General features: G+C 63.4%; 45 protein-coding genes and 3 pseudogenes (1 of these 48 running past the window's edge). 27 read left to right on the top strand and 21 right to left on the bottom strand.

What is annotated here, in order from left to right; translation table 11 throughout:
* Both NKH28_RS25905 and NKH28_RS34525 read left to right on the top strand, forming a co-directional pair.
* Nucleotides 1–227: the 3' portion of an SRPBCC family protein gene (locus NKH28_RS25905; RefSeq protein ID WP_352542451.1), read on the top strand. The gene continues 217 nt to the left of window position 1, outside the view; 227 of the gene's 444 nt are visible here — the last part of the coding sequence; its start codon lies beyond the left edge, outside the window; its stop codon occupies nt 225–227.
* 49 nt (nt 228–276) lie between these two features.
* Nucleotides 277–453: a hypothetical protein gene (locus tag NKH28_RS34525; RefSeq protein ID WP_502906662.1), complete on the top strand. Its 177-nt coding sequence runs from the start codon at nt 277–279 to the stop codon at nt 451–453.
* Here the strand turns inward: NKH28_RS34525 and NKH28_RS34520 are convergent.
* From NKH28_RS34520 to NKH28_RS25880, 5 genes and pseudogenes are all read right to left on the bottom strand, one after another.
* A pseudogene (locus NKH28_RS34520) lies at nt 426–623 on the bottom strand (GFA family protein); the annotation flags it as partial. The gene NKH28_RS34525 and the pseudogene NKH28_RS34520 sit on opposite strands and share 28 nt — an antisense overlap.
* 192 nt (nt 624–815) lie before the next feature.
* Entirely contained in the window at nt 816–2,282 is a 1,467-nt protein-coding gene (gene mocR / locus NKH28_RS25895; protein ID WP_352980725.1) for a rhizopine catabolism transcriptional regulator MocR, read from the bottom strand.
* A gap of 4 nt (nt 2,283–2,286) precedes the next feature.
* Nucleotides 2,287–2,493, bottom strand: coding sequence for a LacI family DNA-binding transcriptional regulator (locus tag NKH28_RS25890; RefSeq protein WP_352980724.1), 207 nt, complete (start codon nt 2,491–2,493; stop codon nt 2,287–2,289).
* A gap of 200 nt (nt 2,494–2,693) precedes the next feature.
* Entirely contained in the window at nt 2,694–3,605 is a 912-nt protein-coding gene (gene iolE, locus NKH28_RS25885; protein ID WP_352980723.1) for a myo-inosose-2 dehydratase, read from the bottom strand.
* Nucleotides 3,606–3,724: 119 nt separating this feature from the next.
* On the bottom strand, nt 3,725–4,012 hold the full coding sequence (locus tag NKH28_RS25880) for a DUF3175 domain-containing protein (protein WP_352473504.1): 288 nt from the start codon (nt 4,010–4,012) through the stop codon (nt 3,725–3,727).
* A gap of 174 nt (nt 4,013–4,186) precedes the next feature.
* Between NKH28_RS25880 and NKH28_RS25875 the strand changes: the two genes are divergently transcribed.
* The 7 genes from NKH28_RS25875 (at nt 4,187) to NKH28_RS25845 (ending at nt 12,171) form a co-directional block, all read left to right on the top strand.
* On the top strand, nt 4,187–5,419 hold the full coding sequence (locus NKH28_RS25875) for an MFS transporter (protein ID WP_352491068.1): 1,233 nt from the start codon (nt 4,187–4,189) through the stop codon (nt 5,417–5,419).
* A 168-nt stretch (nt 5,420–5,587) separates the two neighbouring features.
* A complete protein-coding gene (gene gntR, locus NKH28_RS25870) occupies nt 5,588–6,619 on the top strand; it encodes an HTH-type transcriptional regulator GntR (RefSeq protein ID WP_352980722.1) in 1,032 nt (343 codons plus the stop codon).
* 294 nt (nt 6,620–6,913) lie between these two features.
* On the top strand, nt 6,914–8,038 hold the full coding sequence (locus NKH28_RS25865; RefSeq protein WP_352473506.1) for a sugar ABC transporter substrate-binding protein: 1,125 nt from the start codon (nt 6,914–6,916) through the stop codon (nt 8,036–8,038).
* Between the two features lie 80 nt (nt 8,039–8,118).
* Nucleotides 8,119–9,660: a sugar ABC transporter ATP-binding protein gene (locus NKH28_RS25860; protein WP_352542444.1), complete on the top strand. Its 1,542-nt coding sequence runs from the start codon at nt 8,119–8,121 to the stop codon at nt 9,658–9,660.
* Complete coding sequence (locus NKH28_RS25855; RefSeq protein ID WP_352465245.1) at nt 9,657–10,637, top strand: ABC transporter permease; 981 nt, start codon at nt 9,657–9,659, stop codon at nt 10,635–10,637. The genes NKH28_RS25860 and NKH28_RS25855 overlap by 4 nt, the downstream gene beginning before the upstream one ends.
* Nucleotides 10,634–11,620, top strand: a complete 987-nt coding sequence (locus tag NKH28_RS25850) for an ABC transporter permease (protein WP_352465244.1) — start codon at nt 10,634–10,636, stop codon at nt 11,618–11,620. The genes NKH28_RS25855 and NKH28_RS25850 overlap by 4 nt, the downstream gene beginning before the upstream one ends.
* 71 nt (nt 11,621–11,691) lie before the next feature.
* A complete protein-coding gene (locus NKH28_RS25845; RefSeq protein ID WP_352473509.1) occupies nt 11,692–12,171 on the top strand; it encodes a gluconokinase in 480 nt (159 codons plus the stop codon).
* Here NKH28_RS25845 and NKH28_RS25840 read toward each other — a convergent pair.
* Both NKH28_RS25840 and NKH28_RS25835 read right to left on the bottom strand, forming a co-directional pair.
* Nucleotides 12,168–12,617 carry an RrF2 family transcriptional regulator gene (locus NKH28_RS25840; RefSeq protein ID WP_006202816.1) on the bottom strand — a complete coding sequence of 150 codons (450 nt, stop codon included), beginning with the start codon at nt 12,615–12,617 and terminating at the stop codon, nt 12,168–12,170. The two genes, NKH28_RS25845 and NKH28_RS25840, sit on opposite strands and share 4 nt — an antisense overlap.
* Nucleotides 12,618–12,864: 247 nt before the next feature.
* On the bottom strand, nt 12,865–13,851 hold the full coding sequence (locus NKH28_RS25835; RefSeq protein ID WP_352473511.1) for a sulfate ABC transporter substrate-binding protein: 987 nt from the start codon (nt 13,849–13,851) through the stop codon (nt 12,865–12,867).
* 284 nt (nt 13,852–14,135) lie between these two features.
* Here NKH28_RS25835 and NKH28_RS25830 point away from each other — a divergent pair, with 284 nt between their 5' ends.
* Nucleotides 14,136–14,408 (top strand): antitoxin, encoded by a 273-nt coding sequence (locus NKH28_RS25830; protein WP_352473543.1) that lies wholly within the window; start codon nt 14,136–14,138, stop codon nt 14,406–14,408.
* Nucleotides 14,408–14,806, top strand: coding sequence for a type II toxin-antitoxin system VapC family toxin (locus NKH28_RS25825; RefSeq protein WP_502906661.1), 399 nt, complete (start codon nt 14,408–14,410; stop codon nt 14,804–14,806). The genes NKH28_RS25830 and NKH28_RS25825 overlap by 1 nt, the downstream gene beginning before the upstream one ends.
* Nucleotides 14,807–14,820: 14 nt before the next feature.
* Here the strand turns inward: NKH28_RS25825 and NKH28_RS25820 are convergent, their stop codons facing one another.
* The 8 genes from NKH28_RS25820 to NKH28_RS25785 all read right to left on the bottom strand — a co-directional run bounded on the left by NKH28_RS25820 (nt 14,821) and on the right by NKH28_RS25785 (nt 27,500).
* On the bottom strand, nt 14,821–15,861 hold the full coding sequence (locus tag NKH28_RS25820) for a sulfate/molybdate ABC transporter ATP-binding protein (RefSeq protein ID WP_352465240.1): 1,041 nt from the start codon (nt 15,859–15,861) through the stop codon (nt 14,821–14,823).
* A gap of 131 nt (nt 15,862–15,992) precedes the next feature.
* The gene (cysW, locus tag NKH28_RS25815) at nt 15,993–16,877 is read right to left on the bottom strand and encodes a sulfate ABC transporter permease subunit CysW (RefSeq protein ID WP_352473513.1); all 885 of its coding nucleotides are present in this window, start codon (nt 16,875–16,877) and stop codon (nt 15,993–15,995) included.
* Nucleotides 16,870–17,721: a sulfate ABC transporter permease subunit CysT gene (gene cysT / locus NKH28_RS25810; protein WP_352473514.1), complete on the bottom strand. Its 852-nt coding sequence runs from the start codon at nt 17,719–17,721 to the stop codon at nt 16,870–16,872. Before cysT ends, cysW begins: the two co-directional genes overlap by 8 nt.
* 18 nt (nt 17,722–17,739) lie before the next feature.
* A complete protein-coding gene (locus NKH28_RS25805; protein WP_352473515.1) occupies nt 17,740–18,768 on the bottom strand; it encodes a sulfate ABC transporter substrate-binding protein in 1,029 nt (342 codons plus the stop codon).
* Between the two features lie 218 nt (nt 18,769–18,986).
* Nucleotides 18,987–19,700, bottom strand: a complete 714-nt coding sequence (locus tag NKH28_RS25800; RefSeq protein WP_352980720.1) for a M15 family metallopeptidase — start codon at nt 19,698–19,700, stop codon at nt 18,987–18,989.
* A 27-nt stretch (nt 19,701–19,727) separates the two neighbouring features.
* Nucleotides 19,728–21,818, bottom strand: coding sequence for a penicillin-binding protein 1C (pbpC, locus tag NKH28_RS25795; RefSeq protein WP_352684741.1), 2,091 nt, complete (start codon nt 21,816–21,818; stop codon nt 19,728–19,730).
* Between the two features lie 11 nt (nt 21,819–21,829).
* The gene (locus NKH28_RS25790; protein ID WP_352542439.1) at nt 21,830–22,009 is read right to left on the bottom strand and encodes a hypothetical protein; all 180 of its coding nucleotides are present in this window, start codon (nt 22,007–22,009) and stop codon (nt 21,830–21,832) included.
* 10 nt (nt 22,010–22,019) lie between these two features.
* The gene (locus NKH28_RS25785) at nt 22,020–27,500 is read right to left on the bottom strand and encodes an alpha-2-macroglobulin family protein (RefSeq protein ID WP_352980719.1); all 5,481 of its coding nucleotides are present in this window, start codon (nt 27,498–27,500) and stop codon (nt 22,020–22,022) included.
* Between the two features lie 273 nt (nt 27,501–27,773).
* Here NKH28_RS25785 and NKH28_RS25780 point away from each other — a divergent pair, with 273 nt between their 5' ends.
* The 6 genes from NKH28_RS25780 to NKH28_RS25755 all read left to right on the top strand — a co-directional run bounded on the left by NKH28_RS25780 (nt 27,774) and on the right by NKH28_RS25755 (nt 42,577).
* Nucleotides 27,774–29,699 (top strand): autotransporter assembly complex protein TamA, encoded by a 1,926-nt coding sequence (locus tag NKH28_RS25780; RefSeq protein WP_352980718.1) that lies wholly within the window; start codon nt 27,774–27,776, stop codon nt 29,697–29,699.
* Complete coding sequence (locus NKH28_RS25775; RefSeq protein ID WP_352980717.1) at nt 29,699–35,749, top strand: translocation/assembly module TamB domain-containing protein; 6,051 nt, start codon at nt 29,699–29,701, stop codon at nt 35,747–35,749. Before NKH28_RS25780 ends, NKH28_RS25775 begins: the two co-directional genes overlap by 1 nt.
* A gap of 261 nt (nt 35,750–36,010) precedes the next feature.
* Nucleotides 36,011–37,663: an ABC transporter substrate-binding protein gene (locus NKH28_RS25770; protein WP_352980716.1), complete on the top strand. Its 1,653-nt coding sequence runs from the start codon at nt 36,011–36,013 to the stop codon at nt 37,661–37,663.
* 221 nt (nt 37,664–37,884) lie between these two features.
* Nucleotides 37,885–38,919, top strand: a complete 1,035-nt coding sequence (locus tag NKH28_RS25765; RefSeq protein ID WP_352473525.1) for an ABC transporter permease — start codon at nt 37,885–37,887, stop codon at nt 38,917–38,919.
* Between the two features lie 12 nt (nt 38,920–38,931).
* Nucleotides 38,932–40,089 carry an ABC transporter permease gene (locus NKH28_RS25760; protein ID WP_352473527.1) on the top strand — a complete coding sequence of 386 codons (1,158 nt, stop codon included), beginning with the start codon at nt 38,932–38,934 and terminating at the stop codon, nt 40,087–40,089.
* Between the two features lie 79 nt (nt 40,090–40,168).
* Nucleotides 40,169–42,577 carry a dipeptide ABC transporter ATP-binding protein gene (locus NKH28_RS25755; RefSeq protein ID WP_352980715.1) on the top strand — a complete coding sequence of 803 codons (2,409 nt, stop codon included), beginning with the start codon at nt 40,169–40,171 and terminating at the stop codon, nt 42,575–42,577.
* Between the two features lie 14 nt (nt 42,578–42,591).
* Here the strand turns inward: NKH28_RS25755 and NKH28_RS25750 are convergent, their stop codons facing one another.
* Entirely contained in the window at nt 42,592–43,182 is a 591-nt protein-coding gene (locus NKH28_RS25750) for a transglycosylase SLT domain-containing protein (RefSeq protein WP_352980714.1), read from the bottom strand.
* 218 nt (nt 43,183–43,400) lie between these two features.
* On the opposite strand from NKH28_RS25750, the gene NKH28_RS25745 reads away from it, so the two are divergent.
* The 3 genes from NKH28_RS25745 (at nt 43,401) to NKH28_RS25735 (ending at nt 48,418) form a co-directional block, all read left to right on the top strand.
* Entirely contained in the window at nt 43,401–44,939 is a 1,539-nt protein-coding gene (locus tag NKH28_RS25745; RefSeq protein WP_352980713.1) for a trimethylamine methyltransferase family protein, read from the top strand.
* A 79-nt stretch (nt 44,940–45,018) separates the two neighbouring features.
* On the top strand, nt 45,019–47,460 hold the full coding sequence (locus NKH28_RS25740) for a GcvT family protein (RefSeq protein ID WP_352980712.1): 2,442 nt from the start codon (nt 45,019–45,021) through the stop codon (nt 47,458–47,460).
* Nucleotides 47,461–47,611: 151 nt separating this feature from the next.
* Entirely contained in the window at nt 47,612–48,418 is an 807-nt protein-coding gene (locus NKH28_RS25735) for a class I SAM-dependent methyltransferase (protein ID WP_352980711.1), read from the top strand.
* Nucleotides 48,419–48,438: 20 nt separating this feature from the next.
* Here the strand turns inward: NKH28_RS25735 and NKH28_RS25730 are convergent, their stop codons facing one another.
* Both NKH28_RS25730 and NKH28_RS25725 read right to left on the bottom strand, forming a co-directional pair.
* Entirely contained in the window at nt 48,439–48,831 is a 393-nt protein-coding gene (locus NKH28_RS25730) for a DoxX family protein (protein WP_352684720.1), read from the bottom strand.
* Between the two features lie 156 nt (nt 48,832–48,987).
* Nucleotides 48,988–49,764 (bottom strand): VOC family protein, encoded by a 777-nt coding sequence (locus NKH28_RS25725; protein WP_352453197.1) that lies wholly within the window; start codon nt 49,762–49,764, stop codon nt 48,988–48,990.
* A 173-nt stretch (nt 49,765–49,937) separates the two neighbouring features.
* Here NKH28_RS25725 and NKH28_RS25720 point away from each other — a divergent pair.
* From NKH28_RS25720 to NKH28_RS25695, 6 genes and pseudogenes are all read left to right on the top strand, one after another.
* Nucleotides 49,938–50,060 (top strand): annotated as a pseudogene (locus NKH28_RS25720) (gamma-glutamylcyclotransferase); the annotation flags it as partial.
* Between the two features lie 215 nt (nt 50,061–50,275).
* Nucleotides 50,276–51,640, top strand: coding sequence for an NAD(P)-dependent oxidoreductase (locus tag NKH28_RS25715; protein ID WP_352769151.1), 1,365 nt, complete (start codon nt 50,276–50,278; stop codon nt 51,638–51,640).
* A 2-nt stretch (nt 51,641–51,642) separates the two neighbouring features.
* The gene (preA, locus tag NKH28_RS25710) at nt 51,643–52,956 is read left to right on the top strand and encodes an NAD-dependent dihydropyrimidine dehydrogenase subunit PreA (RefSeq protein ID WP_352980738.1); all 1,314 of its coding nucleotides are present in this window, start codon (nt 51,643–51,645) and stop codon (nt 52,954–52,956) included.
* A 100-nt stretch (nt 52,957–53,056) separates the two neighbouring features.
* Complete coding sequence (locus NKH28_RS25705) at nt 53,057–53,575, top strand: RrF2 family transcriptional regulator (RefSeq protein ID WP_352453193.1); 519 nt, start codon at nt 53,057–53,059, stop codon at nt 53,573–53,575.
* 13 nt (nt 53,576–53,588) lie between these two features.
* The gene (locus NKH28_RS25700) at nt 53,589–54,047 is read left to right on the top strand and encodes a carboxymuconolactone decarboxylase family protein (RefSeq protein WP_352505556.1); all 459 of its coding nucleotides are present in this window, start codon (nt 53,589–53,591) and stop codon (nt 54,045–54,047) included.
* Nucleotides 54,048–54,108: 61 nt separating this feature from the next.
* Complete coding sequence (locus NKH28_RS25695) at nt 54,109–54,486, top strand: DoxX family protein (RefSeq protein WP_352980737.1); 378 nt, start codon at nt 54,109–54,111, stop codon at nt 54,484–54,486.
* A gap of 30 nt (nt 54,487–54,516) precedes the next feature.
* Here NKH28_RS25695 and NKH28_RS25690 read toward each other — a convergent pair whose 3' ends face one another.
* Nucleotides 54,517–55,239: an SDR family oxidoreductase gene (locus tag NKH28_RS25690; RefSeq protein ID WP_352980710.1), complete on the bottom strand. Its 723-nt coding sequence runs from the start codon at nt 55,237–55,239 to the stop codon at nt 54,517–54,519.
* Complete coding sequence (locus NKH28_RS25685; protein ID WP_352929959.1) at nt 55,236–56,087, bottom strand: SDR family NAD(P)-dependent oxidoreductase; 852 nt, start codon at nt 56,085–56,087, stop codon at nt 55,236–55,238. Before NKH28_RS25685 ends, NKH28_RS25690 begins: the two co-directional genes overlap by 4 nt.
* 105 nt (nt 56,088–56,192) lie before the next feature.
* On the opposite strand from NKH28_RS25685, the gene NKH28_RS25680 reads away from it, so the two are divergent.
* On the top strand, nt 56,193–57,065 hold the full coding sequence (locus tag NKH28_RS25680) for a helix-turn-helix transcriptional regulator (RefSeq protein WP_352980709.1): 873 nt from the start codon (nt 56,193–56,195) through the stop codon (nt 57,063–57,065).
* Between the two features lie 347 nt (nt 57,066–57,412).
* Here the strand turns inward: NKH28_RS25680 and NKH28_RS25675 are convergent.
* A pseudogene (locus tag NKH28_RS25675) lies at nt 57,413–57,671 on the bottom strand (hypothetical protein); the annotation flags it as partial.

The raw sequence follows: 57,671 nt of genomic DNA, 5'->3' as shown, positions 1-57,671 counted from the left end.
AGCTCGTGCCCAATGAGCGACTGCGTTACACCGACCGGTTCGACGACCCCAACCTGGCCGGCGAGATCGAGGTGACCGTGACATTGAAGAAAGTGTCGGTCGGCACCGAAGTGAATATCACGCAGGCAGGTATCCCAGACGCCATCCCGGTTGAGGCCTGCTATCTCGGCTGGCAGGAGTCGCTGCGAAATCTGGCGAAGCTCGTTGAACCCGAGATCAACCAGTAAGATAAAGCGCTGCCCTGGCGGGTTGGCGTCGCTAACCGGAAACCCAGGGATGACGCCGGTCTTCCCACCCAACATGCGCTGGCGCCGGAAAGGCCGGATCGGCGAAGCAGCCGACTGCGACGGCGATCCATTCAGGCTTTTGCTCGGCTCCCAGAAGACGCTCGAGCCGCAGCCCGGGCAGAAATGGAAAGTGACGTGGTGGCCGCTCCGAGCTGACCGCCTGTAGGTCCTGGCGTCGCCTCTGACTTCTACCTTGTCGCGCGCAAAGAAGGCGGCGACGCCGTATGTGCTGCCGGTCCGTTTCTGGCAGTCGAGGCAGTGGCACTGTGCGACCAGCTGTGGCTCTCCGTTACAGGAGATCCTCAGTTGCCCGCAGGCACAGGATGCGGTTCTCATGGCAATCCTCATGGTTCAGATGAATGCGTTGCCCGCCTATACCGGCGGTGGGCATGCTTCTGGTTTTCGGGGAGGTTCGGCCTTGGGAAGCGCGCTTTGCGCGGACGCCGAAAAACAAGGACCGGCGTCCCATATTCCTAATCACTGCGGACGACCGATTCAACCCGCGGTGAACGAGATGGAGAGCCGGCTCTAGCTTCTATCCAATCTTAGGAACGCGGCGCGCAGCGCCAGCACGGCGCGCAGGATCTGACGTTCGTCCATTGCAGCGTAGCCGAGCAGCAGGCCGTGCTCGGGTTCAGTAGAGTGGTAGTTGATGGAGATGCCCTGAACGTCGAGCCCCTCCTTGAGGGCGGCGGCGACCACGTCGCTGTCCTTATAGGGCCTGACGAAGCTCGCCAGCAGCTGCATGCCGGAATCGTTTTCCGTCACGGTCAGCCATTCGGCCAGGTGCTCCTGGCACAGCTTGACGAAGTTCGCCTGCCGGCGCGCGTAGAGCCGGCGCATGCGCTTGAGGTGCGTGGCGAAATAGCCCTGCATGATGAAGTCGTTGACCGTTGCCTGCAGGATCAGCGGCGCGAACTGGCCGGTGATGCTCACCGCCCGGTCGAACGGAACCGACAATTCGCGCGGCACGATCAGATAGCCGATGCGCAGCGCCGGGATAAGCGTCTTGCCGAAGCTGCCGATATAGACGACGCGGTCGGCATGGTCGAGCCCGCGTAGCGCCGGCACCGGCCGGCCGCGGAACCGATATTCGCCGTCATAGTCATCCTCGACGATCCAGGCGCCGTTGCGTTCCGCGATGTCGAGCAACTGCAATCGCTCCTCGATACGCATGATTGTGCCGAACGGCCATTGGCAGGATGGCGTCACATAGATCAGCCGCGGCGGCGGCAGCTCCGGATCGGCAAGATGCCAGCCGCGCCGGTCGACCTTCAACGGTGCCAGCTTGGCGCCGCTGGCGAGAAAGGCGCTTTTGGCGCCGAGATAGCCGGGCTCTTCCATCCAGACATGGTCGCCTTCGTCCATCAGCACGCGCGAGACCAGATCAAGCGCTGCCTGCGCACCGGTGACGATGATCACCTGGTCGGCGGTGCAACTGATGCCGCGCGACAGGCCGATGGTCGAGGCAATGGCCTGGCGCAGGCCGGGGTGACCGGCAAAGGAGAGATAACCAAGCAGACTATCGTCGCGGCTGCGTGCATTGCGCACCAGAAGGCTTGACCAGATGGTGAACGGAAACGATGCCGTTTCAGGCACGCCGGGATGGAAATTGATGACACCGGCATTGCGTGGCGGTTGCGGGCCGTTGACGATGGTCTGGCCACGCCGCGACAGCTTTTGCGGCGCCGCCAGTCCGGCGCGCAGGGAAGCCATTGGGCGGTTCTGCTGGATCGGCGCCACCCAGGTGCCCGATCCGGCACGCGCCTCGATAAAACCTTCGGCAAGGAGCTGGTCATAGGCGGCGATGACGGTGTTGCGCCCGACCTTCAGATCTTCGGCCAGCGAGCGCGTCGACGGCAGCAGAGTGTTCTGCGGGATCTGGCCGTCAAGGATGAAGCGTCGCAAGGCGCCGTAGATCTGCCGATGCATCGGTTCTTCCGAGGCGCGGTCGACCGACATGATGTCGAGGGAGAGGCGCATGTGGTCGGGCAAGGCACTATCCCCCGACGAACCGGGCGGCGCGGGCGATCTTTCCCTCGTTGAGCCGGCAGACGGTGTCGAGCACCAGCCGCCTGGTTTCGGGACGGATCTCGCGGCTGTTCTTCAGCGCGCGATGCACGGTGGCGGCGCCAAGTTCCGCCTTCTCGGCAATCTCGCGGATGGTGCAAAGCCGTTCTATGCCAAGCGCAGCTTCGAAAGCCATGTCGCTCCTCCTCGGTTGCATCAAGGCACGGCTTCCGGCCGGCCTCAAGCTTGAAAGTCGGGGCTTGAAATCCAGAGCCGGGTTTCTGCGATCCGCACCGCGCAGGGAGCAAGGCGGCGCGGATCGCCGGGCGCTTTCGCGTCGCTAACCCCATCGAGGCGCGCGCCCATCGTGTCCCCCGGCTCGCAAATGCGGGCCGGTCAGTTTGCCTGCCGCGTCGCCATTTCGAAGCCGGCCTCGCGGGCGGTGGCGAGCAGCGAGAAATAGCCCTTGCTGGCATAGGTTAGCGGATGCGCCTTGGCCGGATCCTGCTCGGCTTCGACAACGAGCCAGCCTTCATAGCCGCGCGCGGCGAGGGGTTTCAGCAATGACAGGAAATCGACCGAGCCGTCGCCGGGCACGGTAAAAATGCCTTCCATTACCGCCGCCATGAAGCTCATGTCCTCGCGGCGTGCCCGTTCCAGCACAGCCCTGCGAACGTCCTTGCAATGGAAATGCACGATACGGTCGAGATGCCGTTGCAGCAGCGATTGCGGGTCGCCGCCCGAAAACAGGCAGTGGCCGGTATCGAACAACAGGCCGACGCTTCGGCCCGTCGCCGCCATCAGCCTGTCGACTTCATCGTCCGTTTCGATGATGGTGCCCATGTGGTGGTGGAAGGCCATGCCGACCCCGAATGCGGCCATGCGGTCGCCGAGGGCGGTCAGTTTCTCGCCATAGGACGGCCAGTCGCCGTCGGCGAGGCGCGGACGCTCGGAGATCGGTGCGAAAATGCCGTCATGGCGACCGCGCGAGGTGTCGGCGTAGACGACGATCCTGGCGCCAAGGTCGCGCAACAGCTGAAGATGTGGGGTGATCGCCGCGAATTCCTCGTCGACCGTGCGGTCGAGAATGCGGCCATCATACCAGCCGGAGACGAGTTCCAGGCCATAGGAAGACAGGAGCGGCCCAAGCACTTCAGCCTGGCGCGGAAATTTGCCGCCGAGTTCGGTGCCGCGGTAGCCGGCCAGCGCGGTTTCCGACAGGCAGGTGTCCAAGGACGTATCCCCGCCAAGCGCCGGAACGTCGTCATTGCTCCAGGTGATGGGATTGATACCGATCTTGATCGTCATGACGCCAGGCTTTTGCGGGCTTGGGAATACAAGCCGAGCCTGCAGACTGGCGACAAAGAGGCCCTGTCACTAGGTCCAGTTCAGCCGAATCTGGCAGAACCAATTAATGGAGACCGACCCTAATCTTCTTTTGGGCGGCCAAAAAGGGCGCGCAGTTCGTCCTTTGCGTCCTCCAGCACTTTCTTCTGCGCCGCCGGCAGGTTCTTGCCGGCGCGGTTGATGTAGAAATTGAGCATCGACATGGCGGATTGAAACGGCCCTGCCTTGCGTCGGTCGCTGTGCTCGGCCGATCGCTTCAAAGAGGCGGCGATCTTCTTGGGATCGTGGGATTCGAAGATGTGTTCCTCGAGGTCCAGCGCGTCGCTGTGCCCGGTGACGTCGGCGGACCATTTCCGTTGCGCGGTCATGGCAAACTCCTTCCACTAGGTCGTTGCCGGAAAACGCCTTATGGCGCACCCCTGTTCCACTTCGGCCCGAATCCCTGGAGCCACGGATTTGCCTGTCGTGGCGCTGCTCGGCGATGCGAATGCGCCGATAGTGGTCAGAACCGCCGATTCAAGAACTGCGGACAGGAAACGCTCTTGACCCCAATCGTCTCAAGCCAGGCAGGAAGTTCCGGCATCGACAGTGCCTATGCCTGGATACGGCTGGGCATCTCGATGCTGCTGGCAACGATCGGCGGGGTCGGCATGTGGGCGGTGGTCGTGGTGCTGCCTGCCGTGCAGGCAGAATTCGGCGTCGACCGCGCCGCTGCCTCGATGCCCTACACCGCGACCATGGTCGGCTTTGCCGCCGGCAATGTGCTGTTCGGCCGCGCCATCGACCGCATGGGGTATTGGATCCCGGCGCTGATTGCCGCGATTACACTTGGCGCCGGCTTCCTGCTGGCGTCGCTGACCAGTTCGATCCTGCAGTTCACCCTCGTCCAGGGCCTGTTGATCGGCGTTGGCTCGTCGGCGATCTTCGGGCCGCTGATCGCCGACATCTCGCACTGGTTCAACCGGCGCCGCGGCGTCGCGGTGACTGCTGCCGCATCCGGCAACTATCTCGCCGGAGCGATCTGGCCGACGGCGATGCCCTATGTCATGCAGGCGCAAGGCTGGCGCTTCACCTATGCCGCGATCGGCGCCGTCTGCCTGGTCACCATGGTGCCGCTGATCCTGCTGCTCCGGCGCGGCGCACCGCCCCAGGCGGCTCCGGGATCGCCGGGCAGCCGCGTGGTGCAGCCGATCTCCCTGTCGCCGGCGGCCTTGCAGGCGCTGCTCATCGTGGCCGGGCTCGGCTGCTGCGTGGCGATGTCGATGCCGCAAGTCCATATCGTCGCCTATTGCATGGATCTCGGCTACGGCGTGGCGCATGGCGCCGATATGCTGTCGATCATGCTGGCGGCGGGCGTCGTCAGCCGGCTAGGCTCGGGCTTCCTTGCCGATCGCATCGGCGGCGTGAAAACCCTGCTGATCGGCTCGGTGCTGCAATGCCTGTCGCTGTTGTTCTATATCCCGTTCGACGGGCTTGCCTCGCTCTATGTCGTCTCGCTGGTCTTCGGCCTGTCGCAGGGCGGCATCGTGCCCTGTTATGCGATCATCGTGCGCGAATATATGCCAGCCAAGGAGGCTGGCCAGCGCGTCGGCATCGTCATGATGGCGACCATCTTCGGCATGGCGATCGGCGGCTGGATGTCGGGCTGGATTTACGATCTGACCGGCTCCTATGCCGCCGCGTTCCTCAACGGCATTGCCTGGAACCTTCTGAATATTTTGGCCATGGTGCTGCTGCTGTGGAAGGCCCGGCGCAGCGCTGCTGTGGCGGCCTGAAGCACAGCGGTACGGATACAGTCTCTCCGCCGTCGCTTGACAATAGCCGAAGGCTGCGCGACGCCAGCAAGGTGTGGCAACGGGCCAGGTTGGCAAGGCAGCAGTGGCAAAGACCCTGAACATCGTCTCACGGTCGCGTCTGGGCGGTTGCCCGGCCTCGGGACCAGTATGGTGATCAAGCCGCGCACGCGCCGCGGCGGCGGCCGCCCGACCATCGCCGATGTCGCCCGCAAGGCCGGCGTCGGCGCCATTACCGTATCGCGCGCCCTGCGTGAGCCGGGGCGTGTCTCGGAAGATCTGCGCCGCCAGATCGAGTCGGCCGTGAACGAGCTCGGCTATGTGCCCGACCCGAATGCGCGGGCGCTGGCTTCGGCGCGCGCCGAGGTCTTTGGCGTTCTGGTGCCGTCGCTTACCAACAACGTCTTTGCCGAAGTGGTGCGCGGCATCTACGACAGCCTGTCGGATGGCCCTTTCCGGATCCAGCTCGGCAACACCCACTATTCCGGCCTCGAGGAAGAGCGGCTGCTGCAGGTGTTTGGCCCGCAACGCCCGGCGGCGCTGATCGTGGCCGGCATCGACCAGACGCCGGCCTCGCGAAAACTGCTGGAAACGGCGGGCTGTCCGGTGGTGCAGGTGATGGAGACCGGGCCCGATCCGGTCGACATGATGGTTGGTTTCTCGCATTTCGAGGGCGGCAAGGCGGCTGCGGAACATCTGATCGAGGCAGGCTATCGCCGGATAGGCTTCATCGGCGCGCGCATGGATCCGCGTTCGCAGCGGCGCTTGGCGGGCTATCGTACGGCGATGGAGGCGGCCGGCCTGTTCGATGCGCGGCTTACCACCACGACGCCGGTGCCCTCCAGCGTCACCCTCGGCCGCGAATTGTTCCGCGACGCGCTGGCCAAGGTGCCGAGCCTCGACGGCGTGTTCTGTAACAATGACGATATCGCCCTTGGCGTGCTGTTCGAATGCCACCGCGCTTCGATCGCCGTGCCGAAGACGATCGGCATCGTCGGCTTCAACGATCTCGACATGATGGAGGTGGCGTTTCCGTCGGTCACCAGCGTTCGGACGTATCGCTACGAGATCGGCCGGCGGGCGGTCGCCATGGCGCTTGCGGCGATCGAAGGCAACAGGCCGGAACAGCGGGTCGTCGACCTCGGCTTCGAACTCAAGCGGCGTGAAAGCACGGCGCGCTGAAGCGAGCCTCGATGCAATGGCGCTTTACACTACGTCATGGTAGCGCTACCAGTTATCGCCGGGCGGTACTTCGCCCGACCATGGGAGGCTGTTTATTATACATAAGCGACAGCTCATGCTTGTTTATTATGTATAATATGATAGTTTTTGCGGGACTAGCCGGGCAACAAAGGAGGGGATCGGGCGGCATTCGGCCACCTGAACGCGCGACGGGTACGGCGGGAGGTGCCGGGCCGGAAACGCGCAAATTCATCGGCGTAACAACAAACAAAACTGCAACTGGGAGGAATATCGATGATCAAGTCACTTGTTGGCGGTATCGTTGCCGCCACTGCTTTCGTCATGCTGAGCTCGTCGGCGATCGCCGATCCTGAAATCGTCAAGGGGCCATCGGCCGAGCCTGACTGCTTCGCGCCCTGGTCGGCCGATACGCAGTTCTTCAAGTTCCCCAAGAAAGACGGCCCGTACCGCATCGCTCTGGCCAACGGCTATATCGCCAACACATGGCGCATCCAGATGGTGCAGACGGCAAAGGCCTATGCAGCGCAGCCGGACGTCGCGGCCAAGCTCAAGGAATTCAAGGTGGTCTCGACCGGCGAAGACGTGCCGGCGCAGATTTCGGCGATCAACAATTTCATCGATTCCGGCTATGACGCGATTGTCGTCAACGCCCAGAACCCGACCGCATTCGGTCCTGTCATCAAACGGGCCAAGGAAGCCGGCGTGGTGCTGGTCGCCTTCGACAACATCCTCGACACCAAGGATGCCATCAACGTCAATGTCGACCAGAAAGGCCTTGGCGAATTGTGGGGCAACTGGCTGGTCAAGCACGTGCCGAACGGCGGCAAGGTGCTGGAAGTGCGCGGCGTAGCCGGCACGTCCGTCGATACCGACCGCCATAACGGCATCCACGAGGTTCTCGACGCCTCCGGCAAGAAATGGGATGTCACCGAGGTCGTCGGCAAGTGGGATGACGGCGTTGCGCAAAAGGCTACGGCCGATGCCATCGCCACCAACGGCCCCTTCGACGGCATTACCGGACAGGGAGGCGATACCGGCATCGTGCAGGCGATGATCGATGCCAAGCATCCGTTCGTGCCGTTCGGCGGCGAGACGGAGAACGGCTTCCGCAAATTCTGCGCCAAGTTCGCCGCTGACGGCCTGAAATGCTCGTCGGCCGGCACCGGCCCGGCGCAGGTCGCGGTTGCCATCAAGACGGCGATTGCAGCACTTGAAGGCCAGGTCGTGCCGCAAGCGGTCAAGCTGCCGCTGGCGATCGTCGAGGATCCGAACTTCAAGGCAGGCCAGGACTACTTCCCCGACCAATCCGACAATTTCTTCGTCGGCAATTCCTTCCCGACCTGCGGCATCAATTTCACGGCGCAGGAAATCATGGGCCAGAGCAAGGAAAACCAGTAAACTCCGACAGCCCGACGCCGCGGGAGATCCCGCGGCGTCGGCGCTCGACATCCTGATTGCCAAGCGCCTGGGGAGGGCCGATGGACGGTGCGGTTCCGCTCTTCCGCATGGAAGGCATATCCAAGCGCTATGGCGGCGTGCGCGCGCTGGAGAAGGCCGAACTGTCGGTCACTCCGGGCAGCATCCACGCCATTCTCGGCGAGAACGGCGCCGGCAAATCGACGCTGATCAAGGTCATGGCGGGGGTCGTTGCGCCCGACGAGGGCCGCATGATGCTGGACGGAAACGAAGTGAGCTTCGCTTCGCCGGCCGCTGCCAACCAGGCCGGCATCGTCTGCATCTTCCAGGAACTGTCGCTCGTCCCCGAACTCAGCGTTGCCGACAACATCGTCATTTCCGATCCGCCGAAGCGTTTCGGCATGATCGATCGCAAGGCGCAGCGCCGCATCGCCGAAGAAGCCCTCGCTCGCGCCGGCGCTTCCGATATCCATCCGCTGGCGCTGGTCAAGGATCTTCCTCTTTCAAGAAGGCAGATGGTCGAGATCGCCAAGGCACTGGCGCGCAAGCCACGCATCCTGATCCTCGACGAGGCGACCTCGGCGCTGACCGCGGCCGACGTCGCCAGAGTTTTCGCCGTGTTGAAGCGGCTGCGTTCGGAAGGGCTGGCGCTGCTCTATATATCGCACCGCATGAACGAGATCGCCGAGCTGGCCGACCAATGCACGGTGTTCCGCAATGGCCGCAATGTCGCCAGCTACGAGGCCGGTACAAAAAGCGACAACGAGGTCGTCGAACTGATGATCGGGCGCGAATACAGCCACATCTTTCCGCCCAAGCCCGCGCGGGCGGCTGCCGCAGCCACGCCGGTTCTGGAGGCGCGCAGCCTGTCCTGGACGGATCGGCTGCACGATGTCTCGCTATCGGTCGGGGCGGGCGAGGTGGTCGGGCTTGGCGGCCTCGACGGCCAGGGCCAGCGCGAATTGCTGCTCGCCTTCTTCGGTGTGCTGCGTGGCCTGTCGGGCCAGATCCTGATCGACGGCAGGCCGGTGGCGATCGCCAGCCCGGCCGCGGCGCGCGATGACCGGATCGGCATGGCGCTGATCCCGGAGGACCGCAAGACCGAAGGGCTGATGCTGCCGATGACGGTGCGCGAAAACCTCTCATTCGCTGCCCTCGACCGGCTGTCCAGGGCCGGCATCATCGATCGCGCCGCCGAGCAGCGGCTGATCGACGATATGGTGGGTCTCCTGGCGATCAAGACCGCCGGCCTCGACATTCCGGTCGGCGCGCTGTCCGGTGGCAACCAGCAGAAGGTCGTCATCGCCAAATGGCTGATGCGGCAGCCGCGCATCATCCTGCTCAACGATCCGACGCGCGGCATCGACGTCGGCACCAAGCAGGAGCTTTACCAGTTGATGCGCAAGCTTGCCGACCAGGGTGCGGCGATCCTCTTCTATTCGACCGACTATGACGAGCTGATCGGCTGCTGCGACCGCGTGCTGGTGCTCTATGACGGCGCCGTCAAGCGTGAACTGGTCGGCGCCGAAATCACCGAGCGGGCCTTGATCGCCAGCGCGCTCAACATTCACGAAGAGATGCCAAGGCAAGGAGCGGACGCGTGAAGGATTGGCGCTACTGGCTTGCTGAACAGCGCGGAACGCTGCTGGCGTTCGGCATCTTCGTCGTCATGTTCGTCATCTACACCTCGAACCATCCGGCGGGCTTCACCGCCAACGTCGTACAAACGGCCTCGAACAAGGGCGTGCTGCTCGCCTTCGTCGCCATGGCGCAAACGCTGGTGGTGATCACCGCCGGCATCGATCTTTCGGTCGGGATGATCTTCACCCTGACCAACTGCCTGGCGTCGTGGCTGGTCGTCGGCACCGGCATCGAGACGGCTGTCGGCGTCATCGCCGTGCTCGGCACCGGCCTGCTGTGCGGGGCAATCAATGGCGCCATCGTCATCTATGGACGCCTGCAGCCGATTGTCGCCACTATCGCCACCGGTGCGGTCTATTTCGGCATTGCGCTGCTGCTTCGGCCGTTTCCGGGCGGCTCGGTCAATGAAGGGCTCGCCGATGCGCTGACCGGGCGCCTGTTTGGTATCGTGCCGGCGAGCCTGGTGGCGCTGCTGGCGGTCGTGCTTGTCGTCTGGGTGCCGTTCAGCCGGTCGGTGCTCGGCCGCGCCGCCTATGCGGCCGGCTCCTCGGAGATGGCGGCCTACATGTCCGGCGTGCCGATCCGGCGTGGAAAGTTCGCCGCCTATGCGCTTGCCGGTCTGCTTGCCGCGATCGGCGGGCTGTTCCTGACGTTCTTCACCTATACCGGTGATGCGGCCTATGCCAGCGGCAACGCCTATACGCTGTTTTCGATTGCCGCGGTCGTGCTTGGCGGCGTGTCGCTGTTCGGCGGCAAGGGCAGCGCCATCGGCGCGATCTTCGGCGCGCTTGCCTTCCGCACCATCGGCGACCTGCTGTTCGTCTTCGATTTCGATCCGCTCTGGCAGCCCCTGTTCCAGGGCGTCATTCTGCTGATCGCGGTCAGCCTCGGCGCCTTCGCCCTGTTTCGGGTCCGCAACCGGCTGGAGTGGTTCCTGTGAGCGAAACGACTGTGAGTGGTCTCGCCGGCCGCATGCCGAAATTCCTCCGCCGCGCCGACCCGGCGGTGCTGACGGCATTCGCCTGTATCGTGCTACTGCTGTTCCTCGGCAGCCTCTATTCGCGCAGCTTCCTGTCGCCTGAATACCTTTTGCAGCAGCTCAAGGTGGCGTCGTTTCTCGGCGTCATCGCCACCGGCATGATGCTGGTCATCCTGCTCGGCCAGATCGACCTGTCGGTGCCCTGGTCGGTGGCGGCCGGCGCGATGATGGCCTGTGCCGCGGCCGCATACGGCCCGGTCGGCGTGGCGCTTGCCATTCCGTTCGGCATCTTCTGCGGTGTTCTGATCGGCATCGTCAACGGCATCGGCGTCGCCTATCTGCGCATTCCCTCGATGATCATCACGCTTGCCACCAACGCCGTCGCGCAGGGGCTGATGGTGGTCTACACGGGCGGTTTCTCGCCGCAGGATTCGGCGACCGGTGCGATGCGCTATCTGGCGACCGGCTTTGCCGTTCCTGCCGTGCCTAACGCCGTCCTCATCTGGGCGCTGATCGGCGCCGCAATGGTGTTCGTGCTGACCCGCACCGGCTTCGGCCGCACCGTCTATGGCATTGGCAATCGCGAGCGCGCAGCCTATCTTTCCGGCATCGATACAAGGCGCGTAGTGATGATCGCCTTTGCGGTTTCGGGCGGGCTCTCCGCCTTCGGCGGCGTGCTGTTGGCCGGCTATGCCTCCAAGGCGGCACAGTCGATGGGCGATGCCTATCTGCTGCCGTCGATCGCCGCGGTGGTGCTCGGCGGCACCTCGATCCTCGGTGGGCGCGGCTCCTATCTCGGCACAGTCGCCGGGGTAATCCTGATCACGCTTCTGCAGTCCATTCTCTCTGTCATGCAGATGCCGGAGGCGGGACGGCAGATCATCTACGGCGTCGTCATCGTCGCCATGCTGCTGCTCTATGGCCGCGCGCCGGCAAGCCGCTGACCTGCATGACCGGTAAAGACGTGGCATATAAGCCGGCGAGCACTGTTCGAACGGTACCCGCCATCGTGGTGATGGGCGTTGCCGGTTGCGGCAAGTCGGTTGTCGGCGAAGCGCTTGCAGCGGCATTGGGCGCCGTCTTTATCGAAGGCGACAGGCTGCATCCGCCCGAAAACGTCGCACGCATGGCGAGCGGCCAGCCGCTCACCGACGCGCTGCGCGAAGGCTGGCTCGACGCGATCGGCCAGCGGATGGCCGCGTCGGTCGCAAGCGGGCAAGGTGTGGTCGCCGCCTGCTCAGCGCTGAAACGCAGCTACCGCGATCGCCTGCGCGGCTTTTGCGCGGATATCGTTTTCGTTTACCTGGAGATCGACCCGGCAACAGCAAAACAGCGCGTCGGCAATCGCAAGGGTCATTTCATGCCGGCGAGCCTGGTCGACAGCCAGTTCGCCACGCTCGAGGCGCCAGCGGCGGACGAGGCGGCAATGACCCTGGATGGCACGCGTCCGGTCGCCGACACCGTCGCGACCGCCTTGAGCCTGCTCGCGCGCTAGATTTGCGACGTCAGTTCGACTGGGAAATCGTCATTGTCGGCGTCGCGCATGGCCGCGAGGCTGCGGTTGTCCAGCACCTCGGCGATCGCCTGCCGGACCTCCAGCATCATGTGCCGGACCTGGCAGGTCGCCTCGTCGCAATCCTCGCAGCGCTGGTATTGCGTGCGGCTGGCGCAGGGGATCGGCGCCAGCGGCCCGTCGAGGACACGCACGACATGGCCGATCTTGATCTCGGAAGCCGGCCGGGCAAGGCGGTAACCGCCTTCCTTGCCCTTGCGGCTCTGGACGAAGCCGGCGTTACGCAACTCGCCCAGGATGGCATCCAGGAATTTCTTGGGGATGTTATTGGCGACCGCAATGTCGTTGACGAATGCGAGCTGGCCGACCGGCAGGCCCGACAGATGCACGAGGGCCTTGAGGCCGTATTTGCCTTTTTTGGTAAGCATGCCCCGAGTCAACCCATGAAGCCCCAACCACCTGCGTCTGGCGGCTGTTTGTGTGCAAATCATGACGGTTTGATCAGGCGAAGCCGTTCGCGAAAACAAGCCGTCCGTTCTCACGGTAGGCACAGACGCGTTGATTCTTCGTAACGTTTTGGACGGAATGCGCCCGGAAAGTGCCAGAAATCACCTTTCGCGGCGCGAAAGCAAAGAAGCCGGCAAAGCCGGCTTCTGTCAAAATTGGAACATCGCCTCAGCGGCTGCCATAAGTCTGGTCGAGCAGGCCGCCCGCTGCAAAGTGCTCGGCCTGGACCTTGGCCCAGCCGCCGAAGACCTCCTCCACCGTCAGCAGGCGGACATCGGGAAACTCAGCCTTATATTTGGCAGCGACCGCCGCGTCCCGGGCCCGCAGGCCGTTGCGGGCGGCGATGTCCTGGCCCTCCGGTGTATAGAGGAAGTCGAGATAGGTCTTGGCGAGATCGCGCGTGCCATGCTCGTCTGCAACCGTGTCGACGATCGCCACCGGAAATTCCGCCAACAGGCTGACCGAAGGCGTTACCTGCTCGAACTTGTCCTCGCCATACTCCTTGCGGACGCCGCGCGTTTCCGACTCGAAGGTGATGAGTACGTCGCCGATTTCGCGCTGCACGAAAGTGGTGGTCGCGGCGCGCCCGCCGCTGTCGAACACCGGCACGTTGTTGAACAGCTTTGTCACGAACTCCTTCACCTTGGCATCGTCGCCCTTGAAGGCTTCCTTGGCGTAGGCGGTGGCCGCGAGATAGGTGTAGCGCGCATTGCCCGATGTTTTCGGATTAGGGAAGATCACCTGGACGTCGTCGCGCACGAGATCGTTCCAATCCTTGATGTGCTTCGGATTGCCGGCGCGCACCAGGAAGGAGGGCAGCGAATAGAAAGGCGAGGCGTTGTCGGGAAAGTCCTTCTGCCAGTCGGCGGAGATGAGGCCCTTCTTGACCAGGAAGTCGATGTCGATGACCTGGTTGAACGTGACCACGTCGGCGCCGAGGCCTTCGGCGATGGCGCGTGCTTGTGCCGAGGTTCCGGCATGCGACTGATCGATGGTGACGCCGGGGTGGCCGGCGACGAACGCCTTGTTGACCTGCGCAAACAGTTCGCGCCCGACATCATAGGAAGCATTGAGCAATTTGTCGGCCGACCAGGCTTGGGAGGATGCGAGGAAGAGGCCGGCCAACGTGGCGATGCCAAGCAAAAATCGCTTCATGAAAGCAGGCTCCAATGCCATGAGCTTAATGCCGGACCATAGCGGCAAGGCATCGTGCGCGACGAGGCACGCAGAGCGGCCGCTCCACGTTGTCGATAGAAGAAATATTCCCGCTGTGGGCGATTTCTGGTTTTTTCTTTCAAGCAGAGTCTCAGGACAGCTTGGCAGCGGCGCCGATGCCGTCGGCGTGCACGATGGTTCCCGGCCGGCCAACGCGGTGCAAGGCGATTGCATCGCCGCCCTGTCTGGCATATACAAATAGTATATACAAGGGAGCTGTTGTCATGTCTCAACACCGCCATTCAACAACCCCGCCGAAGGAGGCGAAGCTGTTTCGTAACAATCGCAGCCAGGCGGTGCGCATTCCTGTCGAGTTCGAACTTCCCGGCGAAAAGGTCTTGATCAGCCGTGAAGGCGACCGCCTGATCATCGAGCCGGTCCGCAAACCTGGTCTCACCGCACTGCTCGCGCAATGGGCGAAAGAGCCGCCGCCCGGTGCCGAGGAAGACTTTCCCGAAGTCGAGGATATGCCTGTCAAATCCGAGGAATTTTTTTGATGCGGTTCATGCTGGACACGAACATTGTCAGCGACATGATCCGAAATCCGGCCGGGAAAGCCGCAAGCGCTGTCCTGCGCGTGGGAGACGCCGCCGTGTGTACCAGCATCGTGGTCGCGTCGGAACTGCGATATGGCTGCGTCAAGAAAAGATCAGCCAAGTTGCACAAGAAGGTCGAGGAATTGCTGGCTGAGATTCCCGTCTTGCCGCTCGATGTGCCGGTGGATGCCGAGTACGGCGCGATTCGCGCAGAACTGGAAGGCAGGGGCCAGACCATCGGCCAGAATGACCTTTTTATTGCTGCCCACGCCTGTGCGCTTGGAACTACCCTGGTGACCGCCAACACCGGGGAGTTCAACCGGATCAAAGGCCTGAAGGTCGAGAACTGGCTGGTGTAGCGCCTGATAGAGGATCAAGCAGCCGGAAAAAGCTTCCAGCGCCGCGGCCTGAAAGCCACGCGACTTTTCTGCGCCGCCGGATGATCGACGGGCAATTCGATCTCGACCCGCTGACGTTCGCCGCCGATTTCGAGCTCGACCCGCCTGGTGCCGGCGACGCGGCGGCTGGCGGCGACCGTGCCGGCGATGCAGCCGTTGCATTCTTCCACCAGATCGACATCGTGCGGGCGGAAGAACAGCGTCGCTTCGCCTTGCGGTGCGTGCGGCGCGGAAAGCCCGATCGGCCGGTCGGCGATCCAGACCTGGCCGTCCTCGACCTTGACCGGAAGCGAACTCGATTCGCCGATGAAGCCGTAGACGAAGGGAGAGTTCGGCGTGTCGTAGATCTCGTCGGCGGTGCCGACCTGCTCGATGCGGCCCTGGCTCATCACCACGACACGGTCGGCAAGCTCCAGCGCCTCTTCCTGGTCATGGGTGACGAAGACCGTGGTGTGGCCGGTTGCGTCGTGGATGTCGCGCAGCCAGCGGCGCAGTTCGCGGCGCACCTGCGCATCGAGCGCGCCGAACGGCTCGTCGAGCAAAAGCACGGCCGGTTCGATCGCCATGGCGCGGGCCAGCGCCACGCGCTGGCGCTGGCCGCCCGAAAGCTGTGCCGGATAGCGTTTTTCCAGACCGGAAAGCTGAACGAGGTTGAGGAGTTCCGAGGCGCGGCGTCGGATTTCCTTCGCCGACGGGCGTGACGGCCCGTGCCGGACCTTGAGTCCGAAGCCGATATTGTCGGCGACCGTCATATGGCGAAACAGCGCGTAGTGCTGGAAGACGAAGCCGACATTGCGCTCCTGAATCGACTTTTGGGAGGCATCCTCTTCGCCGAAGAAGATCTTTCCGCGGGTCGGCCGCTCCAAACCGGCAATCAGCCTGAGCAGCGTCGTCTTGCCGGAACCGGACGGTCCCAGCAGGGCGATCAGTTCTCCCGACTTGATGTCGAGCGAAACGTCGTGGAGGGCCGGAAACCGCTCAAACTCCTTGCGCACGTTGGCAACGCGAACTTCCATGCAAATCCCTTTTGTAGTTGATGCATGCCGTTATCCCAAAACCGGTTCCCACTTTTGGGCGACATCAAATCTTTGTTTTATGCATGTCGTTGCCCAAAAACCGCTACACACTTTTGGGCGACATGCATTTGTCAGTGTCCGCGCGTCGCGGCGATCTCGGCGCCGTAGCGCATCTCGAGAAGTGTTTTCAAGACCAGCGTGACGAGCGCCAGGCCGGCAAGCAGCGAAGCGACGGCAAAGGCGGCGGCGGCATTGTACTCGTTATAAAGGATTTCGACATGCAGCGGCATGGTGTTGGTCAGCCCGCGTATGTGGCCCGACACGACCGAGACGGCGCCGAACTCACCCATCGCGCGGGCATTGCACAACAGCACGCCGTAGAGCAATCCCCATTTGACGTTGGGCAACGTCACGTACCAGAACGCCTGCCAGCCATTGGCCCCGAGCGACAGGGCAGCCTCCTCGTCGCCATTGCCCTGTTCCTGCATCAGCGGGATTAATTCGCGGGCGACGAAGGGGAAGGTGACGAAGACGGTGGCCAGCACGATGCCCGGCACGGCAAACAGGATGACGATGCCATGCGCTTTCAGCCAGGCGCCGAGCAGGCCTTGCGCGCCGAACAAGAGCACGTAGACAAGCCCCGAAATGACCGGCGAGACGGAAAAGGGCAGGTCGATGAGTGTGGTCAGGAACGCCTTGCCCTTGAACTCGAACTTGGCGATCGCCCAGGCGGCGGAAATGCCGAAGACGATGTTGAGCGGCACCGAGATCGCCGCGACCAGAAGCGTCAGGCGGATCGCTGAGCGCGTATCCGGTTCGCCTAGCGCCTGTGTGTAGGCCTCGATGCCCTTGGCGAAAGCTTCCTTGAAGACGATGATCAGCGGCAAGAGCAGGAAGATGGCGAGGAACGCAAACGTTACCGCCATCAGCACGGCTTGCGCAGGGCGGCTTTCGGTTACCGCCGCAGAGCGGCTTTCGTGGTGCGGCGCGTAGGATTTGATCTCCGGGTCAGCCATAGCGCTTGCGGCTCCAGGTCTGCACCAGGTTGATGACCAGCAGCATCACGAAGGACAGCGCCAGCATGATCGCCGCGATCGCGGTAGCCGCGGCATAATTATATTCCTCGAGCCGGATGACGATCAGAAGCGGTGCGATCTCGGATTTGTAGGGCAGGTTGCCGGCGATGAAGATAACCGAGCCGTACTCGCCGACGCCGCGCGCGAAGGCCAGCGCGAAACCGGTGACGATGGCCGGTGCCAGTCCGGGAAGCAGAACACGGCTGATGATCTGGAAGCGATTGGCGCCGAGCGTGGCGGCCACTTCCTCTACCTCTTTGTCGATTTCCTCCATGATCGGCTGCACAGTGCGCACGACGAAGGGCAGCCCGATGAAGATCAGCGCGATGACGATGCCGAGCGGCGTATACGCGACCTTGATGCCGAGCGGCGTCAGCAGGCTTCCGATCCAGCCATTCGGTGCGTAAAGCGTGGTCAAAGCGATGCCGGCAACCGCCGTCGGCAGCGCGAAGGGCAGGTCGACCATGGCATCGGCGATGCGGCGGCCTGGAAAGCTGTAGCGCACCAGCACCCACGCGACGATCGTGCCGAAGACGACGTTGACCGCAGCGGCAATGAAGGCGGTGCCGAAGCTGATTTCAAGCGCGTTGATGGTGCGGCGGTCGGTGACGATCGCCCAGAAGTCGGTCCAGCCGAGCGCCGCCGAGCGCCAGACCAGCCCGGACAGGGGAATGAGGATGATGAGGGTGAGGTAGGCAAGCGAGAAGCCGAGCGTCAATCCGAAACCCGGAATGACGCTCGGCTGCCTGAATCGCCACCCCGCCTTGGCGGGTGCTGTGGTCATGTCGTCCTGATCTAAATGCTACTGGGCCGGCTTGTAGATCTGGTCGAATATACCACCATCGCCGAAATGATAAGGCTGTGCTTTCTTCCAGCCGCCAAAAAGCGGGTCGTCGATGGTGACCAGCTTGATCTCAGGCAGCTTGGCCAAGTCCTCCGCCGGCACCAGTTCGGGCTTCGAAGGGCGATAATGGTTTTTGGCGATGAGAGTCTGGCCTTCCTTGGAATAGAGGTAGCTCAGATAGGCTTCGGCAACTTTGCGCGTGCCTTTGGCGTCGACATTGGCGTCGACCACGGCTACCGGCGGCTCGGCCAGGATCGAGGTCGGCGGGTAGACGATATCGAAATTGTCGGCGCCGAACTCGTCGAGCGCCAGATAGGCCTCGTTTTCCCAGGCGAGCAGCACGTCGCCCAGCCCCTTTTGCGCGAAGGTCACGGTGGCGCCGCGCGCACCGGTGTCGAGAACCGGGACATGCGCATAGAGATTGCCGACGAATTCCTTGGTCTTGGCCTCGTCGCCGCCATCCTTGGCGCTGGCATAGGCCCAGGCGGCAAGATAGTTCCAGCGCGCGCCGCCGGAGGTCTTCGGATTGGGCGTGATCACCTGGACATCGTCCTTGACCAGATCGCCCCAATCATGAATGCCCTTGGGGTTTCCCTTGCGGACGAGGAAGATGATCGTCGAGGTGTAGGGTGCCGAATTGTTTTCGAATTTCGTCCGCCAGTCGGGATTGATCTTCTTCGTTTTCGAGACAATGGCGTTGATGTCGCCTTCGAGCGCCAGCGTCACCACGTCGGCGTCGAGCCCGTCGATCACGGCGCGCGCCTGGGCGCCGGATCCGCCATGCGACTGCTGGACGGTGACGGTCTCGCCTGTCTCGGCCTTCCAGTGGGCGACAAAGGCCTCATCGAATTGCTTGTAGAGCTCACGCGTCGGGTCATAGGACACGTTGAGAATGGTGGTGTCGGCAAACGCGAAACCGAGCGTGCCGAACTGGACAGATGTGGCGACCAGTGCGCCGAGCAGTTTCCTGAAATGAGGTTTGGTCATTTCCGCCTCCGTTGAACTCGCGCCAATCTACCGAATTGATAGAATTTAGATGCATTCAATGTTGCCTTTTTTGGCCTATTGAAGCAATTTTTCGCCTAGTTTCGGCGATGCGAGAAACTATTTTCCCCGCATGGACCATGATTGCGCTCCCGACGCGATTATCTAGAGACGGCTAGCTCTTCGGCAATGACTGCGTCGCGCCCGAAGGTTGCGGCCGGCTATTCGGCGGTAACGGGAAAGTTGAAGCGCTCTTTTGGAAACGGCTCGTTCTCCAGCGTGAAGTGCCACCATTCGCGGGCGTAATTCTTGAAGCCGCGGGCACGCATCGCCTCGACAAGTCTTTTGCGGTTAGCCGCCGCTTCACTGGCTATCGGTCGGTGAGCCGTTTCGCTCACTGGATCGAAACAGTCGAAACCCGTGCCGAAATCGAGCGTGTCGGCATCGGTCGCGCCGCAGGCCGGTTTCGGAGCGCTCTTGCGGTCGGCTCGCGCGATCGCGACATCGACCGTCGATCCGCGCGAATGGGTGGACAGTTCGCCGATATAGCCCTTGGCGATGAGATCCTTGCGCTTGACCTTTGGGTACCATTGCGCGTCCGGTGGCCCACTCGTTTTTGTCCAGTCACCCATGTCGGAGACAGCCCGCGCAGGGCGATAGCAGTCGAACACGACCAGCGTCAGTCCTTCGGCGGCAATCGCTTTCTGCACTGCCGAAAGCGCTTGCGCCGCTTGCCTGGTGAGGACGCATACCGGCGCATCGTAGCCGCTTACCTTGCGATGCAGGAAATTTTCGAGGCCGGCATAGCGGATATCCTGCCGGATTTTGGGATCGATGTCGGCTAGCCGAACAAAGCTGGCGGGGAGGGTGTCAGCAAAGGCCGAGGAAATACCGGCGGCCGAAAACAAGACGTAAAACCCAATCCCCTGAATCACCTGCCGGAAATTATTCAAGGGAAACTTTCACTCGACGAAAACCTTCACACTGGCCGCGCGTCCCGCCGCGTCGATCACGGTCAGGGTCGAATAGCCGGCGCCGTCCGGCTGCCAGGTCGTGGTGCGCCGCCGGTCGATGCCGACCAGCGGCTTGCCGTTGGCCAGCCAGCGGAATGGTGCGCGGCCGCCCTGCAGCTTGAGCACCAGCGGCGAGGCGTCGGCCGAGGAAGTGCCGAGATCGACGCGAGCGCCGTCGGGCGGAAAGATGATGGTTGGTGCAGGTTCGCTCGGCGTCGCCTGCACCAGCCCATCGGTGCCGGCGCCGAAGCGCGTCAGCGTCACCGGCAGCTCCTCGCGTTTCGGACGCCGGACGCCGGACGGCTGGCTCGGCAATGGTACGGCGGCCAGGCCGGAACGGACAAAGCCTTCGAACAGGATGGGCGCAGCCGAGACATAGCCGGACAGGCCGGGCACCGCACCGGCGTCGGGGCGGCCGACCCAGACGCCGAGCACGTAGCGGCCATCGAAGCCGACCGACCAGGCGTCGCGATAGCCGTAGGAGGTGCCGGTCTTGTAGGCGATGCCGCGTTGGGCGGCACCCTGGGGAGGCTTGACGCCTGACAGGATGTCGGTGATCTGCCAGGTCGCCTGCCCGTCGAGGATGGTGGTGGTCGAGCGTTCGGCATTCGCCGGCTCGGTGCCGTCATGCAGCGTGTGTGCCTTGCCGCCATTGGCAAGGCCGGCATAGAGTTGGACCAAGTCGCGCAGGGTCACCCCGACGCCGCCGAGGCCGATCGCCAGGCCGGGCGCTTCGTTGACGGGCAGGATAGGGGTCACATCGGCCTGGCGAAAGCGTGCCATCAGCCGGGCCGGGCCGACCGCGTCGAGCACGCGGATCGCCGGCACGTTGAGCGACAATTGCAGCGCCTGCCTGATGCTGACATCGCCCTGATAGCCCATGTCGAAGTTCTTCGGCCGATACCCGGAGAAATCGGCTGGGCTGTCCTCGATCAGCATCTCCTGCGCCACCAGGCCTTGTTCGAAGGCGAGGCCGTAGATGAACGGCTTCAGCGTCGAGCCAGGCGAGCGAACGACCTTGGTCATGTCGATCCAGCCCGAACGGCTGGCATCGAAGAAATCGGCAGAGCCGACCTCGCCAAGAATATCGCCGGTACGGGCATCGGCCAGTACCATGGCCACCGAGAGGCGAGGGCCGAGCCTGGCGGCCGCATCCTTGGCCACCTGCTCCAGCCCTTCCTGGACACTCTTGCGGATCGTCAGTTGCAGCTTCTGGCCGGGAACAGCCTTGGACAGCATCGTATAGGCCGCATGGGCAGCGAGCGCCGGCAAGGTCCGCCGCAGCCCCGACACATCGTCGAGCGCGGCACGCGCGGCCTCACGTTCGCCGAGCAGGCCTGCCGAGACCATGCGGGTCAGCACGCGGTCGCGGGCAGCATGGGCGACGTCGAGGTTGCGGTCAGGGCGCCGCTTTTCCGGCAATTGCGGCAAAGCGACGAGCAGGGCCGCCTCCGAGACCGTCAGCCGTTTCGGCTCCTTGCCGAAATAGGCAAGCGAAGCGGCGCGCACACCTTCGAGATTGCCGCCATAGGGCGCCAGCGTCAGATAGCGTTCGAGGATCTCGCGCTTGGAAAGCCGCCGTTCGATCTGGAGGGCGCGCAGCATCTGCTTGATCTTCGAGCCGAGACTGCGGCTGTCGCGCGGTTCGATCAGCCGGGCGAGTTGCATCGGCAGCGTCGAACCACCGGAGACGATATGGCCGCTGGTCGCGAACTGGCCGGCGGCACGCGCCAGTGCCAGCACGTCGACGCCTTGATGATCCCAGAAACGCTTGTCCTCATAGGTGACCAGCATGTCGACGAACTGCTTGTCGACCTGGTCCAGGCTGGTAGCGAGCCGCCAGTAGCCATCCGGCGTAGCGAAGGCGCGCAGCAGCTGGCCGTCTCGGTCCTGCACCTCGGTCGAGACCGTCAAAGCAGCCGGCAGCGGCGGCGGAAATGCGCGGTCGAGCTGCCAGAGGGCGACGGCGGTGATTGCCGCGAGACCGGCCAAGGAAATGCCCGTGATGGCCGCTCGGCGCAGGAATTTTCTGGAGAGCATGGCGCCGCCCCTCATCCGCCTGCCGGCACCTTCTCCCCGTTTAGTGACGGGGAGAAGGGGGCTGTCGCGACCCTTGGCGCCTTTTCTGCGACGTTAAAGTTCGGCGAAAACTTCGGCGCATGGCTCTTTCTCCCCGTCTCTATACGGGGAGAAATGCCCGGCAGGGCAATGAGGGGCAGCGCCATCGCCATATTCCTATCCTTACGGCGCCTTGACCTCCATCATGCCGGTGGCGGTGCGGGCCGAATATTGCGGCCGGTACATGTCCTCGATCGTTGCCGCCGGGTGGGCGTAGGTGCCCGGCGTCACCGCGCGCACGACGTAGGCGAGCGTGATGTTGCGGTCGCCGTCGCCGTCGTTGGGATTGAAAGCCGCGACGAAACGGTCGTCGCGGAATTCGAGATGAGCGGCATCGGTCTGCGCCAGCCAGGAGAAGTTCGTCAATTGGGCGCTGGAGACCAGGCCCGGATTGTCGATCTCGAAGCCGGCCGGCAACAGGTCGGTGATCAGCAGTCGCGAAGGCCAGGTGTTCTGCTCGTAAACCTTGAGCACGACGACATAGCGTTCGTTCTGCTTGACCTCCGTCACGTTGGCCTCTGTGCCGTCTAGCTTGTAGTAGGTACGGCTGATGGTAAAGCCGTTGCCGCCGGCCGGCAGAGGCTGGATCGGCGAGGCCACGGTGGTGACGACCGCCTGCAGCGGATTTCTGCCGGTGTTGACGATGGTGAGCGGACTGTCGGCCAGGTCGCCACCGGCGATCTGGTCCGAATAGCCGCCGGCATGCGGTGCGCCGTTGACGGTCAGCGCGATCGAATCATTGCCGGCCTTCAGCGCGCGGGCCGCCAGCAGCATCCAGGACTCGTCCTGTGTGCTGGTCCACCTGGCGTCGGCGCGTTCCCTGGTCACTAGTTGGATCAGCGCCGGCACGATGGTCGGCGCCGGCTTGCTTTCCGCGGCAAGCGCCAGGATCGCCGCGCCGTCGCGCAGCGGCGAGCCATAGTCGGACCGGTAATAGTCATATTCGGGCGTCGACTTGGCCAGCTGCAGCGCGGCCTGGAAGGTTGCCTCCGAGCGCTGGGTGTCACCGTAGAGCGCGAGAGACGCCGCCAATTGGGCGACGGCCATCGGGCTGGTAAAGGCTTCGAGCTGGGTGTCGGCATAATAACGCAGATCGCCGACCGAGGCCTTCTTGTTGCGGGCAAGCACATAAAGCGCATAGGCGATCTCGCTGCCGCGATCCTGGACGTCCTGATCGTAGCCGATCGCGTTCTGCAGATTGCTCAGCGCCTGGTTCATCGCCAAGGCCGGCACGTCGTATTTCTGCTCGCGCGCCCGGGTCAGGAAATCGGTGACATAGGCGTCGAGCCACAGATCGCCGGAACCCGGACCCCACAGGCCGAAGCTGCCGGCCGATGCCTGGTAGCTCAGCACCTTGTAGATAGCGTCCTGGACGCGGCCATGCAGATCGGGGTCGCTGGCCATGCCGATGCCGGAAGCCATCTCGTTGACGTAGAGAAGCGGCATGGCGCGGCTGGTGGTCTGTTCGGCGCAACCATAGGGATAGCGGTCGAGCGTCATCAGCAGCGACGGTACATCGAAGGCAGCCGCCTGCGAAACGCCGACGCTGACCGAAGCGCCATCGAGCAGGCTTGCCGCCAGCAGTTCCTTGTCGACGCGCAGCGCGCCGCCATTGCCCTTGAGGTCGACGACCATGCGGGTGGTCACCGGCAGTTGCGCTGGGCGCACCGGCACATAGAGCGTCTGCTCGACAGCGGTGCCGTCGGCATGCGCAAGCTTGATGGTGATCGAGGCGTTGCCCGCGGTCCGCGCAATCAACGGCACGGTCAGCGTCTGCCGCTTGCCTTTGGCCAGCGTCAGCTTTTCAGGCAAGGCGGCACTGCCGGTAGACAGGTCGCCCGTCGTGTCGATGGTCAGCTTGTAGTCGCCAGCAGGGCCGTCGGTGTCGGCGACATCGAGCCGCATGACGGCGGAATCGCCGGGCGCCAGGAATCGCGGCAGGCCGGCGGTGATCACCACCGGATCGCGAACGATGACGTCGGACTGGGCATGGCCGACTGCTTCCTTTGTCCAGGCGACGGCCATGACGCGCACGGTGCCGTTGAACTGCGGTATGTCGAAGTCGATCCGCGCCTTGCCGTCGGAGTCGAGCTGGACCGGGCCGGAGAAGAAGGCGACCAGCTTTTCGGTCGGCGGACTGCCTTGCGATTGCATGTTGGCGCCGTCGCCGCCGGTGCGCAGCTTACCGGTTGTGCCCAGCGAGCCGTCGATCAGCCGGCCATAGATGTCGCGAACCTCGAGACCGAGCATGCGCTGGCCAAAGAACCAGTTCTCCGGATCCGGTACCTTGTAGTTGGTCAGGTTGAGGATGCCGACGTCGACGGCCGCGACCATGACATAGGCGTTGGTGCCGGGCTGCACGCCGGCTACGGCCACCGGGATCGACAGCTGCTGGCGCGGCATGGTCTTGTCCGGCGGCGCCAAGCTGACGGCAAGCTTCCGCGAGCCGGGATCGAGCTTCAGCCATTTGACGCCGATGGCGCGCGCCGGCATACGCGTCTCTTGCGCATCGCCCGGCCTGAACAGCGTTGCCGTGACGTAGGCGCCGGCACCCCAGTCGTCGCCGACCGGGATGTCGACGGTGCTGCCGCCGGCCGGCACGCTGGCGGTGACGGTCTTCAGGAGCTTGTCGGCGCCGATGGTGACGAGCAGCTCGCCGGCAAAGTGCGGCGACACTTTGAGCTTGGCCACTTCACCCGCCGCATAGGTATCCTTGTCGAGGGCGATCTCTAGGCCGTCGGGCGTTTCGGTGGTGGTGGAACTGACATACCAGCCGGCGTCGAACTCGTAGCTGGTGGCCGGGCCTTCCGGATCCGCTGTCTCGATCTCGAGCCGGTAGCGGCCCCAGTCGACCGGCAGCGACACCGTCGCCTCGCCATCGGCGCTCAGGTCGACCTGGCCGTTGGCCACCGCCTTGGTGAAGGTGACCGGCTCATAGTTCCAGGAGTTGCTCGAGCGGTACCACTGGTAGCTGCGCTCGACCTTGACCAGCGACCACTGCGCGCCCTTCAGCGCCTCACGCTTGCCGTCTGGGTCGACAGCGATCAGGCTGAACTTGGCCGTGCCGCCTTGCGGCACCTCGTCGTCGTCGAAATCCGGGCGGATGCCGATCATGTGGCCCTGCGGGCGGATGCCGATATTCAGCGAGCGCTCGACGGCACGGCCGCCGGTTTCACGCATCCTGACAGTGACCTTTGCATCGACCAGCTTGGTGGTGGATGGCAATTGATCGACGGAGACCGGGAAAGTCGCCTTGCCGTCCTCGCCGACCACCGGCAGGCCGGTGAAGGCCGTCACCGTCGGTTCAGCCGACTGTTCGTCGGCTAGACCGAAAGAATAGCCTTTGAAGCGGTCCCAATCGCGGGCGGTCGACAGCGTCAATTCGCCTTCGAGCGCGAGGCCCGCGGCCGGCGCGCCGTAGAGAAAGCGGCCGTCGACGGTAATGTTGGCGGTCTCGCCCTGGGCGATCTCCTGCTTGTCGGAGGACAGGTCGAACTCGATGCGGTCCGGCACGAAGTCCTCGACCAGGAACATCTGGCTGGCGACCGCCGCCTGCTTGGGATCGGTATGGATCGCCACCGTCCAGGTGCCGCGCATGGCGTTGGGTTCCAGCGGCAGGTCGACAGCGTGACCGCCGGCCGATGCGCCGTCGCTGACGATGCGGCGGTCCTCGACGCCGTCGGGCCGCGAGAAGATGAAGGTCAGCGGCAGGTTCTCGACCGCCTTGGCGGCACTGTCGCGGGCAAGGGCCGCGACATGGACATCTTCGCCGGCGCGGTAGATGCCGCGCTCGGTCCAGGCATAGACGTCGAGCGCGCCAGGTGCCGGCCGTCCGGCGACGCCACGGTCGGACAGGTCGAAGCCGGCGCGGCCCATATCGAGGAAGACGAAATCGTCGTCGCCCTGTTTGGCCATCAGCACGGCCGGGGCCATGCCGCTGTCGCCGCGCGTCAGGCCGGGATTGAACACCGCCCGCCCTTCCGCGTCGGTGGTCGCGGTGCCGAGGATTTCATTGTTCCTGGCCAGCAGCGTCAGCTCGGCGCCGGCGATCGGCTTGGCGGTTGCGAGCGAACGGGCAAAGACGTTCAGCCCATCCTGTCCGGTATAGGTCGACAGGCCGATATCGGAGACGACGAACCATTGCGTGGCGTGCGAATCATAGTCGTCGCTGCGATCGTTGACGGCTTGTGCGGTCAGCACATAGACGCCGGGCTTGCGCTTCGGCAAAGCCTCGTCGATTGGGAAGGAGGTGGTGACTTCCTTGTTGAGGTCGTTGGCGATGTCGAGCTGGCCTTGCCAGACCGGCTCGCCCATCTGTTCGGAGATGTTCGAAATGTCGTAGCCGTCAAGCTGGCGCAGGAACTGATATCCCGACAGAAGCTGGGCCAGCGAGCGGTCGCCGATGCGGAAGAGCTTCATTTGGGCGGCATTCATGTTGACGGTGACGACCGGTATACCTCGGCGTGCGCCGGCGGGCAGCACGAAGCTGTCGCCGGTGAAGCGGGCCGAAGGCGCGCGGTCCTGCACGTAGATCGACAGAACCACCGGTGCCGCGGTGACCTCGCCAATGGCGGCCGGCAAGCCGGCGCGGAAGGTCACGTCATAATGTTGGCCGTGCTCGAGTCCTTCGACGCAGATCTGCTTGTCCTTGGCTTCGACGCCCTTGGGAGCGGCGTTGTCGACAGTAACGAACTGCGAGTAGTCGACGCCGGTCTTGACCAGTTCCTCGGAGAACTGCGCGCAGATGCGTGGCGCGCTGGTGTCGGCATCGACGGTATGATCGATGACGCGGAAGCCCTTGCGGGCCTTGAGATCCTGATAGGCGGCCCTGACTGCCGGCGAATTGACGAGAGCGAGGCTCGCCTCGTAGGCCTGCAGGGCCGGCCTGTAGAGATCGCGGCGATCAAGGCCGTCCCCGAGCAGCGCCAGCACGTCGGCGCGCGTCTTGGTGGTGCGCAGCAATTTGTAGGCGTTGAAGGCGGCGGAAGTGGCGTTCGCCGGCAGGGTCGACGGCTCCGAGCTGTTGGCGGTCGGATGGACGGCAAGCGTTTCGCGCGCCAGCTCGAGCCAGAGCTGGCCATCATAAGGCAGCACCGAAACCGCCGCTTCGTATTTGTGCATGGCCGAGCGATGGTCGCCCGTCAGCGCCGACCGTTCGGCGGCGGCCCTCAGCGCCGTCAGCCCCTCGGTCGGCTTGGTGTAGGTCGGGCCAGTGAGCTTGTTGCGGTATTGCTGGGCCTGGTCGGCCATCCAGTTGGGGAAGAAGGCGAGTTCGGGTGGCGCGCCGATGTCGGGATCGCCATCGATGTTGACGACCTTGCCGGCGACGGCGCCACCGAAGGGTTTCAACGAATTGTAATCGGATTTAAGGAAGCACCATTTGGCCTTGAGGTTGTAGGTGAAGGCGCGGCAGGCCGGGTCGCCGAGGCAGGTGGTCCTGCACTGGTCGAGGCTGACATTCTGGTCGGATCTGAGATCGAAACCGAAATAGTCGGAATTGTCCGATGTCACCACGCGCCGGGCTTCGGCCGCTTGCGCGACACCGCTCCAGGCAAAAAAGAGAAGGAAAAGAATCGATAGACCACGAGCCGCGCGCATTGCCATAAACCCCTCCAGACAAGTGCTTACGTCCAGAAATCTTCAAGCTTCAGTCGCGCTTGTCAACATCAGGACGCGGCAGGATCCGCCTGCCAACGGTTTGCTTTCCGGCCGGTGACCGGTAGTAGCTCCATAGGACAGGGGATCACGCTTTCTTGCGGCGACGCAGAAGGTGTGAGTTCCAAGCCCTGTCTATTTCAGCAATTGGATTGTGGCCCCTTTACGAGTGCTTCAGAACTTCATTCCAATTTTAGGTTTGCGAGCTAGGCTAGGAGCGTAATGCCGGCGTATGAAAGGCAGATGTCGGGAGGAACCGCGCCACGGCGCGCGCTTTCGCGCGCCCTGCTTTTCGCATTGTTGTGCTCTACGGCACTTGTTGCCGAAACCGGAAGTGCGGCAGCCTTCGAGATTTTCGGCATCAAGCTGTGGGGATCCAAAGACGAAGATGCCGATATCGTCGACCCGCTGCGCTATGCGGTGACGATCGAGGCGCCGGACGCCGACAAGGATCTCGCCGAGAAGCTCGAAAACGCCTCGGCGCTGAAGGCCGACGAGGAACACCCGGTATCCGGTTCTCTCGGCCTGCTGGCCAAGGCGCGCAGCGACCGTGAACAACTTGTTGCCGCACTCTACACTGACGCCCGCTACGAGGGTGTCGTCACCATCACTATTCAGGGCAAGCCGCTCGACGATCTGCCGCCCGATGCCGAGTTTTCGGGTCCGCAGCCGATACCGGTGGTGATAAGCATAGCAGCCGGGCCGAAATTCACGCTTGGCAACATCAGGCTGGAAGGCGATGCGGCGGGGCTGGCAAGTGCCGATTTCGGCCTGATCGCAGGCGGTGACGCCAGTTCGGGCGCCGTGCTCAAGGCCGAGGCGGCGATCGTGCGGGCACTCAAGCAAGAAGGCAGGCCGCTGGCCAAGGTGACGGGCCGCGAGATCGTCGCCGAGCACGCCGGTTCGACGCTCGACGTGACGCTTGCCGTCGCGGCCGGCCCGGTCGCCGGCTATGGCGACACCACTGTCGAGGGCACCGAAAAGGTCGACCGCGACTTCACCGAATATATGACCGGCCTTAAGCGCGGCCGCCAATATTCGCCCGATGAGATCGACGATGCGCGCGACCGGCTGCTCGGGCTCGAGGTCTTCAACAGCGTGACGGTGAAGGAAGCCGACGCACTCGACGCCGAGGGCAACATCCCGATCGGTGTCCAGGTAAGCGAACGCAAGCCGCGCTATTTCGGCATTGGCGGCAGCTTCTCAAACACCGAAGGGCTGGGCCTCGAAGGCTATTGGGGGCATCGCAATCTGTTTGGCCGCGCCGAAAAGCTGCGCATCGACGGCAAGATCAGCGGCATCGGCAGCAACGACTTGACCCAGCTCAATTACAATGCCGGCGTCATGTTCGAAAAGCCGGGCGTGGTCGGGCCTGCGTCGAAATTCATTGCCAGCGTCAATACCGTGCTGGAACACCCCGACGCCTACGACCATTTCTCGGTCAAGGGCAGCACCGGCCTGTCCTACGAACTGGACAAGAAGCAGACGGTTTCCGCGCAAGTCGCGCTGGATTATTCGAGGATCCACGACGCTTTCGGCAAGCACACCTATCTGATCGCCAGCATTCCACTGCAATATGTCTACGACAATCGCGACAGCAAGCTCAATCCGACCCGGGGCTTCAGGGTGCTGGCCTATGGTGAGCCGAGCTACGACATTTTGAGCGGGGCTGCGTTTGTCAAGCTGAAGGGCGAGGGGTCGGCCTACCAGTCACTCGATTCGGCCTCGAAATTCGTTTTCGCCGAACGTGTCGCCATCGGCTCCATCGTCGGCGCCAGTCTTCAAGATGTTCCGGCAGATCGACGCTTCTACTCAGGCGGCGGCGGTTCGGTGCGCGGCTATGCCTATCAAGGCATCGGCCCGAAGGACAGCAATGGAGAGCCGATCGGCGGGCTTTCCTTCTTCGAGACCTCGGTCGAGATGCGCATCGCTGTCACCGACAAGATCGGCGTCGTGCCGTTCGTCGATGCCGGCACGGTGTCGACCAGGCAGGTCCCCGATTTTTCGGACATAAAGGTCGGCGCGGGTGTAGGCTTGCGCTATCTGACGGCGTTCGGGCCGCTGCGCGTCGACGCGGCGGTGCCTCTCAACCGCGGTCCTGACGATCCTCATTTCGGCATTTATGCCGGAATCGGCCAGGCATTCTGATGGCAATATTCAGGCGCATCCTCCGTATTCTTTTCTATACGCTGCTCATCGTCGTGGCAGCGGCGGTGGGGGCGGTCGTCGTGCTGACCAAAACCGAGCGCGGCCGCGAAAACCTTGCCGGCATCATCTCGACCATGGCCTCGACCGGCGACCGCAAGGTGACTGTCGTCGGCATCGACGGCATCTGGTCGGGCGCGCTGAGGGTCGATCATGTCGTTCTGGAGGATCGCGAAGGCGCCTGGATGGTGGCGCGCAACGTGGCCGTCGATTGGTCGCCGCTGGCACTCCTGTCGAAGAGCTTCAGCGCCGATCGCATTGGGGCCGAGCGTATCGAGTTGGCAAGGCTGCCGGCGGCCAATACGCAGCCGAGCCAAAGCGGAGCGACGACGCTGCCGGTTTCCATCGACGTCAGGCTACTCGACCTTCCCGAAATCGCGCTCGGGCAGGCTCTGGCCGGTAGCGGTGTCGCCGAACTTGCAGCCAAGGGAGCGCTCAAGGCGGACGCCTCACCGTTGGCGATCGAGACCAACCTCAACATCGTTCGCCACGACGGCAAGCAAGGCACGGTCGACGCCAAAGCCCATTTCGCGCCGGCCGACAACAAGCTCGACCTCGACCTTAAGGCATCCGAGCCGGCCGGCGGCATCATCGCCAACCTGCTCAACCTGCCGGGCGCGCCGCCGGTCAACATTGTCGTTTCCGGCACCGGACCGCTCGCCAACTGGAATGGCATCGGGACCTTCGTTGTCGACGGCCGGATCGTCACCCAGCTTACCGGTCGCCATCAGCTCACCGACAAGGGTCATTATGTCGAGGCCAAGGGCGATGGCGAGTTCGAGCGCTTCCTGCCCGAAACCCTGAAACCGCTGTTTGCCGGCAAGACCACCTTCGACCTCGCCGGCACGGCGACCGCGGCCGGCGGCGTCGATGTCGAGCGCGCCAATATCGACAGCGGCGCCTTGCACGCGACCGCCGCCGGCATTGTCGATCCGAAGGGCGCCAGCGACCTTTCGGTGAAGCTCGCCGCAAAGGGGCCGCCGATCGTGCTCAGCCTCGGCAGCGAGGCGCAACCGATAACCGTGGCAATCAAGGATGCCACGGCCCGCGCTTTCGGCGATGGCAAGGCGCCGATGATGGATATCGGCGCGTCGCTGGTCTCGGTGGTGGCGGGCGGCACGCGGGTGGACGACCTGATCGGGCAAGTGCATTCCGATGGTTTCGACATCCAGAACCGTAGCGGGGCGGTCACCATCAAGCTGACGGCGGCCGGCCTGAACACCGACGTCGCGACTTTGGCGCCGCTGATAACGGGCAGGGTCAGCGCCGGTCTCGCCGGCTCCGTCAGCAAAGAACAGATTGTCGTCGACGAAGGCACGCTACGCAGCGACGCGCTCAATGCGTCCGTAACAGCCACAGTGGCGCTTGCCGATCTGTCGATGACGCTCAAGATGAATGCCGACGCGGCTTCGACGGCGCTGCCGCCGCAAATCAGCTCGGTTCTCGGCGAGCGCGTGCAGTTTTCCGCAACCGCGACACGCGACCCGGACGGTGCGTTCGCCGCCAACGCATTGCAACTCACCTCCGGCACACTTAGCGCCAGCGGCACCGCTAGTGCGCAAGGCACCGATATCCGGGCCGATATCAAGGGCACGCTCGGCGACGTGTCAGTGCTGTCGCCGCTGGCCGGCGCCAAGGTCGGCGGCGCCGTCGGTTTCGCCCTGACCGCAAGCGGCGCGCGCAGCGCACCGGATTTCTCGGTTTCGGCCAACAGCGACAGCCTGACGGCGTCCGGTCATATGGTGAAACAGATCAAGTTGACCGCGAGCGGCAAGGCCGATATCGCCAGTCCAGCCGCCGATGTCTCGCTGGCCGGCTCGGTCGACGACCAGCCGCTCGACCTCAAGGCATCGCTGGTCACAACCGACGGCAAGCGCTCCATCAATGGACTTGCCGTCTCGTTAGCCGACAACAAGGTCTCCGGCGACCTCGGGCTCGACGACAACCTGCTGCCACTCGGCACGTTGACCCTCGATGCCGCCGATATTGCTCCGCTGGCCGCACTCGCAGGCCAGTCGGTAGCCGGCGACGTGCGCGGCACCATCCGCTTTGCGAACGACAACGGAGCGCCGACGGTCGCGATCGATGCGACGAGCACCGTGATTTCGCGCGGCGAACTGGCGGCGAAGACAATCGCCGTCAACGCGCTGGTCGCCAATTATCTCAAAGCACCGGCAATCGCCGGCAAGATCAAGGCCGACACGATCACCTCAGGAACCACGGTGATCAGCGGCATCGATGTCGACCTGAAGCGCAATGGCGACTGGACCGGCTTTAGCGGCGGCGCCACGGTCGCCGGCATTCCTGCCAGCGCGTCCGGGCGGGTCAGGGTTGCGAACGGCACCACCAGCATCGAGCTTGCCTCGGGCGAGGCGACCATCCGCGGCATCAAGGCAGCTGTCGCGCAGCCATCAGCGCTGACAATCGCCAATGGCAAGGTGAGCATAGAGAAATTGGCGCTCGGTGTCGGCGGTGGTTCGGTTGCCGTGTCGGGTACGGCCGGCCAGACGCTTGATCTCGCTGCCACCTTGTCGGCGGTGCCGGCAGCGCTTGCCAATGATTTTTCACCGGGTCTCGATGCCGTGGGCGCGCTCAGCGGCACCGCGCAGGTCACCGGATCGTCGGCTGCCCCAGATATTCGCTTCATCGCCCGGCTCAGCGGCGCCGAAACCAGCCAGACCCGGCAGGCTGGGCTCGGGCCGCTGGATCTCGACGCGGCAGGCCGTTTCTCGTCGGCCAGCGGCCTGGCCATCGAGCAGGCGACGCTTGCCGGCGAGAAAATCTCCGGCAAGGCAGCCGGCACCATCAATCCGAACGGTGCCAGCGATTTTTCGCTCGACCTGGCCTCTACCGGTCCGAGCCTGCCGTTGTCGCTTGGCAGCAAGGAGAGCCCGATCAAGCTCGAGCTACAGGCGATATCGCTAACGGCGGCCGGGCAGGGCGCCCAGCCGAAGCTCGACATTTCCGCGACGCTGCCATCGGCCGCCACCAATCTAGCTATGATCGAGGGCATCACGCTTGCGCTGCACTCCGATCGCTTTGACGTGAAAGCCCGGAGCGGGCCGATCTCCGGCTTGGTGACCGCCGAAAAACTCGGAATCGACAATCCGACCGTCGCGCCGCTGATTGCAGGGAAAATCACTGCCAAGGTCGCCGGCAGCCTGGCCGCCGACGCTGTCATCATCGATAGCGGCACCGTGACCAGCGACGCGTTGAACAGCGGCTTCAACGGGCGGGTCTCGCTGGCCGACGGCGCCATCGACCTCAATGTCAAGGCGGACGCCGCCTCGGCGGCACTGCCGGGGTCGGTACGTGGCGTGCTCGCCGAGCGAACGCAATTCAGTGCCGCGCTGAAGCGGGACGTCAATGGCAATGTCACCGCCAATACCGTCAGGCTGTCGTCCGGTTCGCTGACGGCAGACGGCCAGGCGAGCCTTGCCGACAACAAGCTCAGCGCCGACGTCAAAGGCGCGCTAGGCGACGTCTCGCTGCTATCCAAGGACGCCAAAGGCGCCATCTCTTTCGCGCTGAATGCGCAAGGCGCCAGCACCGCGCCGGATCTGTCGCTGACTGTCAACAGCGACAAGCTTTCGGTGGCCGCGCGTGAGATCACCGGATTGAAGTTCACCGCCACCGGCAAGGCTGATGCCGCCAACCCGGCTGCGAATGTGCAACTCACCGGAAATGTCGGCGGCCAACCGCTGCAGGGCAGCGCCGTGCTGGCGACATCGGACGGCAAACGCGCCATCAACGGGCTTTTGCTGTCGCTCGGCAAGAACCGTATCTCCGGCGACTTGGCGCTCGACGATGCCTTCGTTCCGGCCGGCACCGTGGCGCTCGACCTGCCCGATATCGGTCCGCTTGCGGCCCTGGCACTGGAAAAGGCCGATGGCGATGTGCGCGGCACGATCGCCTTCTCCAAGGCGGGTACCGTGCCGCAAGTCGCCGTCAAGGCGACGACGGCCTCGATCTCGCGCGGCGATGTCTCGGCCAAGGCCGTGAGCATCGATGCGCTGATCGCCAACTATCTGGCGGCACCGGTGATCTCGGGCAAAATCCGTGCCGACAGCGTAACTTCCGGCGGAACGGCTATTCGGGGCGTCAACGTCGATCTCAAGCGCGACGGCGAATGGACCGGCTTTTCCGGTGGCGCCACCGTCAAGGATATTCCGCTGAGGGCGGCCGGCCGGGTCAAGGCGGTCAAGGGCACGACGACGGTCGAACTTGCCTCCGGCGAGGCGACCATCCGCGGCATCAAGGCGGCCATCGCCCAGGCCTCGACCATCAACATCGCCAATGGAGTGACCAGCCTCGACAGGCTGGTGCTCAACCTCGGCGGCGGCACGGCGACGGTCACGGGCAAGGCTGGGCAGGCGTTCGACCTCAACGCGACGCTGGCCCGCGTCCCGATCTCGATAGCCAACAGTTTTTCGCCGGGCCTCGATGCCGCCGGTTCCATCTCGGGCACGGTGAAGGTGACGGGCGCGCCGGCCAATCCGGCCGTTGCCTTCAAGATCGACGCCGCAGGCGTTCAGACGTCGCAGACCCGTGGTGCAGGTTTCGGCGGCATTGGCGTTTCATCCTCAGGTACGTATTCGGGCAACAGACTGACCTTCGACGCCAACATGAGCGATGCCGCCGGCCTCGGCCTCAAGGGCGGCGGCACGATGACGACATCAGGCGCGCTCACCCTTGATCTCAACTTTTCCGGCAAGGTGCCGTTCGCCTTCCTCACCAGGACACTCGCCGCGCAAGGCCTGTCCCTCAGCGGCACGGCCGACGTCGATGTGCAGGTGCGCGGCCCGGCGACGTCGCCGGTGATCTCAGGCACGGTCCGCACGTCGGGCGCCCGTCTGGTCGATGCGCGATCGGGGCTTGCGATCAACGACATCACTGCCGATGTCGCTATCGGCAATGGCGTGGCCAGGATCAACCGCCTGACCGGCACGCTGTCGACACGCGGCAGCCTTTCGGCCAGCGGCACCGTCGGCATCGATCCGGCAAAAGGTTTTCCGGCCGACCTGTCGGTCAAGCTCGTCGATGGCCGCTATACCGACGGCAAGGTGGTCACCGCCAATCTTGGCGGCGACCTGACCGTCAAGGGACCGCTCACCTCCGCGCCGGTGATTTCCGGTACGGTCAACCTGGCCAAGACCGTCATCACCGTACCCGAAAAGCTGCCCGGCTCGCTGGCCGAGCTCAACGTCAAGCACAAGAATGCGCCGGCCGCCGTGCGTGCGCAGGACAAGGCGTTGCGCCCGGCCGCTGCAAGCAGTGGCGGCGGCGGCAGCGGCCTCAACCTCGACGTCACGGTCAATGCGCCGAGCCAGATCTTCATCCAGGGCAGGGGTGTCGACGCCGAGCTCGGCGGTTCGCTGCGGCTGACCGGCCCGGCATCGTCACCCCAGGCGGTCGGCACCTTCACCTTGCGGCGCGGGCGGCTGACGATCCTTGCCAAGCGGCTGACCTTTACCGAAGGCACCGTCGGCTTTTCCGGCTCTCTGGTGCCCTACCTCAATCTCACCGCGCAGTCGAAGACGACCAGCGCCACCGTGACCATCGTGGTGTCGGGCGAGGCGAACAACCCGAAATTCACCTTCTCCTCGGTACCCGCGTTGCCGGAGGATGAGGTGCTGGCGCAGCTGATCTTCGGCCGTTCGATGTCGAACCTGTCGCCGCTGCAGATCGCGCAGCTTGCCGAGGCTGCCGGACAACTCGCCGGCGTCGGCGGCTCGACCTCTCTGCTGCAGAACCTGCGCAGCGCAATCGGAGTCGACGATCTCGACGTAATCACCGATGAACAGGGTGGCACTGCCGTCTCGGCGGGCAAGTATCTCAACGACCGTACCTATGTGACGATCCAGAAGGGCGACAGGCCGGGCTCGGGCAAGGCAACCGTCGATCTCGACGTTGGGCGCGGCGTCAAGCTGCGTGGCGAGGCAACCGACGCCGGCGAAGCCAAAGGCGGTGTTTTCTACGAACGGGAATATTGAAACCGGCCGTTCGCGCGGAACAGTTGGTTGTCCGAAGAACGAACGGCGCAGCGGCGAATGTCCCAGTTTAATTGCCCGTGGGGATTTCGGACGAAATCCCTGGCGCAGTAGCAAATTTGCGCCAAGACTGTCGTTATCGCGCGAACCGCCCTGCTTTCAAAGTTGCACATTCCTTGGCATGTTCCCAATCCCTGCCGTCTTTGACATCATGGCGCGGATGCGGAATGTTAAAAGGCAGAAAGCCAACAATGGGAGTTAGTCATGACGATCTACAAGAGTAACGGCGACCGCGTTCCCGATCACATCCTGGCCATGGCCGAAGATGCCAAGGCAGGCAAGATGGATCGTCGCGAATTTCTGGCTCTCGCCAGCGTCTTCGGCGCGTCGACGGCGATGGCTTATGGCATGCTTGGCCTCGCAGACCCCACGCCGGCCAAGGCGGAAGAGGTGAAGGGCAAGAAAGGCGGCATACTGAAGGTCGCGCAATGGATCAAGGATCCGAAGGATCCGCGCAAGTCCGACTGGTCGGAAATCGCCAATGCCGAGCGCCAGGCGCTCGAGCCGCTGGTCAAATACACCACCGAATACACGTTCCGCCCCTATCTGCTGGAGAGCTGGGACGTGAATGACGACGCCACCGAATACACGCTGCATGTGCGCAAAGGCGTCACCTGGAACAACGGCGATCCGTTCACCGCAGACGACGTCATCTTCAACCTCAAGCGTTGGGCCGACAAGAAGGCCGAAGGCAATTCCATGCCGGGTCGCCTCGGTTCGCTGGTCAAGGACGACAAGCTGGATGAGAGCGCGGTGACCAAGGTCGATGACCACACGATCAAGCTGACGCTCAGCAAGCCGGATATCGCCCTCATTCCCAACGTGTGCGACTATCCCGGCCTCATCGTCCACAAGACGTTCGACGAAAAAGGCGGCGACTTCAAGTCCTGCCCGATCGGAACCGGCCCGTTCGAGTTGGTCTCCTACGATGTCGGCCAGAAAGTGGTCTACAAGCGCCGCGAAGACAACAAATGGTGGGATGGTGACGTCTTCCTCGACGGCATCGAGTTCATCGACTACGGCACCGATCCGGCGGCGATGGTCAGCGCTTTCGAGGCAGGCGAGGTGCACACCAACTTCGAGACGTCGGCCGACTATGTGTCGATCCTCGACGGCATGGATTTGGTGAAGTCGGAGATCGTCACCGCCTCGACGATCGTCTGCCGTACCAATGTGACCAACAAGCCTTACGGCGACCAGAAGGTTCGCAACGCCCTGCAGCTCGCGGTCGACAACAATGTCGTCCTGCAACTCGGCTACGGCAATGCCGGCACGGTTGCCGAAAACCACCATGTCGCCCCGATCCATCCGGAATACTATGAATTGCCGAAGATTGCTCGCGACCCGGCCAAGGCAAAGGCGCTGATGGCCGAAGCCGGCCAGGCCGATTTCGAGCACGAACTGATCACGGTCGACGAAGACTGGCACAAGAACACAGGCGATGCGATCGCCGCGCAGATGCGCGACGCCGGCATCAAGGTCAAGCGTACAGTGCTGCCAGGTTCGACCTTCTGGAACGACTGGACGAAGTATCCGCTGTCGATGACCAACTGGAACATGCGGCCGCTCGGCGTCCAGGTTCTGGCGATCGGCTATCGCACAGGTGAGGCCTGGAACGAGACGGCCTGGTCGAATCCGGAGTGGGATGCCAAGCTCAACGCTGCGCTGGCAGTTGCCGACGCCGCCAAGCGCAAGGAAATGATGAAGGATATCGAGCAGATCCTGCAGGATTCCGGCATTATCATCCAGCCTTATTGGCGCAAGCTCTACAGCCATTCGGTCAAGGCGGTGCAGAACTACAAGATGCACCCGACCTTCGAGCGCGACTACGGCAAGGTCTGGCTCGACCAGGCCTGACCGGACGATCCGGAAAGGGGCGTCTCGCCCCTTTCCCTCGCTCTTTGCATGGTCCTTGGACCGGAAGTCGGCGCAGCAAAAAGTTGCGGACTCTTCGGCCTGGGTCTGCAATAAAAAGGGTATTGCATCTGGGACTGGTCTGAAGGCTTGTTCTGCCGCTGGCGGCAGCGCACGGCTTGCAAACCGGTTCCACCCCCCAACCCGACCGGCAGGGGACCGCCATGCTTTCTTTCGTTATCAGGCGTCTCGGCACCATGGCAGTGACGATGCTGTGCCTGACGATGATCGTCTTCTTCCTGGTCAATCTCGGGCCTAATCTGAAGAAGCTCGCGATCAGCCAGACCGAAATGCACACATCCGCCGAGCAACTTGAGGCTTGGCTGGTCAACCATGGCTATCGGCAGAATTTCTTTATCCGCTACGGCCAATGGCTGGGCATCATGCCCAAGCAGCCGGTGACCGACCCGGCGACCGGCAAGCCCGCACAGCGTTTCTCCTTCTGCAACGATCCGGTCGTGCCGACATTCTCCGGCATCCTGCAAGGCGATTTCGGTTGCTCGACCAAGTTCAAGACGACGGTCGCCTCGAAACTCTTTCCGGCGCTCAGCGCCACCGGCATCCTGATGCTCTGCGTGCTGGCCGTAATGGTGCCGATCTCGCTTTTGATCGGTATTCTCGCGGGCATGCGCGAGGGTTCACGCACCGACCGCACATTGTCGGTGGCTTCGATCGCCTCGACGGCGACGCCCGAATATGTTTCGGGCGTCATCTTCACCGTGATCTTTGCCTCCTGGCTCGGCGTGCTGAACGGTTCGGCGGCCTCGGCCAGCCAAGGCATCACCTTCTATAATTTCACCTTGCCGGTGATGACGCTGGCGATATACGGCATCGGCTACATCGCTCGCATGACCCGCGCCTCGATGGTCGAGGTAATGACACAGCAATATATCCGCACCGCCCGGCTGAAGGGCCTCTCCTTCGGCAGCGTGGTGGTAAAGCACGCTCTGCGCAACGCCCTGATCGCACCGTTCACGGTCATCATGCTGCAGTTTCCCTGGCTGCTCACCGGCGTCGTCATCGTCGAGGTGATGTTCCGCTACCAGGGGTTCGGCTACACCCTGGTCGAGGCCGCCGGCAACAACGACATCGATCTTCTGCTCGGCTGCTCGCTGGTCTCGGTGTTTATCGTCCTGATCACACAGCTCATCTCCGATGTCGGCTACGCGTTCCTCAATCCGCGCATCAGAGTTCAATAGGAGACCGGGCGGATGCAGGTCGAATATCTCAGCGCCTTCAACGTCGTACTCGGCGTGCTTGCCCGCTTCTGGCCGGTCTGGATCGCTCTCGCCCTGGTGATGGGGGCGAGCTTCGGCTACAAGAAGAAGCTAGGCCTTTACGGCCAGCTTTTCGACAGCGGCGTCGGCATCGTCGGCGTCGGCATCTGCCTGTTCTGGCTGTTTACGGCGATCTTCGCGTCGACCATCTCGCCCTTCGATCCGCTCGCCCAAGTGCCGATCATGAAGGACGCGCTGCCGGGCGCAATCGAGCCGGCGTCGAAACTTGTATACTATTTCGGCGGCGACAAGCTCGCCCGCGACGTGTTCTCCCGCATGGTCTATGGCAGCCAGATCGTGCTGATCATCGCGCCGGCGGCGACCGGTTTTGCGCTGATGGTCGGCATTACGCTCGGCCTGCCGGCCGGCTATTATGGCGGCAAGATCGACACGGTGCTGTCCTTCCTCGCCAACCTTGTGCTGGCCTTCCCGGTGATCCTCCTGTTCTACCTGCTGGTGACGCCGGGCATCATGGACACGCCGATCCCCTACGCGATGGCAGGGCTGTTCTTCCTGTTTCCGATCATCTTCTTCAGTGTGCTGTTCTGGACACGCTACAAGAACCGCCCCGACCGCCTCTATATCCTGCTTGGCCTGACGTTGGTACTTGGCGGCTGGATCTATGCAGGCCTTGTCTTCGATGCCGATCCGTTCAAGATCATCCACATCGATCCCAACCAGCTCAACATCTTCGTGGCGGTGGTGTTCGCCTCCAGCCCCGGCGTGTTCCGCATCGTGCGCGGCCTGGTCATGGATATCAAAACGCGCGACTATGTTGCGGCGGCACAAACGCGCGGTGAATCGCCCTGGTACATCATGCTGTGGGAGATATTGCCCAATGCGCGCGGGCCGCTTATCGTCGACGCCTGCCTGCGCATCGGCTACACCACGATCCTGCTCGGTACGCTCGGCTATTTCGGGCTGGGACTGGCGCCGGAAAGCCCGGACTGGGGCACGGCGATCAAGGATGCAAGCCGGCTGCTGCGCTCCTTCATCCACCCGGCGCTGCCGCCGACGATCGCATTGATGTCGTTCGTGCTCGGCCTCAACCTCCTGGCGGATTCGCTGCGCGAACAGTCTATGAAAGATTGATGCCGGGAAAGATTGACGCCGGGAAGATCGATGCCGGGTTCGGCCCGACATGCCTGAAGAACAAGGATTGGAGCGACCCATGAATGAGGCAGTTCGAAATCCCGCCAAGCCGACGAATGGCCCGATCATCGAGATCGAGAACCTGTCGATCTCCTTCTTCACCCGCAAGGGCGAAATCCCGGCAGTCATGGATTTTTCCTGCACGGTCATGCCTGGCGAGGCGATGGGTATTGTCGGCGAATCCGGCTGCGGCAAGTCGACCGTGTCGCTGGGCATCATGCGCGACCTCTCCAACATCGGAAAGATCGTCGGCGGAAAGATCAAATTCCAGGGCAAGGACATGGGAGAACTGTCCGACGAGGAACTGCGAGCTATCCGCGGCAACAAGATCGCGATGATCTACCAGGAGCCGATGGCCAGTCTTAACCCGGCGATGAAGGTCGGCCAGCAGCTGATGGAAGTGCCACTGATCCACGACAAGGTGTCGAAGGACGAAGCTTACAAACGCGCCTTGGAAATGGTGCGCGCGGTGAAGCTGCCGGATCCCGAGCGCATGATGCGTTCCTACCCGCACCAGCTTTCCGGCGGTCAGCAGCAGCGCATCGTCATTGCCATGGCGCTGCTGTCGAAGCCGGCGCTGCTTCTGCTCGACGAGCCGACGACAGCGCTCGACGTGACGGTTGAGGCCGGCATCGTCGACTTGGTCAAGGGGCTGGGCGAGAAGTTCGGCACCTCGATGATCTTCGTGTCGCACAACCTCGGCCTGATCCTGGAGACCTGCGACCGCATCACGGTGATGTATTCGGGCGAAGCGGTGGAGACCGGCAGGATCAAGGACGTCTTCGACCGGATGCGCCATCCCTACACGCAAGGCCTGTTCCGCTCGATCCCGTTGCCGGGCGCCGACAAGAATTCGCGGCCGCTGATATCCATCCCGGGGCAGTTGCCGCTACCGCACGAGCGGCCGAAGGGCTGCAATTTCGGCCCGCGCTGCCACCATTTCGTCGAGGGCGTCTGCAACGCCGCCGAAATTCCGATGATCGCGGTCGAAGGCCATGACGGGCATTTCTCGCGCTGTGTGCGCTTCAACGAGATCGACTGGGAGGCGCTGCCACCCGGCGCCAAGAAGGTCAACGAGCGGGTGGTACCCGGTGCGCCGGTGCTCCAGATCGAAGACCTCCGGAAGTACTACAAGGTCGGTGGCAGCGAAGTGTTCGGCTCGAGCGAGGGCCGTGTCGTCAAGGCCAACGAGACGATCTCGTTCATGGCGCGCGAATCCGAGACCGTCGCTATCGTCGGCGAATCCGGCTGCGGAAAATCGACCCTGGCCAAGGTGCTGCTCGGCCTCGAAACGGCAAGCTCCGGCCGCGTCAAGCTCGGCAACAAGGAGATTCAGTCGACCGGGATCGAGAAGCGCAGCGTCGACACGGTGTCATCGATCCAGATGGTGTTCCAAAATCCGTTCGACACGCTCAATCCCAGCCATTCGGTCGGTTCGCAGATCATCCGTACGCTGGAAAAGTTCAACGTCGGCGACACGGTGGCCGACCGCCGCAAGCGAATGCTGGAACTGCTGGACCTGGTGAAGCTGCCGAGGGCGTTCGAGACGCGCAAGCCGCGCCAGCTTTCAGGCGGCCAGAAACAGCGCATCGGCGTGGCGCGGGCCTTTGCCGGCGACGCCAAGGTGGTGGTGGCCGACGAGCCGGTCTCGGCACTGGATGTGTCGGTCCAGGCCGCGGTCACCGAGCTCTTGATGGACATCCAGCGCAAGAACAAGACGACGATGCTGTTCATCAGCCACGATCTGTCGGTGGTGCGCTACATCGCCGACCGCGTAGTCGTCATGTATCTCGGCTATATCGTTGAGCAAGGCACGACCGACCAGATATTCGCGCCGCCCTATCACCCCTACACCGAGGCATTGCTGTCGGCGATCCCGATCGCCGACACAAGCGTGGTCAAGAAGCACATCGTGCTGGAGGGCGACATCCCTTCGGCGATGAACCCGCCGTCCGGCTGTCCGTTCCAGACGCGCTGCGGCTACAAGAAACTGGTGCCGGACAACCTTTGCGAAACCAAGGTGCCGCCAGTCAAAAATCTCGGCGACGGCCATATGAGCCTGTGCTGGCTGTCCGACGACGTGCTGGCGAAAATGGAGCCGGTGATCAAATTCGACAAGGAGCACGCCGCAAATGAGGGCGTGCCGGATGATGCAAACCACGGTGTTGGCCCGGGCTTTGCCGGAGATCCGCCCAAGCGCCCGCATGGAAAGACTGGCAGCGTTGAAGCCGATGCCGAGGGCCAGGCAGTGGAGAATGCCGAAGCGGTCGCCAAAGCCCGCCGTCACGAGGTTCGCGACGAGGTTTCAGAGACCGGCACCTCAAGCTCTGCCGACAGCGTGGTGGCACCAATCATGCCGCCGACTGTCGGCGACGGCCGACAGGCCGAGGACGCCACGCGCAAGCCGCGCAAACCCAAGGGCGGCTGAGAGCCGTTAATAGGCTAGGGCGCGCATTGCCGTAGCTGCGCGGCGTAGTCCTGCGCCATCTGTTCGGTGGCATGCGCATAGCGCTGCACGTCGGCGTCGCCGCGACTGCCGCGCTTGTAGGCATTCCAGCCGAGATAGTAGGCGAGATACAGATTGTAGGTGTCGTTGCGGGCGACGCCGAGCGTGTCGGCGGTCTTGGAATGATACCAGCCGACGAAATCGACGGCATCGGCAAACCTGGTGCGGCGCGCCGCCCAGCTTCCGGTCTCGTTCTGGTATTGCGCCCAGGTGCCGTCGAGCGCCTGCGAGAAGCCGGTGGCGCTGGAGATATGTTTCCAGGGAATGAAGCCCAGCAGCTTGGTGCGCGGCGGCCTTGCGTTGCTCTTGAAGCCGGATTCCTTGCGCACCGTCGCCATCAGCACGGGAACCGGCACACCGTATTTCTGCTCGGTGCGTTGTGCCGCCGCCTGCCAATTGTCGAACCAGCCGTCATTCTGGTCGAAAACGGCGCACACATCGTTGATATGGTTCGGTGGCGTCGCGCAGCCCGAAAGCGCCAGCGGCGCGGCAATCGCTATAATTTTACTAAAACTCGACCTACGCATCGGAAGAGCATTAGGCCGAAAACATAAAAGGAATCTTGCTGTCTTTCTTAACGGCTCATCGGCCGCTTTGGCCGACACTGAGCAGGTATAAACATTCCGACGTTTGTTGTCGCTTTTACCGACGTGAAATTCCCGGAATGCCGCCTTGGCTAAAATCACGCCCGCAGGTGGCGGATTCTTGACAGCCCGATCCTCGTCCCGGCGCTTTGATGCGCCGCATGAGCGAACCAAGACGCAAGCGCGGCGCCGAGCGAACCAGCAACAGGGGACCGACCGCCATCCCGCAACTGTCGCTCAGGCGGGTGACAAATCCTTATCCGCCGATGGCGATGCTCTCGGCCGACCAGATCGAGGCGATCCACCAGGCGTCGATGCATATCCTGGAGAATTTCGGCATCGAGGTGATGAGCCCGCCGGCGCTGTCGCTGTTCGAGAAGGCCGGAGCCAAGGTCGATCATGCCACGATGAACGTCCGCATCGATCGCGGCATGATCGAGGAAGCGCTGAAGACGACGCAGTCCAGCTATACGCTGACGCCGCGCAATCCCGCCCATGCCGTCCACCTCGGCGGCAATACCATCAACTTCACGCTCGTCGCCGGGCCGCCGAATGTGCACGACATGGAGCGCGGCCGCCGTGCCGGCAATTTGCGCGATTATTCCGATCTCGTCCGGCTGGCGCAGCATTTCAACTGCATCCACATGCTAGGCAACCAGGTCTGCGCGCCGGTAGAATTGCCGGCGAATTCCCGTCATCTCGACACCTATTTCACCAATCTGACACTGACCGACAAAAGCTTTCACGTCTCGGCCATCGGCCGCGGCAGGGCGCTCGACGGCATCGAAATGATGGCAATCGCGCGCGGACTGACGCTTGACGAGATGCGCCACGATCCCGGCGTCACCACGATCATTTCGGTCAATTCGCCGCGCCGCTTCGACGAGATGATGGCCGAGGGGCTGATGACGATGGCCGAGTTCGGCCAGTCGGTGGCGGTAACGCCATTCACGCTGATGGGGGCGATGAGCCCGGTGACGCTTGCCGGCGCGCTCGCCCAGCAGAATGCCGAGGCGCTGTTCGGCGTGGTGCTGACGCAGCTCGTCCGGCCCGGCGCGCCGGTGATGTATGGCGCCTTCACCTCCAATGTCGATATGAAATCGGGAGCGCCGGCGTTCGGCACGCCTGAAAACACCAAGGCGAATATCGCGTCCGGACAGTTGGCGCGGCGTTACAACCTGCCTTATCGCACAACGCCGGGCTCGGCTTCCAATGCCGCCGACGCGCAAGGCGCCTATGAGACGCTGATGGCGCTGTGGGGCGCGGTGCTCGGCCATGGCAACCTGGTCTACCATGCCGCCGGCTGGCAAGAGGGCGGACTGACGGCGTCGTTCGAAAAGTTCATCATCGACGTCGAGATGATCCAGCACATGATGGAGTTTTTGCGCCCGATCGAGGTCAACGAGGCCGAGCTTGCTGTCGAGGCTCTGGGTGCGGTTCCGACCGGCGGCCACTTCTTCGGCGAGCCGCACACTCTGGAGCGCTACGCCACAGCCTTCTACCAGCCGATGCTGTCCAACTGGCAAAATTTCGAGGCCTGGCAGGAGGCTGGCGGGCTCGATGCCACGGCGCGGGCGACGAGGCTTTGGAAGAAGGCGCTGGAGGACTATGTCGAGCCGGTGATGGAAGTCTCCAGGCGCGAGGCGCTTGAGACGTACGTGGCCAAGCGCAAGGAAGCGATCGGGCAAAGCGAGCCGTGATGATCGAAGGCTCGCGCTCGTGGGGCTCCTCCCCGAATTCATCGTTCCCATCCAACTCGTTGACGTCAGAGAGAATCCCATGAAATCGCATGCAAAGGTCGTGGTTATCGGTGGTGGCGTCGTCGGGTGCTCCGTGCTGTTCCATCTGGCCCGGCACGGCTGGACAGACATCGTGCTTCTGGAGCGCGATGAATTGACCTCCGGCTCGACCTGGCACGCCGCCGGCGGCATGCACACGATCAATGGCGATCCCAATGTCGCCAAGCTGCAGAAATACACAATCTCGCTCTACAAGGAGATCGAGGAACTGTCCGGCCAGGCGACCGGCGTGCATTTGACTGGCGGCGTCTTGCTGGCGGCGACCGAGGCGCGGCTCGACTGGCTGCGCGGTGTCATCGCCAAGGGCCGCTATCTCGGCATCGAGCTCGAGGAGATATCGCCAAACGAGGCGGCCGAGCTGATGCCGTTGCTCGATCCCAAGCAGTTCGTCGGTGCCGTGCGCAACAAGGAGGACGGTCATCTCGATCCGTCCGGCGTCACCCACGCCTACGCCAAGGCCGCGAGGAAGCTTGGTGCCGAGGTCGAGCGTTTCACCAAGGTCGAGGACATCGTGCGCCGCGCCGACGGGTTGTGGCGTGTCATCACCAACAAGGGCGAGGTTGTGGCCGAGCATGTCGTCAACGCCGGCGGCCTGTGGGCGCGTGAGGTCGGCCGCATGGTCGGGCTGGAGCTGCCGGTGCTGGCGATGGAGCACATGTACCTGATCACCGAGGACATGCCGGAAGTCGCCGCCTGGAACCAGAAGGCTGGTTCCGAAATCATCCATGCCGTGGATTTCGACGGCGAGCTGTATTTGCGCCAGGAACGCGGCGGCATGCTGATGGGCACTTATGAAAAGGCCAACAAGCCATGGTCCGAATTCCAGACGCCATGGAATTTCGGCCACGAACTGCTGGAGCCCGATATCGACCGCATCGCACCGTCGCTGGAGGTTGGCTTCCGGCATTTCCCGGCGTTCCAGAACACCGGCATCAAGCAGATCATCAACGGACCCTTCACCTTCGCGCCGGACGGCAATCCGCTGGTCGGGGCGGTGCGCGGCCTGCCGGGGTTCTGGGTGGCCTGTGGTGTCATGGCCGGGTTCTCGCAGGGCGGCGGCGTCGGCCTGGCGCTGTCGAACTGGATGATCGAGGGCGATCCCGGCGCCGACATCTGGGCGATGGATGTGTCGCGCTACGGTGACTGGGCCACGATGGCCTATACCAACGCCAAGGTGCGCGAGAATTATTCGCGGCGGTTTTCGATCCGCTTCCCGAACGAGGAACTGCCGGCTGGGCGACCGCTCAAGACGACGCCGGTCTATGATCTGTTGTCGGCCGAGGGCGCGCAATGGGGCGTCGCCTATGGGCTGGAAGTGCCGCTGTGGTATGCGCCCGAAGGGGTCAAGGACGAATTCTCCTGGCGCCGCTCGAGCGACTTCGAGCATGTCGCGAAAGAAGTGGAGACGGTTCGGCAACGCGTTGGTCTGTCGGAAATCTCGTCATTTGCCAAATACAGAGTCACCGGCGCGGGCGCAGCAACCTGGCTCGACAGTATGCTCGCGTGCAAATTGCCAAGGCCCGGCCGCATGACGCTGGCGCCGATGCTGAAGGAAGACGGCAGGTTGATCGGCGATTTCACGCTGGCCAATCTCGGCGGTCCAAATTCTGCAAGTAAGAATTGGTTCCTGGCCGGCAGCGGTGTCGCCGAGCAGTACCACATGCGCTGGTTCGAAGCGCATCTGCCGAAGGACGGCTCTGTTAGCATCGAGGCGCTGGGAGCAAAACTCACCGGCCTGTCGATCGCCGGGCCGAGCGCGCGTAACCTTCTTGAAAAGATCACACGATCTGATGTGTCGAATACGGCCTTTCCGTTCATGGCCATCAGCAGGATGGATATCGGCATGGCGCCGTGCCTGGTCGGGCGCGTCAGCTACACCGGCGACCTCGGCTACGAAATCTGGGTGGCGCCGGAATATCAGCGTGCAGCCTACCAGGCGCTGATGGGGGCGGGCGAGGAATTCGGCATCGGCCTGTTCGGCTCGCGCGCGCTCAATGCGCTGCGGCTCGAGAAGAATTACGGCTCATGGGCGCGCGAATACCGGCCGATCTATGGGCCGCTGGAGGCCGGCCTCGACCGCTTCGTCGCGTATGGCAAAGAGGCCGATTTCATCGGCAAGCAGGCGGCACTGGCCGAGCGCAAGCAAGGCGGCAGACTGCGGCTGCGGGCCTTTGTCGTCGATACTGTCGATGCCGACGTCATCGGCGACGAGCCAATCTGGTACGGCGGTGCCGTGCGCGGTTGGGTCACGTCGGGCGGCTACGCACATCATTCGAAAAAATCCGTCGCCATGGGTTATGTGCCGAAAGAGATCGCCGATGAGGCCAACGGTTTCGAGATCGAGCTATTGGGCAAGCGTTACGCCGCACGCATGCAGCAGACACCGCTGTTCGACGCCAATTTCGAGCGGATGCGCGGTTGAGGAACCGAGTGGCATAGCGAAGTCGCCGTGCCGGTGGCACGATGAAAGGGGGAGGACGATTTCGCGATAGTGAAAATTCTTTCGCGCGGTGACCTTTGGTTTTATTGTCGAGCTGCGGCGGAAGGCTGGGCAATTGCTTCGGAGGTCCACCATGCCCGACGTGTATGCGCAGATCACAACCGCTGATCCGGCTGTTGTCGCGGTTCTTATCAACGCGATGGAGTTGCGGGCCGCAGACCCGCGCCAGAAGGCAATTCGCCACTCGTTTTTCTCGTCGATCGATTTTCCGGAAAGGGCACGCGTCCTCGAAGGCGGCTGCGGCTCGGGACCGATCAGTCGCGAGCTTGCGCGCTGGCCGGGGGTGAACGAGGTTGTTGGGCTCGATCCGTCGCCGATATTTCTGGCGAAGGCGCGCGAGCTTGCCGCGGATATCCCCAACCTGAACTTCGTCGAAGGGGATGCCAGGTCGCTGCCGCACGAGGACAACTCGTTCGATGTGGTCATCTTCCATACCTGCCTGACCCATGTGCCCGGTCCCGAAAAGGCCCTGACGGAATCGTTGCGCGTGCTTCGCCCAGGCGGCTGCCTGGCGATCTTCGACGGCGATTACGCGACGACGACGGTCGCCATCGGCGATCATGATCCGCTGCAGGATTGCGTGGATGCCGCAATGGCGGCGCTGGTGAATGACCGCTGGCTGACGCGCCGGCTGCCGCTGCTGGCGAAATCGGCGGGCTTTGTCGTCGAAAAATTCGACAGCTACGGCTACGCCCAAATTGCCGCGCCCGACTACATGCTGACTCTGGTCGATCGCGGCGCCGATATTCTGGCCGGCTGGAAGCGACTCGACAACGCGCTTGGCGACGGGCTGAAGCACGAGGCGCGCCGGCGTGTCGAAGCCGGAGAGTTCTTCGGGTTCATCGCCTTCGCGGGCCTGATTGCGCGCAAGTCGGCCTGAGCGCGCGCTGATCCGCCCGGCTACGATGTTTTGCGGTTGTCCAGTGCCAGGGCGCCGGGGCCGGCGAATACCAGATAGAAGAAGATGAAGCAGAAGGAGATCGCGGCATCGCCGCCATTGTTGACCGGGAAGAAGCTCTGCGGCATGTGCGCCATGAAATAGGCGATCGCCATCTCGCCGCTGAGAAGGAATGCCACCGGCCTGGTGAAAAGCCCCAATACCAGCAGGATGCCGCCTCCGAATTCCAGGATGGCCGCGGTCAGCGATAGCCCGCTCATGGTGCCGGCATGGTCGCCGACGGGGAAATTGAACAGTTTCTGGGTGCCGTGCTCAATGAACTGCAGCGCCGTCATGATGCGCAAGGCGGCAAGGGCGAACGGTTGATATCCGGCGAGGCCTTCGAAAAGCTTCATCTACGACTCCATTTTCACCTAGCCCGGCCATAGGTCATCGCCAAAGGCCGGACCATTCACATAGTCCGGCCTTCATTCAACTGTCGGTGAGTGAGTCGTGAGGCGTGCTGCAGCCTTGGGGCCGCACGATGGCGGCCCCGCAATTGGCGCGGCCTGTTACCGCGTCGGTGCCATTAGCGCGAAATGGGCGCCTTGCGGATCCGTGCACTGTACGATCCAGCTGCCGCCGGGGACCTCCATCGGACCCATCAGGATCTTGCCGCCATTGTCGGTGACGCGCTTGGCTGCCGCGTCGATGCCGGGCACGTTGAAATAGAACTGCCAGACCGGCGCCGGGATCTGCTCGGGCTTGTTCATCATGCCGCCAACGGGCTCGCCGCCGAAGGCGAAAAGCTGGTAGACGCCCATCGGACCCATATCCATGGCGTCGCCCTTCTCCCAGCCGAACTGGCTGGAATAGAAATCGAACGCCGCCTTCCAGTCTGACGTGTAGAGCTCATGCCAGCCGATGTTGCCGGGGGTCGCCAACGGTAGCGGCGGCTGGTCGGGGCCGCTGGGCTGCAGGAAGTTGAACATCGCGCCTTGCGGGTCTGCAACGACGGCGAAGCGGCCGACGCCAGGAATGTCGTCGGGCTCGCGGTGAACCGCGCCACCAGCCTTCTTGAGGGAGGCCGTTGCGGCATCGATGTCCCTGGTGAGGATATAACCGACCCAGGCCGGCGGCATGCCCATCTTGCGCGCGTCATCGGGCAGCGTCATCATCCCGCCGACGCCGCGCTCGCCGACATTCATGACGATATAGCGCGGCATGCCCTGGGCCCCTTCGAAAGGCTGCCCCCTCCAGCCCACCACGGAGGTGTAAAACGCCTCGGCGGCGTCGAGATCGGTGGTCATCAGCTCGTACCAGAAGAAGGGCATGGGGGACTGTGGCATTGTCGTGCTCCTTGCGGTTTGTACATCGATCATGCGCGATCCATTCTAGGACGATCTTCACGACGAAAATCCGACAGCCAACCAAAAAAGATGACGGCAAATTGGAAATGTTACCGGGTTGCGCGCCCTGCGGTTTTCGACTTTGCTCGCAGTCAACGAGGGGTTGTTGATCCATGCGCCGGATGTCGCTCACTTCCGAACTTGTCGCGCTGTGCCATCGGGAGGAGGCCGATCCCGGCCCCGATGGCAGCTGGACGCAGCTGACGGACGAAGACTTCAGGGCCCTTTGCCTTCGGTGATCAAAACCAACGCTAAGCTTACCAGGCTGACCACTCAGTCCAGCAACGGCAGTGCCGCTATGGCCAAGCTTCCCTGTCGGCGGCTTTGGTAACATGAGTACACTTGTCATGTTTATTCGTGGCTTTTCAGCAGTTTGCACAGAAAATTGACCAATTGATAAAAAAACAAAACGTGCTAGCCTTCCCCAAAACAAGAACATGGGGAACTGACGATGCCAGAAGGCCAGTTCAAGCAAGGCATTGCCGGCGGGCGGCTTTCGCCGGGACAATATGCCGATAATTTTGCCGACCTGCACCCGCCGCTCGATCATCACGAGGCGCTGGTCGAGTCCGACCGCTGCTATTTCTGCTATGACGCGCCGTGCATGAATGCATGCCCGACCTCGATCGACATCCCGCTGTTCATCCGCCAGATTTCGACGGGCAATCCGATCGGCTCAGCCAAGACTATTTTTGACCAGAACATTTTGGGCGGCATGTGCGCCCGCGTCTGCCCGACCGAGACGCTATGCGAAGAAGTCTGCGTGCGGGAGGTGGCCGAAGGCAAGCCGGTGCAGATTGGTCGCCTTCAGCGCTACGCCACCGATGTCGCCATGGCCGAAAACAAGCAGTTCTACGAGCGCCCCGAACCGACCGGCAAGACGGTCGCCGTGGTCGGCGCCGGACCGGCCGGGCTTGCCGCCGCGCATCGGCTCTCCCGCTACGGCCACGACGTGACCATCCTGGAAGCCCGCCCGAAGCCCGGCGGCCTCAATGAGTACGGTATCGCCGCCTATAAGAGCGTCGACAATTTCGCCCAGGCTGAAGTCGACTATGTCACGTCGATCGGCGGCATTGACATCCAGAACGGCAAGGCGCTCGGCCGTGATTACCAGCTGTCGGACCTGACCAGGAATTACGATGCGGTGTTCCTCGGCATGGGGCTTGCCGGCGTCAATGCCTTGCGAGCGGAAGGCGAGGAGGCGCAAGGCGTCACCAATGCCGTCGAGTTCATTGCCGAGCTTCGTCAGGCCAGTGATCTGGCCAGCCTGCCGGTCGGCCGGCGTGTTGTCGTCATCGGCGGCGGCATGACGGCGATCGACGCGGCGGTGCAATCGAAGCTGCTCGGAGCCGAAGAGGTGACGATCTGCTATCGGCGCGGCCCGGAGCACATGAATGCCTCCGAATTCGAGCAGGATCTGGCTGCCGCCAACGGCGTCATCATCCGGCACTGGTTGCAGCCGAAGCGGGTCATTGCCGATGCCGGCAAGGTGTCGGCGATCGAGCTCGAATACACCGCGATGGACGGCGACAGGCTCGTCGGCACCGGCGAGCGGCTGACGCTCGTCTCCGATCAGGTGTTCAAGGCGATCGGCCAGAGTTTTGTCCCGGCTGCGCTCAACGGCAGCGGGGCTTTGCTTGACCTGGAAGCCGGCCGCATCAAGGTCGACGCCGAAGGCCGCACCTCGCTGCCAAACGTCTGGGCCGGCGGCGACTGCATCTTTGGCGGCGACGACCTGACAGTCTCGGCCGTCGCACAAGGCCGCGACGCGGCGGAAAGCATTCATCGGGCACTGACCTCGAACGGGAGGGCATGAGCATGGCAGACATCCGCAACAATTTCGTCGGCATCAAATCGCCGAACCCGTTCTGGCTGGCTTCGGCGCCGCCGACCGACAAGGCCTATAACGTCATCCGCGCCTTCAAGGCTGGCTGGGGCGGCGTTGTCTGGAAGACGCTCGGCGAAGAAGGGCCGCCGGTGGTCAACGTCAACGGGCCGCGCTACGGCGCCATCTGGGGCGCCGATCGTCGCCTGCTTGGCCTCAACAATATCGAGCTGATCACCGACCGTGACCTGCAGGTCAATCTGCGCGAGATCAAGCAGGTCAAGATGGACTGGCCCGACCGGGCGATCGTCGTCTCGCTGATGGTGCCGTGCGAGGAGCATGCCTGGAAGGCGATCCTGCCGGTAGTCGAGGAGACCGGCGCTGACGGCATCGAGCTCAATTTCGGCTGCCCGCACGGCATGTCGGAACGCGGCATGGGTGCGGCAGTCGGCCAGGTGCCGGAATACATCGAAATGGTGGTGCGTTGGTGCAAGGCCAATACCCGCATGCCGGTCATCACCAAGCTGACGCCCAACATCACCGACATACGCAAGCCGGCACGCGCTGCCCTTGCCGGCGGCACCGACGCGGTGTCGCTGATCAACACCATCAATTCGATCACCGGCGTCAATCTCGACAATTTCGCACCGGAGCCGACGATCGACGGCAAAGGTTCGCATGGCGGCTATTGCGGTCCGGCGGTGAAGCCGATCGCCATGAACATGGTGGCCGAGATCGCGCGCGACCCGGAAACGCATGGCCTGCCGATCTCCGGTATCGGCGGCATCACCACCTGGCGCGACGCCGCCGAATTCATGGCGCTCGGCGCCGGCAATGTGCAGGTGTGCACGGCGGCGATGACCTACGGCTTCAAGATCGTGCAGGAGATGATCGCCGGCCTGGAAAACTGGATGGACGAGAAGGGCCATGCCACGCTCGACGACATCATTGGCCGTGCCACGCCCAACGTCACCGACTGGCAGTATCTCAACCTCAACTACGTCGCCAAGGCGCATATCGACCAGGAGGCCTGCATCAAATGCGGCCGCTGCCACATCGCCTGCGAGGACACTTCGCACCAGGCCATCACCAGCATGGTCGACGGCGTCAGGCATTTCGAGGTGATCGAGGCCGAATGCGTCGGCTGCAATCTCTGCGTCAATGTCTGTCCGGTCGAGAACTGCATCACCATGGAGGCGCTGGCGGTCGGCGTGATGGACCAGCGCACCGGCAGGCCGGTGTCGCCGATCTATGCCAACTGGACGACGCATCCGAACAATCCGATGGCCAAGGTGGCGGCGGAATAGCATTGCGAAAAAAGCGGCGTCCATGGGCGCCGCTTTTTGACTTTCCTATTGCGGATAAAAGATATCCAAGATAATCTATATCCATGAACAGGAGAGCGAAATGAAGCTGGGCGAAGGCGTCGAAGCGGCCATCCACTGCGCCGCGATGCTCGCCGGCGTTGATGGCGCCGCGACCTTGCCAGGTGCGGCCATGGCCGAAGCGTTCGGGCTGTCGCCGAGCTATCTGCTTAAGCATCTCAACGCGCTGACTGCGTCCGGCATTCTGGAATCAGTGCCGGGGCCGTCCGGCGGCTACCGGCTGGCGCGGCCGGCGGAACGCATAACGCTGCTCGATATCGTGCTGGCCGTCGAGGGGCGTGAACCGGCGTTCCGCTGCGCCGAAATCCGCCAGCGCGGCCCAGCGAAGCTCGATGCCTCGGTATACGTCAAACCCTGCGGCATCAACGTAGCCATGCTGAAGGCCGAGCGTGCCTATCGCGCCGCGCTCGCCGACGCCCGGCTGTCCGACATCGTTGCAGAATACACCGCCGATGCCGATCCCCGTTCGGTCGCCGCGAACTGCGCCTTCGTCGAGCGCCATCGGCGGCCGCAGAAATCAAGTTCAACCAAGCAAGCATGAAAGGCTACAGACGATGAAACAGAGGCTGCAATTTTTCGGCGCGGCGCCGGAGATCATGAAGGCGGTGTCGGCGCTCAACAAGGCAGTCGACGAATGCGGGCTCGAAAAAAGCCTGTTGCATCTGATCAAGCTCAGGGCGTCGCAGATCAACGGCTGCTCGTATTGCGTCGAGATGCATAGCCGCGAAGCGCGCCGCGACGGCGAAAGCGAGCAGCGGCTCTATCTCGTCTCCGCCTGGAAGGAATCGCCGCTGTTTTCAGAGCGCGAACGCGCGGCCTTGGCCTGGACCGACGCGCTGACCAGGATTGCCGACAACGGTGTGTCGGACGAACTCTATGCAAGGACGCTCGAGTATTTCTCGGAAGAGGAGCTGGTCAAGCTCTCGGTTGCGCTCGGCATGATCAACACCTGGAACCGGCTTTGCGTTCCGTTTCATGCAATCCATCCGATGCCAGCAGTCTTGGCCGCTTGAGCATGGACCAGGCGCGGGGCTTTGCGCCGCGCGCCTCTTTTCTGCCCAAGGACCCGACAGCATGTTTTCAAACTTTGATAGTGAGGTCCTATTCGCCGCCCGCCTGCTGCTTGGCGGCGCCTTTGTCTTTGCCGGCCTGCGCAACATTCAGAACGCGGCGTCGGTGAGCCAATTGATGACGACGCGCGGCGTGCCGCAGGCACGGCTGGTTCTTTGGCTGGGGATCGTCCTGCAGATCATTGCCGGAGCACTGGTGATCGCGGGCATCTGGACCGCTCCGGCGGCGGCATGCCTGATCCTGTTCCTGATCGTCGCCACGCCGATGTTCCATAACTTCTGGGACAATCAGGGCCCGGAGCGCGCGTCCCGCATCAATGGCTTTGTCGGCAACGTCGCGCTGGCCGGAGGATTTCTGGCGCTGATCGCGCAGTCGCTTTGACAACGACTGATGCCTCTTGGAGGCAGCCGCTCACGCCGCATACCGCAAGCCGCCATCACAGGTCAGGACCTGGCCGGTGACGAAGCTGTTCGAAACCAGGAACGCAATTGCCTCGGCGACGTCCTCGGCGCGGCCGATGCGGCCGACCGGCGTCTTGCCGGCATACTCGGCAAACACCGCATGGCGCTGTTCATCGGGCGGGAAATCCCACCACGGCGTGTCGATGACGCCCGGCGCCACGACATTGACGCGTAGCGGCTTCAGCTCCATTGCCAGGATCGGCACCACGGTCAGCAGCATGCCGTTGACGGCGGCGATGCCGGCGACACCCGGCGCCGACAATTGCGCCGACACCGCCGAGATGAAAGTCACCGACCCGTTCTTGTTCAGCGTCGGCAAGGCGGCCTGCAGGCAGGAGAGCTGTGGCCGGACCTTCTCGTCGACGCCGCCGCCGATGTCGGTCAGGTCAAGCGTTTCGAACGCGCCGAGGCCCTTGCCGCCGCTGGCGGCCAGCACCAGGTGATCGAAAGGGCCGAGATCGTTGAAGAACCGGCGAACCTCGTCCGGCTTCGCGGCATCGAAGGCAGCTTTTCCGACAGCGCCGCCAAGGCTTTGCCATGCATTGTCGAGCCGTTCCCTGCTGCGCCCGGTGATAGTCACCTTCATCCCCGGGCCGAGCAGCTTTGTCGCGGTGGCGAGGCCGATGCCGGAGGAGCCACCGACGATCACGGCGTGCTGCGTTTTCTCGGTCATGAATTTTCTTTCTTCGATGTTGCGGAGGCGGGTGCGAGCCCGACAAGGCCGAGGCTCAATTCACGCAACTGTTGCCTCGCCTTCGCGTCATAGGCTTGCGCATCGGCGCGGGATTCCCTTTGGCCGTCGAAATAGAGGCCGCTTCGCCCTTCGAGCGCCGGCGATGTGGCGAGATTGATGATGGCTTCGGCGCCGGTTTCGACCGAACTCCAGGGTGTGACGCCCGCCTGCCGCACCATCGTGGTGTTCATGTAGCTTGCCGGATGCAGGCTGTTGACCGTGACGCCGGTGCCGTTCAGCTGCTCCGCCAGATCGATGGTGAACATGATCTGCGCCAGCTTGCTCTGGCAGTAGGCACGAACGCCGTCATAGGAGCGGGTCAGCATGACATCGTCGAAGTCGATCGCCTGCTGGCCGGCCGAGGCGACGTTGATGATGCGCGCCGGCGCGCTGGCCTTGAGCAGTGGCAGCAGCTCCGTGGTGAGCAGGAAGCCGGCGAGATAATTGACGGCAAAACGCAACTCGTAGCCGTCGGCGCTAACCTGTCGTTTGGAGTTGGGGCCGGCTGTGCCGACGCCGGCATTGTTGATAAGGATATCGAGCCGCTTGGTCCTTGCGCGCACCGCCTCGGCGAGGCGGCGGACCTCGGCCAGGGAGGAGAGATCGGCGACCAGCAGCTCGGCCTTGCCGCCGGCGGCTTCGATTTCGGCCACGGTCGCCTTGCCCCTAGTCGCGTCGCGGCCATGCACCAGGATACGAGCGCCGCCGGCGCCGAGGCTTTGCGCGACGACGCGGCCGACGCCGTCGGTCGATCCTGTGATGAGCATTGTCTTGTCTTTCAGTTCCATGTTCAGAGCCTCCATGTCATCGCTCTGAACGGAAAGATGGGGCACCGGCCACTTGCCAAACAGTTCAAACTTTATCCTGGTATCGATACTGCTATAATAGCACCGATGGATTCACCGACACACTCCGCCGAAGACAGCCGCCGCCGCGAGCTTGGCGCCTTCCTGCGCTCGCGGCGCGAAAGGCTGACGCCTTCGGCCACCGGCATCCCGACGGGGTTGCGCCGGCGCACGCCCGGGCTGCGGCGCGAGGAAGTGGCGATGATCGCCGGCGTCGGCACGACCTGGTACACCTGGCTGGAGCAGGGCCGCGACGTTCGGCCGTCGGTGGAAGTGCTGACGGCGCTCAGCCGGGCGCTGCGCCTGGACACGGCTGAGCAACGGCATCTGTTCATTCTTGCCGGCCGCCCGCAGCCGGAGCGACGCGTCGATGCGCCGGAAAAGGTCGACGGTCCCTTGCTGCACATGCTGCAGAGCCTGGTCCTGCAGCCGGCCTATGTCCTTGGGCGGCGCTGGGATGTGCTGGCCTGGAACTCTGCCGCGGCAGCCGTGTTCGGCGACTATGGCGTGCTGGAGGGCGATGCCCGCAACATCGTCCATATGGTTTTCACCAGCCCGCAGCATCGGCGCCTGCTCGTTGACTGGGAGGAACTGGCGCGTGCCGTGCTGGCGTCATTCCGGGCAGAAAGCGCCAGATATGTCGGCGATCCGGATTTCGAGCGGCTGATCGCGCTGATGACGCGCTCGAGCCCGGAGTTTCGCGCCTGGTGGCCGCTACGCGACGTGGCCCGTAACCTATCGGGTGTAAAGCATGTCAGGCATCCGATAGCGGGTGCCATGGCGTTCGAGCATATGAGCCTGTCGATCGACGACGGCTCCGACATGAAACTGATCGTCTACACGCCGCTCGCCGAGCAGAACTCGATCGCCAAGCTGCAGAAGCTGCTCGATGCGCGGCCGGCCGAGCGGCGCAGCGCGTGAACCCAGCTTCGTCATCCCAAGGCGTAGCAGCCGCGAAGCGGCGTCGCAGAGACCCTGGAATCCATATGTGGACGGCGCCCTGCCTGCAACGGTTGTTTTGCGTCGTTTTCGATCGCTTGCGTCCATATGTCCGGCCTTTGAGCACGGTCCTTGCGGCCGCTGGCCAAGGTGGGGTTCGCGACGCCCGTTCCAATCATGCCAGCGGTTTCGTTGGCCAATGGATCCCTCGGAGTTTCGCGCGTCACGGATCGATCGATCACGCCATCTTCCTTCCGTTGCAAGAGCTTGTGTTCGGTGTTCCTCCGTTGCGGCCTATCCGGGCATGTCAGCGTCGTGCTGAGCCGCGGTCAGGGCTGGCCGCAGGCCACCGCCGTAGGCGGCGCGAAGCGGCCTTGAGGGCGGCGAGGAGGCGTCAGGCTGCCCGCCAGGCCGCAACGGTACGGCTCGCCGGTGATCATCATCTTCCAGGCCATACGGGCGGTCTTGTTGGCGAGCGCCACAGCCGCCAGCTTCGGCGGCTTGCGCGCAATCAACGCCGCCAGCCACGGCGAGGCCTTGGCGCGGCCGCGACGCACCTGCTGGATGTGGGCCGTCGCGCCCACCACC

Origin of the sequence: Mesorhizobium sp. M1227 (assembly GCF_040318315.1) — a bacterium.
Classification (GTDB): Bacteria; Pseudomonadota; Alphaproteobacteria; order Rhizobiales; family Rhizobiaceae; genus Mesorhizobium.
This window is presented reverse-complemented; position numbering and strand designations above follow the sequence as displayed.

Bases quoted from the DNA above. Each gene is read 5' to 3' on its own strand.
- pbpC (WP_352684741.1), bottom strand. From the start codon at position 21,818: ATGCTCTCCAGAAAATTCCTGCGCCGAGCGGCCATCACGGGCATTTCC.
- NKH28_RS25825 (WP_502906661.1), top strand. From the start codon at position 14,408: ATGCGGTTCATGCTGGACACGAACATTGTCAGCGACATGATCCGAAAT.
- NKH28_RS25835 (WP_352473511.1), bottom strand. From the start codon at position 13,851: ATGAAGCGATTTTTGCTTGGCATCGCCACGTTGGCCGGCCTCTTCCTC.
- NKH28_RS25775 (WP_352980717.1), top strand. From the start codon at position 29,699: ATGGCAATATTCAGGCGCATCCTCCGTATTCTTTTCTATACGCTGCTC.
- NKH28_RS25790 (WP_352542439.1), bottom strand. From the start codon at position 22,009: ATGGCGATGGCGCTGCCCCTCATTGCCCTGCCGGGCATTTCTCCCCGT.
- NKH28_RS25715 (WP_352769151.1), top strand. From the start codon at position 50,276: ATGCCAGAAGGCCAGTTCAAGCAAGGCATTGCCGGCGGGCGGCTTTCG.
- NKH28_RS25730 (WP_352684720.1), bottom strand. From the start codon at position 48,831: ATGAAGCTTTTCGAAGGCCTCGCCGGATATCAACCGTTCGCCCTTGCC.
- NKH28_RS25860 (WP_352542444.1), top strand. From the start codon at position 8,119: ATGGACGGTGCGGTTCCGCTCTTCCGCATGGAAGGCATATCCAAGCGC.
- NKH28_RS25740 (WP_352980712.1), top strand. From the start codon at position 45,019: ATGAAATCGCATGCAAAGGTCGTGGTTATCGGTGGTGGCGTCGTCGGG.
- NKH28_RS25840 (WP_006202816.1), bottom strand. From the start codon at position 12,617: ATGCTTACCAAAAAAGGCAAATACGGCCTCAAGGCCCTCGTGCATCTG.
- NKH28_RS25820 (WP_352465240.1), bottom strand. From the start codon at position 15,861: ATGGAAGTTCGCGTTGCCAACGTGCGCAAGGAGTTTGAGCGGTTTCCG.
- NKH28_RS25865 (WP_352473506.1), top strand. From the start codon at position 6,914: ATGATCAAGTCACTTGTTGGCGGTATCGTTGCCGCCACTGCTTTCGTC.
- NKH28_RS25880 (WP_352473504.1), bottom strand. From the start codon at position 4,012: ATGACCGCGCAACGGAAATGGTCCGCCGACGTCACCGGGCACAGCGAC.
- NKH28_RS25750 (WP_352980714.1), bottom strand. From the start codon at position 43,182: ATGCGTAGGTCGAGTTTTAGTAAAATTATAGCGATTGCCGCGCCGCTG.
- NKH28_RS25845 (WP_352473509.1), top strand. From the start codon at position 11,692: ATGGGCGTTGCCGGTTGCGGCAAGTCGGTTGTCGGCGAAGCGCTTGCA.
- NKH28_RS25785 (WP_352980719.1), bottom strand. From the start codon at position 27,500: ATGGCAATGCGCGCGGCTCGTGGTCTATCGATTCTTTTCCTTCTCTTT.
- NKH28_RS25690 (WP_352980710.1), bottom strand. From the start codon at position 55,239: ATGACCGAGAAAACGCAGCACGCCGTGATCGTCGGTGGCTCCTCCGGC.
- NKH28_RS25695 (WP_352980737.1), top strand. From the start codon at position 54,109: ATGTTTTCAAACTTTGATAGTGAGGTCCTATTCGCCGCCCGCCTGCTG.
- NKH28_RS34525 (WP_502906662.1), top strand. From the start codon at position 277: ATGACGCCGGTCTTCCCACCCAACATGCGCTGGCGCCGGAAAGGCCGG.
- NKH28_RS25680 (WP_352980709.1), top strand. From the start codon at position 56,193: ATGGATTCACCGACACACTCCGCCGAAGACAGCCGCCGCCGCGAGCTT.
- NKH28_RS25705 (WP_352453193.1), top strand. From the start codon at position 53,057: ATGAAGCTGGGCGAAGGCGTCGAAGCGGCCATCCACTGCGCCGCGATG.
- iolE (WP_352980723.1), bottom strand. From the start codon at position 3,605: ATGACGATCAAGATCGGTATCAATCCCATCACCTGGAGCAATGACGAC.
- cysW (WP_352473513.1), bottom strand. From the start codon at position 16,877: ATGGCTGACCCGGAGATCAAATCCTACGCGCCGCACCACGAAAGCCGC.
- NKH28_RS25755 (WP_352980715.1), top strand. From the start codon at position 40,169: ATGAATGAGGCAGTTCGAAATCCCGCCAAGCCGACGAATGGCCCGATC.
- NKH28_RS25760 (WP_352473527.1), top strand. From the start codon at position 38,932: ATGCAGGTCGAATATCTCAGCGCCTTCAACGTCGTACTCGGCGTGCTT.
- NKH28_RS25780 (WP_352980718.1), top strand. From the start codon at position 27,774: ATGCCGGCGTATGAAAGGCAGATGTCGGGAGGAACCGCGCCACGGCGC.
- preA (WP_352980738.1), top strand. From the start codon at position 51,643: ATGGCAGACATCCGCAACAATTTCGTCGGCATCAAATCGCCGAACCCG.
- NKH28_RS25805 (WP_352473515.1), bottom strand. From the start codon at position 18,768: ATGACCAAACCTCATTTCAGGAAACTGCTCGGCGCACTGGTCGCCACA.
- NKH28_RS25830 (WP_352473543.1), top strand. From the start codon at position 14,136: ATGTCTCAACACCGCCATTCAACAACCCCGCCGAAGGAGGCGAAGCTG.
- NKH28_RS25735 (WP_352980711.1), top strand. From the start codon at position 47,612: ATGCCCGACGTGTATGCGCAGATCACAACCGCTGATCCGGCTGTTGTC.
- NKH28_RS25890 (WP_352980724.1), bottom strand. From the start codon at position 2,493: ATGGCTTTCGAAGCTGCGCTTGGCATAGAACGGCTTTGCACCATCCGC.
- NKH28_RS25770 (WP_352980716.1), top strand. From the start codon at position 36,011: ATGACGATCTACAAGAGTAACGGCGACCGCGTTCCCGATCACATCCTG.
- cysT (WP_352473514.1), bottom strand. From the start codon at position 17,721: ATGACCACAGCACCCGCCAAGGCGGGGTGGCGATTCAGGCAGCCGAGC.
- NKH28_RS25685 (WP_352929959.1), bottom strand. From the start codon at position 56,087: ATGGAACTGAAAGACAAGACAATGCTCATCACAGGATCGACCGACGGC.
- NKH28_RS25725 (WP_352453197.1), bottom strand. From the start codon at position 49,764: ATGCCACAGTCCCCCATGCCCTTCTTCTGGTACGAGCTGATGACCACC.
- gntR (WP_352980722.1), top strand. From the start codon at position 5,588: ATGGTGATCAAGCCGCGCACGCGCCGCGGCGGCGGCCGCCCGACCATC.
- NKH28_RS25765 (WP_352473525.1), top strand. From the start codon at position 37,885: ATGCTTTCTTTCGTTATCAGGCGTCTCGGCACCATGGCAGTGACGATG.
- NKH28_RS25700 (WP_352505556.1), top strand. From the start codon at position 53,589: ATGAAACAGAGGCTGCAATTTTTCGGCGCGGCGCCGGAGATCATGAAG.
- NKH28_RS25745 (WP_352980713.1), top strand. From the start codon at position 43,401: ATGAGCGAACCAAGACGCAAGCGCGGCGCCGAGCGAACCAGCAACAGG.